Origin of the sequence: Vibrio ezurae NBRC 102218 (assembly GCF_000467185.1) — a bacterium.
In the GTDB taxonomy this organism is placed as follows: Bacteria; Pseudomonadota; Gammaproteobacteria; order Enterobacterales; family Vibrionaceae; genus Vibrio; species Vibrio ezurae.
The window spans coordinates 1-57,671 of sequence record NZ_BATM01000044.1; the positions used below are offsets into that span (position 1 = coordinate 1).

The window sequence follows — 57,671 nt, forward strand, 5'->3', positions numbered from 1 at the left end:
AAAGTCGATGTAATATCAATACCTATAAATGATTTATTTATAGGTATTATTCCCTACCCTGATCATAATCGTGACTTTGCTTGGATATAAGCGGTAAAAATGGAATGTAACGTTTAATCACGATAAATAGAATGGTGAATAACGACAGCTTTCATTATAACTTGCTGTATTTAAAGTGTTTTATGTTAGGTTTGCCACCGCCACATAGCAGGAGGCACTAATGACATCTCAACACTAAACTCACGTCAATCAAGAGTTTGGTAGCAATCTTGCCAGCTCTTCAATCAATATTTCTTTCATCCATAAATGCGCGGCGCTGCTTGAACACCTTTGATGATGGACAAGGTAGGCAGGCACTGAGAGTGCGTGTTGCTGGTCTAGCTCTTGTGATGGCAAGGAAACAAAATGCTCACCAAAGCCCTGTAGTGCTTGGATGCTGTTAGTACCAAACAATATCGAATCTGATGCCATGAGCACGTCTATTAATATCTGGGTTTGAGAGCTTCTTAAAATAGGGTGGTTGTCATGCATTATTTGTTTGTAGACTTGCAAAATGGGTGCATTGAAAGAGTGCTGCTGATCTTCATCAACCACCATACCAATCATAGGAAAGTTAAGAGTGTCTTTTAACGCGACGTCTTTAGCACTGCTTAAAGGGTGAGAGGATCGCACGAACAATTGAGGTCGTAGTAGCCCAAGATGTTTTGACGCATATTTTTCATTTGGTGGTTGGGTAAAGTGCAGCGCAAAATCGATATGGCCTTGGTCAATGGCAGGATAGGGATTTGCTTTGGCAGAATGCTCTGTAATCGTCACTCTAGGAGCTATTTTTTGCAGTCGCAATATGAGCTTTGGAAATAGTGCACTGGATAAAAATGCAGGCATAGAGATTGCGAAGCGATTGTCTGACGTAGAGGGATCAAACGCTTCTTGGCCGAACACTTGTTGCAGTTGCGGGAGTAACACCAGTAACTGTTTTTCTATTTGCAGTGCTTTTTCTGTAGGCACTAAGCCTGTTGATACGCGGGTAAACAAAGGGTCATTAAAGGTGTCTCGTAAGCGTGCTAGCGCTCTGCTGACCGCGGATTGAGAGACAAACAATACTTGAGATGCCCGCGAGACGTTCCTTTCTCTTAATAGCACATCCATTGTCACTAAAAGATTCAGGTCCACTCTGGCTAATGTTGGGTTCATCAATGCCGCCCTATTATTCGTTTCACTCATAATTAATTATAAATATAAGTCGTTAGACGCAAATAGAGCAAGTGCCTATTCTGAATAGCAACAGAAGATACTCAGTTTAACGACAGGCGGATACATGAAAAAAACACTACTTACGACCATCATTGCTCTTGGCTTAGTCAGTACAGCAAGTGCTGCAACTTATAAGGCTGATGTGCCAGCTTCAATCATCACTCCGAATCAAGTCGAGTCTAAATATCTTGGCGAGCTTGCATATACCGATGGTGCCCCTTCTCTGGAAACGCACCGCAAAGCGAGTGATTTTGTGGACACGGCAGATGCAGTACGTGTGTTTCTTTCGGGTATCCCAGTTGCATCTATTCAGGGGTTATTGGCAGGTCATCAGAGCATAGGAATGGAGGCAAACCGAACTATTGGTATTTCTGAACAGTTATTGGACGCAAAAAGTATCTGGTTAACCGCCAATACGACAACCCCTTATGTATCGGGTGAAATTGACCTAAAAGAAGGGCCTGTGGTTCTTGAAGTGGGCACTCCTGTGCTGGGGTTAGTGGATAATGCGGCCTTTAAATTTGTTTCTCGCGTTGGTGCGACTCATCCGCAAGATCAAGGGAAAGGTGGGAAATATTTCTTCTATCATTCTTCGTATCAGGGGGAGCTACCGAAGGGGTATATTCACGTTAAATCAGATGGTTATCGTCACTGGTTATTATTGCGAGTCATCACTGCGCCGCAAACAATGGACAGCGATATCGCTAAGCTGAAAGAGACCATGAAGCTGTACCCTTATGGCAAGCAAGATCGTACCAACTTTAAAAACTTTTCGGGTGTTAAATACAATACGGTGCACGCCATGGATGAGTCTTTTTATGCCGAAATTAATGCGTTGATTCAGTATGAACCATCGTCAGTGTTTGATGCTGAATGGCTATCTATGGCAAAACGTTTAGGCATTGAAAAAGGCAAACCTTTTGCGCCTGATGCACGTATGCAGGGCATTTTCAAAGAAGCGGCAAAGATTGCGACTGCGGAAGCTCGTAGTTATTACTTCCATCCAGATGAGTCGGTAACTCGATACTCAGACAGAAAATGGTTTACGCCATTGGTGAATGGGCATGAATTTATCGACAACGACAATGGCGTAGTTAACGCCGATGATCGCGCGCTGTTCCACTTTATGGCAACAGGGATCACCCCAGATATGGTGACAAAAACTGAAGGTCAAGGCTCGGATTATCTTCTGGCGACGAGAGACCAAGACGATAAGCTGCTTGATGGGTCAAAGCATTATACGGTCACGCTACCTGCGGGTGTGCCAGTGACTAAGTTCTGGTCATTTATGGTGTACGATAATCAAACCCGCTCTATGTTAGAGACCGACCAAAAAGGGGCTGGGGTCGATGGATTAAGCAAAGGTGTGAAGAAAAACGCGGACGGCTCAACTACGATTCATTTTGCGCCCAAAGCTCCACAAGGCGCTGAAGGCAATTGGGTGCAAACGGTGGATGGCAAAGGTTATAACGTGATTTTCCGTGTTTATGGTCCGACACAAGACTGGTTTGATGGCTCGTGGAAGCCAAGTGATTTTAAAGCGGTGAGATAACGCAATACATCCCAAAATAGCGGGATAGTGTTAGCCATCATGGATGAGAATTAAGGCCTGACTTTTAATGTATAAGAGTCAGGCCTTTTTATTATCGCCTCTTTTTAGCTGGCGCTAAGTAGTGGTTTTACTGAGGAGGTTTCCTTACCCAGCTCCATAACCCGCTCAAAAAGCCCGGTTAGATGGCTTTGGTGACTGACCATAATAATGGTGCTGTGTGGCAGCTCAGTACGCAACTGCTCAATCAGGGCATAGGCACTTGGTTCATCTAAACTACTTGTTGCCTCATCAAGAATCAGTAGCTGAGGTTTTTGCACCAATGCGCGTGCTAGCGCCACCTTTTGCTGCTCTCCGCCTGAAAGCTTCATTTGCCATTCAGCTTCATCGTCTAACTGCTGCGCAAGTGAGCTAAGCCCAACCTGCTCTAGTGCCGTTTGATAGAGTGCGCTGTCTGAGCTCGGTGCTTGCGGGTAGCTTAAACATTCACGCAAACTGCTTTTCGGTAGATAAGGCTTTTGTGGCAGTAGCAAAATATTGTGATCATCGGTGCGGAATTGACCTTGGTAAAATGGCCAAATGCCGGCTAATGTGCGCAGCAGTGTGGATTTACCTAAACCACTGGCGCCTTTGATCATCAGTGACTCTCCCGATTTCACTTGCAATGAAATATTCGAAAGTAGAGTTTGACCATTCGGTTTTTGTATCTGCAGTTGTTCGCAAGACACACCATAAGGCGCAGTGGTTGGCTTATCGGTCACCCCTTGGCTCGATGTTGTTGCTGATGCTTGCGCAAGGGCCTCACATTTATCCATGGCCTCAATAAATTGAGTAAGACGAACCACGGTCGCACTCCAGTGGGTTAGATCGTCGTAACGGAAGATAAACCAGCTTAGAGAGCTGTAGACTCGCATAAATGCCATACGTACTTGGAACAGACCACCTACGGTAATCACTCCTGCCATTAAGGCTGGAATGGCGGCAAAATAAGGCACCATAGCCGCAATTTGGTGATAAGTATTGACCACCATACCCAGCTTTTTCTCTCTTCCCATTAACGCTTTCCAGTTGAAGGAAATATCGTCAAAGCTTGAGTCTAATTGCGCTTTTTCACGCTTTTGGCCATGCATTAAGGCAATTTGCTCTGCACTGTCTCGGCTACGCAACAATCGAGCACGAAAGTTTGCTTCACGCTTTTGCTGTTGGTAGTAGAGCTTATGCAGCTTATGACCAAAGAAGTGAGTCACTCCCGCGCCGACAATAGAGTAAATCAGCGCAAGCCACAGTAAGTAGCCTGATATTTTTATGTCATCAAACAAAGGCAGCAGGAAATCGCTAGAAAGCCCCCATAAGATAACGCTAAACGCTGACAGCGTCGCGACACTTTGAATCAATCCTAAAATCAGAGTTAAAGTATCGGTCGTGAGTAACTTTATGTCTTCTGCAATACGTTGATCAGGGTTATCCGGCTCTTCGGTAAGCGTGAGTCGATAGAAGTTTTGGTTGCTGAGCCAACGGCCGACAAGACGTTCGGTTAGCCAAGTACGCCAGCGTATCTCTACCCATTGTTGTAGCCATTTTGCATACACTTTCATTACGACGATAATGGCGACAAAGCCAATAAATTTGAGCAGTAGGTCGTAGATAAGCGGGCCGTCTAATGCGGCGAGTGCATCAAAAAACTCTTTGTTCCAAACATTCAATTCTACCATTACTTGCACAAGCAGTAAGGAGAGAGCCACGGTGGCAGCAAATAACAACCACGAGATGAGGCTGGCTTTACTGGACCAATAAGGCTTTGCTATCGCATAAAATTGTTTAAGGATTAACATAGATCCCCTAATAAGACGAAAGTACATACTGCCATTGGGCAGTATGTACTGTTGTTAAGGTTGAAAATGATTAATTTTCTGCTTTCTCGGCAGGCATTAAGCTGGCATCAATCCAATTATTGGTGGTTAATATTTGCTTGGCCAAAGTGTCAATTTGAGCGGGAGTCACACTGTCTACCCAAGCTAAATAGTCATCGATGACGGTGAAACTGTCCCCATATTGCGCAACATCATTGAGATAATTTAGACGCTGACGATCAGAGATATTGTCCGGGGCTAAGGCATTTTTGGTTTGAACAATGATTTCTGAAAGCTCTTTTTGGGTTACGCCTTGTGCTACGACTTTGTCCAGTATCGCCATTGCTTTGGTTTTAAGCTCTTCGCCACGTAGCGGGTCGTGCCCATAACTGAGCATGCCAAAGGCTTGGTTGCGATCTCGGTCCATTCGGATGGCAAAGCGTGCCGAATAGACGCCGCCAGATTCTTCACGCAGTGTTTCACGTAAACGGTTCGATATGATGCGACTTAACAGGTACGCCTGGTCGTTGCGCTCTACGCTATACGCCAAGTCCTGATTGAAAATCAAACTGGTGATGGCCATTGGCTCTTCGCCGGCGGCAATTTTGACTTCATGTTTGCCACTGCCTAGTGGTGGGAGCTCAATTTTAGAGTACTCCGCCTCTGTTGATGGCAGAGAGCCAATATAGCGCTGCGCAAGCTCAATGACCTGTTTTGCTTCTGCATTACCGACAACGATCAAGTGATGTTGGTTAGCGTTTGAGAACAAATTATTCCAAGTATTGAGCAGGTCTTTGGCTTCTATCTTGTCCAGTTGTTGCTTGGTAATACGCAAGCGCTCAGGGTTATTTACGTAGCGGATTTTATCGATTGCTGCATTAAACTGACCATTTGAGCTTGATTTCTGATTCTCAATACCACGCTCCATCAATAGTTTAGTCGCGTGCCAAATCTCATCATCAATTTGTGGTTGAGTGATTTGTAAATAGAGGTTTTGCAACCAATTTTCTAATGACTTCGTGTTTGAAGTTCCAGAAAAACCATGCACGCTTTGGTTGATATAGCTACTCATACGATTTGAATAAGGCGCATTCAACATCACCAATTGGTCGCTGCTAAAATCGCCATAGCCAAACTTACTCATTTGACGTAATAGCAGGGCAATTGAACGTTGGTCAGCCGGTAGGTGTTGACTGCCACCCCAACCACGATAATCCAAGCGTAACTCGTGACTGGTTTCATCACTGTATTCAAACCAAACTTGCGTGCCGTTTTCCAGAGTCCACACCTTCACGCCTTCTTGCTCTTTAAAAGAGACAACCTTTGCTTTTTCAGGCACGTCAGAGAGCAGTTGTTTGCTCACGGTAACGGGCTTGATGGCCGCTGGTGGGTTTGCCTTGGCATGTTCCCATGCTTGCGTTAATTGCGCATCGCTTGGCAATTCGGTTTGGTTTTCCAGTTTGACCTGTGCGATCACGAGTGGGTTTAGTGTGTGCACCATGTGTTTTAGGTGCGCATTAATTTCTTCTAGCGTAATGCTATTTGATAGCTTTTCGACCACATGAGCGTACTTATCTGAGTCGACAAGCGGTGATTGTGAGCGCAGGCGGTTAAAGATAGACATCATTTCACGGCGGTTAGTTGTGCTGCGTAGTGAGTCTGCCATTTGCTGGTAACGATTGATCATACTCTGACGTACGGTGGTCAGATCGTCTTGGTCAAAACCATGCTCAGAAAAACGACTGAGTTGCTCAAAGGCTTCTTCAGTACTAGCAAGGTAGTTTTTGCCCGTTAAAATCACCATCAAACGATTGTTACGATAGCCTGCTGCCATAGGACGAGTTGACATCATTATTTTACTGATGTTGTCGCTCTCTACATTGTATTGCTCGCGTAGACGCTTATTAAGTACTTGCATGGTGATATCGTTGACCAGCTTGGTACGTAACTCGGACTCAGTGTGCGGAGTAACTTCATAATCTCTAAAGTTGAAAGAGAGGACTTCTGTCGTAATTTCTTTATCCGCAATGACTTTGAGGTGTAAGGTGTTGTCTAGCGGTACATTTAAGTTATGACGTTTTGGTAACTCTTGTGCAGGTAAAGCGCCAAAGTAGCGATTAAGCATTTTCTCTACTTCGTCTTGGTCGGTTGAGCCGACCACAATTAAGGTCATATTATTAGGGTGGTACCAATCGTGCCAAAATGCCTCGATACGACTGGCATCCACGTGACGCACCAACTCCATGTCACCAATGGGTTCTCTATCTCCAAAGCGACTACCTTCGAGTAGAATCTGGCGGTTTGCTTTGCCTAAGCGCGCCATCATACTCAGAGTATTTCTCCACTCTTCTTCAACAACAGGACGTTCACGTTCCAATTCATCTTGGTCAAACACCAGTGCACTGGCTTGTTGAGAGAGCATATTAAACCCTTCGCTCAACATCTTTTCTGAGTTATTGGGTAGGTGAAGGAAATAAGAGGTGGTGTAGTATTCGGTCATTGCGTTTACATCACGCCCAAATACCATACCTAAGGTTTGTTGGTGTTCAATTAAGGTATTTGCCGGAAATTGCTCCGTACCATTAAACGCCATATGTTCTACTAAATGCGCAATGCCTTTTTGGTCTTCTTCTTCATCTAAAGAGCCGGCATGAATAACAAGTTGTAGGGAGACGCGATCTTTAGGACGGTCATTTTCGACTAAAATATAACGCATGCCGTTGTCGAGTTCGCCTTGAACCATATCTTGGCGTATGGGTAACTGAGGATCGTCAATGTCTATTTTACTGTGCTGGCAGCCTGTTATGGCAATACACGCCGCAATTAAAAAGGGGATAGTTTTCATACGATAGTGGCGCGCAATGCGCGCCAGCTCCTGATTAGTGATAAGAGTGCTCAAAAGAGATGAATATGAATGGCATTGGGGTTAATTACGTAGATTGACGTTTAGCCATATTTGTCGACCTTGGTTGAAAAAATCATCTGGGTTAACAACGCCGTCAACGTAATAACCAGACGTTGAGATAACCTCTTGAGTATTAAGAAGGTTGGTGACACTCAAGCCTAAAATGACATGATTACCAAGCTGGGTTGGGGTCCAGTTAACAGCCATATCCCAAGTGACGTAGTCATCCAGATCTACAGATTTTAATGAGTTGATGTTTTCTTCTTGTCCGTCGATATCAACCTTTACCGAATTAAGGTATACAAGATCTGTTTTGCCTTGCGTATAGTTAATGCGGTTGTTCCAAACTAACCCGGCATCCGCCCAAAACATATTAAGATCTAAGCTACTTTTAAGGGGCTCTTGGTAACCACTGACATTCATCTCACTGTAGCGAACAAGCTCACCATCAATCATTACCCACGTATCTTGGAACCCAACATCTAGGCTGTCACCTTCACCGTACCTACCTTTAATATCTCCGTGTCCACGGCGGTAGTTGTATGCGACTTTCCAGTTTGCGCTGAAGTAACCTCCCGCAAGTTCGTATGGTTTACGAGTGGCAACATCAAGGCTGACAATGTGGTTTTCACTTTCAAGATTGTTGTGAATAGTCGCTGTATTTTGTGTTGCGTCTTCAGAGTAAGTCAGGCCATCTCTTTGCATACGATAGATGTATGTCGTATTGAATGAGAAGTTGTTGATATTGATGTCCCAAGACGCGCTAAGTTCGTCTGCATAAGGCACATCAGCTGAGCTTAGAGATAAGTTATCGTATGTTTGATGTGATGCACATGTGAGATTGCTTGCATCGACATTACTCCAATCACCGTCGTTTGGAGTACAGTTACTCGAGCGAGAGTAATATTGATATTGTTCCGCTTCTAGTGCTAAGCCGAGTAGATTTGAGCTGTAGTAGCGGTTAGCACCTAAGGTAATGCGATTGGTGTTTACAAGATCAAAATCCCAGCTGGTTGTAATACGAGGAGAGAAAACGGTTTTGTTAAATCCGCTCAAATGGTCGACACGACCGCCTAAGTATAATCCCCAACGCTCCCATTGCATTTTGCTATCGGCAAAGAGGCCATATTGCTGAACGTTCACATCATAGTTTCCGGCATGGTAGCGAGTTAAGCTTGAAATACTTGGACTACCTATACCTAAATCAAGATATTGGTATGCCGCAAACTCGTTGGCGCGATCAACGGTACCTTGCTGGTGGCTAGCCTCTACCCCAAAGCTTGGCTGAAACTCAATCGAGCCAAAATAAGTCGGATCAACATAGTAGGCTGATTTAAACTGGTATGAGTCTTGATTTTTCTGAAGGCTACCGTAACTGCCCTGATTATATCTGTCGAATCCTGTAGCAGTGCGTATGATGTTCGTCGAAAAATAGTCGGTGTTAGATTCACGTTCATCATTTAAGCGATCGTATGCCAGGGTATTCTCCCAGTGCCCATTATCGAACATGTAATCCAGTTTAAATGTCGCGCCGATCCCAGCGTGAGACGTGGTTGAATCACTGCCATCTACGACAGCATTATTGTTATTGTGATCGTTTAAAAAGCTGTTTTTATGATGAGCGGTGTAGCGTACGTCACTTGTTGTTTGCCATCGGCCTGATTCCCAGATGTGGGTAATGAAGAGATTGTCCATGGTCTCATCGGTATCTTTGTCATTCGCCAATGGAATGTCCGATGCTTGATGGCTGACGTTAAGCGCGAGCTTTTGATTCTCACTAATTGGTCCTGCAATGTGCAAGGCATGCATGCGCTTTTGGTAGTTAGGCTGATAATAGCCTGAGCCATCAATAGGAGTGCCATAACTATCTTGAAAGTTGCTGCCTACCTTTTGCTTGGCGTTCCAAGAACTGTCATTCATGCGATAGTTGTAATCAATCACAAATTCATCGGTAGGTTTACGCAGACTGGCGTTGACCACACCGCCTGTAAAGCCCCCGTATTCAGCGCCAACGTTATAGTCCAGCACTTCTATGCTATCAATCAGGTTGGTATCAATGAAATAACCAGAGGTATGTCCTGAGCTTAAACTGCCAGGCAAATCGCTTCCGCCACCAAAAGTGGTGCTGTTATTGATGCCTACGCCGTCAATCGTGTATTTCGTTTGATGAGGTCTTGCGCCCGAAAGAGAGATTTCTTCAGGTGTAAGGTCACCACCTTGCATCGAACTTTGTGCGTCATTAATACCCACTCTCGGTTCATGTTTGAGAGCTTCAGAGATCGTAGGATTATCTTTTGGTGATTGCTCTAGTTCTAACCGATCAACGGTCAGCGCCGTTCCAGTGACCACGACAACCTCTTGGTCATTATTATCTTCTGTTGCGGCTGTGTCAGTTTGAGTTTGGGCAGCGGCATATCCGCCATACAAAGCGGCAATTATCCCTATAGTTAATGGGGTTATTTTGTTAGAGCAATCCATAAATCCTACAATATTCATCTTGATAGTGGGGAAATAATGATTGGCGAGATGAGCGGGCATCTTTATATATTTGAACGGTTATGCGAATCATTATCATTAAGATGTGTATCATCCATATTTAAAAATGAAAGACAAGCTTTCATTTATGAAACTAATGATAGGTTCAAATTTTTATTGATATTTATGATGCTTCACGATTTGAGTGGTTAAATTATAGTCTATATAAGTATGAGATCTTATGGTTATTGTCAGTAGCAAGAAGCCCAATAGTACTGTAAGTGATTGATGGTATGGGGATAATTAGATGATGATGTAAGGTAACACTATAGGCTATTGAGAGAGCCTATAGTGTTTAATTTATTCCTTATAGATCGTAAGGAATTTACAAGGATAGCGCATATTTAAAGAAAGGTTTACGGCCCTAAAAGGCGTTAAAGTGATTTATGAATTTGCGCATTGAGTGGAGTAGTGATCATTATTTGTCGATTGAGGCGCTAATACAAAAAGATCGCCTTGCCACATTCGAAAATCAAAACACCATTTGGCAAATTCTTCACGCTTGGGTTTTGCTATTTGCATTTCAACGCAGTGAGCTTGGCAAAATAATTCCCAACTATTTGGCTCCAGAAAGTGTTTAGGATCGGTTTCAGCCAAATACTTTTCAATAAACTGCTTTCGCTTCTTAGCTTCCGCTTGTTGATAATTCGTTAAAAGTGAAAATCGTTTTGACGTTTGAGTCATTGGGTAATTTCGCAAATTAGTGGGTTCTTGACTAGATTAATGTGTTTTGCCTAAAAAGGGCAAATACTACTGGAAAGTAGTGCGTCAGATCGTGATGGAGTAGACACTGAAATGAAGGCAGTTTTCCGCAATTAGGTGCATTTTATTAACATTTTGTAGCATTTAGAGCGGAGAGGTTTTGGTTTACTGGTGCTTAATAAAAGTACAAATATTAACTACGAAGATGCCGATTAAATTTTTTGTTCGTGGGAATTATAATCAATATTAAGCATAAGAATTTATAGTGTGTACGTGCATCGTGTTGTTGAGAGAATGTTTCTATTTGTAATTATCTTAATGGTAAGTATGACAAGCACAGCCGCAACAGGTGGTTAATCTTTACAGTGTAAATTGAGCGAGTATGTAAAATTTAAGAACTTTGATAACTATCTTTTAATTATTCAATATTTCGTTATGTAAATCAGATGTTTACTATACTGAAAATCGCAACGGTTGTAGTTGAACCAAATAGCGTCATTGGAGGAAGTAGATGAGATCAGCGAAAAAGCAGTATGCAGTGATAGGTCTGGGAAGATTTGGCTTGTCGGTTTGTCAGGAGTTAAGCCGAGCAGGTGCACAGGTACTGGCTATTGATGTTGATGAAGAGCGCGTAAAAACGGCCATAGAGTATTCAACAGAAGTGATTGTGGCGAACTGTGCGCAAGAGGAAACGGTCGCAGAACTCAAACTTGAAGAATACGATATGGTGATGATTGCCATCGGCAGTGATATTAACGCCAGTATTTTGACAACCTTAGTCTTAAAAGAAGCGCATTGTAAAACTGTTTGGGTCAAAGCCAATGACCGATTCCACGCGAGAATTTTGCATAAAGTCGGTGCGGATAGAGTCATTATGCCCGAAAGAGAAATGGGCATTCGTATCGCTAACCAGATGATTGATAAACGCGTGAAGGATTTCCATCCTTTAGGCAGTGGTATTGCATTAACTGAAGTGATTGTCAGCGCTAAAATGCTCGGTAAATCATTGGCTGATATGTCATTGTGCCGAGAAGAGGGCGTCAGTGTTATTGCTTTGAAGCGCGGGCCTGAAGTGATTGCCTCACCAAGCTATAAAAAGAGCTTAGAAATTGGGGATGTGATTATTATTGTTGGGCCTGAAGTCATACTTGCACAAAAACTACGAACATTATGATACCAAGAATTCACCAGAGTCGAGTATACAGCTTAGGGCCTGAAAGAAAGGGCGGTAAAGGTGGGGAGCCAAGAATCATTGTTCTTAGCTTTTTGTTGATTCTATTTCCGTCAGCGGTACTACTGACACTGCCAATTTTCTCCGTTTCTGGGTTGTCGATGACGGATGCGCTTTTTACCGCAACTTCAGCCATTAGCGTTACGGGGCTAGGCGTAGTAGATACTGGTCAGCACTTTACGCTGAGCGGTCAAATCTTATTGATGATCCTTATGCAGATAGGTGGATTAGGTCAGATGACCTTATCCGCCGTTCTTCTCTATATGTTTGGTGTACGTTTGTCATTGCAGCAGCAAGCGTTAGCAAAGGAAGCATTAGGGCAAGATCGCCGCATTAATTTGCATCGACTAGTCAAAAAAATCATCATTTTTGCCCTAGTGGCAGAGTTTGTCGGGTTTTTAATTCTGAGCTATCGATGGGTCCCTGACATGGGGTGGAGCACGGGTATGTTTTACGCACTGTTCCATTCGATTTCTGCATTTAACAATGCAGGGTTTTCTCTATTCTCAGACAGCTTGGTGGGTTTTGTTGGCGATCCGATAGTGATTAGCTGTCTTGCCGCTTTGTTTATCCTAGGCGGTCTTGGTTTTACTGTTGTGGGCGATCTCTCGGCAAATCTCCATAAAGGCGTACGACACCTACAACTGCATACCAAGATAATGCTACTTGGCACTCCGATCTTACTGATTGTAGGTACGCTCGCCTTCTGGTTGCTTGAGCGACACAACGCCGCCACTTTAGGCAGCTTATCCGCTTCAGACCAATGGTTAGCTGCATTCTTCCAGTCTGCCACAGCGCGTACCGCAGGCTTTAACAGTATTGACCTATCGTCTCTCACCTCTCCTGCCATGTTGTTTATGATGTTACTCATGCTTATTGGCGCCGGTTCAACCTCAACCGGTGGTGGTATTAAAGTATCGACTTTTGTTGTTGCCACCTTGGCAACGTGGAGCTTTTTGAGCCAGAAAAAACATGTGGTGCTGTTTCATCGCACTATTGGCAGTCAAACAGTGACTCGTTCATTAGCCATTATCGTGGTCAGTGGCATCTTGCTGTTCTTCGCGATGTTTGGACTCATGATTACCGAGCAAGCGCCATTTAAAGTGATTATCTTTGAAACCATTTCCGCGTTTGCGACGGTCGGCGTCAGTGCCGGGCTTACCGCTGAACTTTCAGAGCCAGGAAAACTCATTATGATCGTGGTGATGATTATTGGTCGTATTGGGCCTTTGACCTTAGCCTATATGTTGGCGAGACCAGAAAAAACCTTAGTGAGATACCCTGAAGAGCCAGTATTTACAGGTTAACATCATCTACAAAGCTTTTAAGCATACTTATTATGAATGGCTAAGAGAATATCTCGTGTGTCGTTACAGGTAAGTATGCTTTTCTATTTTATATCGGATCGATTTCGCATTGAACCGAAAGTCCATTTCCCATATTTTATACAAGACATTTCATATATCTAAATATTCACGGAAGTCTTCGTGTTTTATTTAAATCTCCCTACCTTTGTTAATGATTTATTATTAATGCTGTTGTGTTATATAGGCTGATATTTTTATGGCGTAACAGTATATTATTAACCTTATTTATATGAATAAACTGATGTAACATAGTGTTTTCAAAATGAGTCAAATATTTGTAAATCAAGTAAAAAATATTGCAGGCATTAAAGTTATTTTTAGTATTGGAGCTACTGTACAACTAAAGTTTACGCTTGCAGTGCCGGTGCCTCTAGCAAAATCTTAATCACTTATGCGAACGAAGCGAATTTATTTTATAAAAATGCACATGGAGTAAAGGAAGTGAAAGCCAATATATTGAAGAGTAAAGTTAACACCAAAACATTAACCTTGGTTTTACTGTCAGTTCTAACGTTAGGTGTCTATAATGCTATGTGGTTATTTAAAAACAATAGTGTGATTGAGGATATATTAGAAGATAAGATCTTCGATTACAAAATTATAATTGTTTTGGCCGCAATGATAGGTTGGTCTTCCTTTCTTTCATCTGAAACTGATTTTTCTACATTGGCCAGTTTGCTAAGTCTGTTATCTGGAATAGTTTATATTGTTTGGGCATTCAAAGCTAAGAAATCAATTCAAAAAATGATGTTAAATGATCATAAAATAGATTACTCAATGAATTCTTTTTACACGTTCTTATTTAATATCTATTATATAAACTTCTGTATCAATGAACTTGAAGAAGAAATTGAAAAATCAAAAGTTCTTTCAGGGGCACAGTAGCATATTCAATATTAATGCTATTGAGTCAGTATTTTATTGAACTTGTTAATAGCCTGACGCCAGTTTGTAGTGGATACCGTTCACTCCAAACTGGCGTCTTTGGTTGTTAGGCACACCTTTTGGTGGGAACCCTCATCATACCACTAACTCTTTTATATACTGCTAATGGTGAACAAGCCCACATTAATATATGATTCGATCTCCTCTTCTTTTTACGGTGTCTATCCCCCTATGCCTGCGTCTTCTTTCTCATCAATCCCGGTAGGGGTTCGATTCATGCTGCTGTCTGCGGTGGGTTTTGCGTTGATGTCTGCCTGCGTGAAGTACATCAGTAATTACGGTATTCCTGTATTTGAAATCGTTGCCGCGAGAGCTTTGGTTTCTTTCGTTATTAGTTATGCTGATGTTAAACGGAAAGGGATTTCGCCATGGGGTAATAATAAGCGATTGCTTTTGTTGCGTGGGGTTGTGGGTACGTCTGCTTTGATGTGTGTCTATTACGCGTTGACCACCTTGCCTCTTGCTGAAGCGACTATTTTGCAATATGTGCATCCAGTGTCGACGGCGTTGCTAGGGCTTTTGTTTTTAAAAGAACGCATTCAAAAATCCACTATGATATGCATTGGGCTTTGCTTGCTGGGGGTGTTTGTGATGGTTCAGCCAAGCTTAGTTGGACGTGTGAGTGATGTGCCGCTATTTAGTATCGGTATTGCTTTGTGTGGCGCTTTTGGCAGTTCAATTGCTTATATTATCGTAAGAAAGCTTAGCCAAACGGAAGATAGCTCCGTCATCATCATGTATTTCCCATTGGTGGCGCTGCCTGTTTCTACGTTATTAATTTGGAATGAATTTGCCTGGCCTAGCGTGTTTATCACGATTATGTTGGTTCTAGTGGGGATTTTTACTCAAATTGGCCAGTACGGTTTGACTAAAGCGATGCAGACTCAAGATGCGGGTAAAGCGTCGGCATACTCTTATATTCAGATTGTGTTCTCGGCCTTGCTTGGCGTATGGATATTCAATGAGCTCCCTTCTATTTGGACTTACTTGGGAGGCGGCTTAATTGTGACTGGTGCGCTTATTAATGTGTTTGGTAAGTCTTTATTGAAAAATACTCGGCGCATTGTTTAATTGTTTAACGGGTTACATTTTCAAAGTAACTTGTTCGGTAATACGACTGAACAGTAAAAAGGCATGCTTTGCATGCCTTTTGTGTTGCTGGACTAGCATGTGATTAATTGATCAAGCCAAAGGCTCTTGGCAAAGCTAAGCTGATTGATGGAATAAAGGTAATCAGCAGTAGGGTGGCAATGAGCACCGCACAGAACGGCAATATAGCTCGAATCACCCCTTCAATTCTCGCACCGCTGACACTGCATCCGACAAACAGCGCGGTTCCCACTGGCGGCGTGGCAATACCAATACATAAATTGAATATCATCATCATTGCGAAGTGGATGGGGTGCATACCCAGTTGCGTGGCAATAGGCATGAATATTGGTGTGAAAATTAACACCGCTGGGGTTAAGTCCATGAACATGCCGACAATCAGCAAGATGATGTTCATCAAGATGAAGATGATGATGGGGTTATCTGAAATAGACAGCATCCACTCGCTGATCATACTTGGCAATCCTGTAAACGCCATCGCCCAAGACATAATGGTGGAAGCGCCAATCAAAAATAGCATGATGCCAGTGATCTCAGCGGTTTCGACACAAATGGTTTTGAGCTCTTTTGTACCTAATGTTCGGTAACACAGTGATAAACCGAACGAATACAGCACCGCTATACAGGCTCCTTCTGTCGCGGTAAAAATGCCGCCGATAATGCCCCCAATCACGACGACGACCAAGCCTAAACTAGGGATTGCGCGCCAAGTGATGATGAGCTTTTCTCGCATAGAGAGCTCAACCGCCGCGCTTCGATAGCCTCGTCTTTTAGCAATAATATAGGCCACGACCATACAGCTTAATCCCATTAAGATTCCCGGCACGTAACCGGCAATAAATAGGGCGGCTATGGATGTGCCTCCACTGACCACAGAAAATACAATCAATGAGTTACTGGGCGGAATCAGCAAGCCAGCAGGGCACGATGCGACGTTTACTGCGGTGGAATACGACTTATCATAACCTTCTTTCTCTAGCTCGGGTTCTAAGGTTTTGCCAACGGCTGCCGCGGCAGCTACAGCCGAACCTGAGACTGAGCCAAACAACATATTAGCTAAAACATTCACGTGTGAAAGTGCACCGGGCAGACGTCCAACAAGTATCTTGGCAAACTGCACCAATCGCGCGGCAATGCCCCCGCGATTCATGATGTTGCCTGCTAAGATAAAGAAGGGGATGGCGAGTAAGCTAAAGCTATCGATACCAGTGACTATTTTTTGACCGGCTGTCATAAAAGCAACATTGGTGGGGAGAATAGAACACATGATCACCAACGAGGACATCGCGATAGCAATCGCAATGGGCACGCTAAATGCGATAAGAAATAAAAATAAGCACAATAGCCAGAAGCCAATTGAAATATCCATATTATTCACCTTCCTGTGCGGGTTGTGCTGGAGCAAACATCTCAAGGGTGCTCAATACGATATAAGTCAGCATGATAATTCCGGATAGAGGCAAAATGAGATAAACGTAGGCCATCGGAATTTGCAACGCGGGTGAAAATTGCGTCATAGTTCGGCTCATCAATAGCATTCCACCTTTTACCATCGCAAGGCTAATGAAAGCCACTGAGATGAGGTTGATTGCGACATGAAAATATTTACGGTGTTTGGCTTTAACAGAACCAATAAAAAGGGTGATCGCAAGATGCCCATTTTTGCCAAATAAGTAACTGGCACCAGCCAGCCCGAACCAAATCATGGTGTAGCGAGCGAGCTCGTCGGTAAATGAGCTTGGATCATTGAGTACATAGCGGCTAAAGACTTGCCAGGTTACGGTGATGACTAGTGTGACAATTGCAACCCCGCAAAATGTCAAAATAGCCTTGTCTAGAAAAGTTTTGAACTGACGTAAAACTGAGAACATCCTTCCTCCACGTCAACAGCTAAAGATTAAGCCCTCCATGAAAGGAGGGCATTGATATGGGTGTGATTACAACGCTTCGATTGCGTCGATGTAGTATTTCAGCGCAGGGTCTTTTTTCGCGCTGTTGATCATAGGAAGTACCTTCTCGCGGAACTTGCTCGTATCAACTTCAATGAAAGTGACGCCAGATTCTTTCGCGACTTTCATATTCTTCTCGTCAGTAGCCGCCCAGATTTTAATTTCCTCTTCCATGGATTCTAGAGCTGCTTCTTTAACGATTTTTTGCTGTTCAGGTTTTAAACTTGCCCACGTAGACTCAGAAATCATGATCAGATCTGGAGTCATCATGTGTTGGTCCATCGCATAGAACTTGGCAACTTCAGAGTGCTTCATTTCAACTAGGCTAGAAATATTGTTTTCAGCGGCATCAATAACGCCTTGTTGAAGTGCAGTGTATACCTCTGTGAAAGGTACTGGTGTTGCTCTTGCACCCAGCAAGCGCACCATTTCCATCATAGTGGGTGATTCTGGTACACGAATTTTAAGACCCGCAAGATCGTCTGGAGAATGAATTGGCTTTGAGCTGTAGAAGCTTCGAGAGCCTGAGTCGTAGAGTGTGATGCCAATGAAGCCTTTGCCTTTGCTGGACATCAGAAGCTTTTCAGCGGCATCACTGCGCATAAAGCTGTGCATGTGATCTGAGCTGCGAAATAGATAAGGAATGGAAATAGCTTTGTAGGTAGGTTCAAATGACTCGGCGAGTGAGCCATTGATTTTAGCCATATCTAGTGCTCCGGTGACCACTTGCTCAGCCTGATCACGTTCTGAACCTAACATGCCATTAGGAAAAATCTTAACGGTGATATCGCCATTTGATTTCTCTTTGACCTTGTCCGCAAAAATAACCATCCCTGCATGGGCTGCACTGTTTAAGTTCATTGCATGGCCAAGAGTGATTGTTTTTGCTTGTGCACCTACGGTGAACAGCACCGATGATGCGATAAGTGTTATGAGAGACTTTTTCATTCCTTATATCCTTTTTTGGGAATTTTATTCAAATATTGGGATTAACCAATAATATGCATTTGCTTGCATCTCGTAGGTAATCTTATATTACAAATAAGCTTCATTTGTGGATCTGACTCTCGCAACGGTTAGATTCTGCTTTTTTGTTTGATTTTTACCGCAACTGATCACAGTTTCATCGTTTGTGTAATGAAATATGACAAGTACTTTGTCGGTTTAAGCAAATCGCGATATTGGCTTTTGTCGTGCTAGAAATAAAAATGCAATGTTGATGCGCAGAGAGCAGGGGCTAGAGTTGAATCTGCCCCTTAATTAGGGAGTTACTGCTGTGGGGTAGTAAAGATAGATGCGCCGCTTGGACAGGTTTTGGTTTGCACTTCCAGCAGGGAAAGCACAGAGCAATAGAAGTTATCTTGTGAAAATGGTCGGTCTTTATTTTTCATAACCTCTTGGGCTTTAAAGGGTGATGAATCACTTAACCACGCGATTGCCGCAACGTGCTTTTGGACTTCTGGCGCAAACGCATAGGGCATACCGTGTAAGTAAATATCATCTTCGCCGAGTGATTCTCCATGATCGCTCATATAGAGTAATGCCGTGCGATAGTGCTTTGAATAGGTGTCTAACCACTCAATGCTTTGGTCTATAAAATGGTCGGTATAGAGTATGGTGTTGTCATACGCATTAATGATCTCTTCACTTGAACATTTGTCGAGCTGATTACTCTTACATACAGGAGTGTAGTGCTCAAACTTGGCCGGATAGCGTTTATAGTACTCTGGACCATGACTGCCCATGGAATGCAATACGATCACGATATCTTGATCAGGGTGTTGGCTAACGTAGTCATCAAGCCCGATAAGCATACCGGTGTCGCGGCATTCAGGGTCGCAGACAGTGTTCGTGTCCGGTGATTTAAATGACTGATACTCCACTCGTTTTGCTACGCCTTTTGAGGTGGAATTATTGTCGCGCCACAGCACTGCGACTTTGTTCATGGAGAGAGTGTCCAGAGCGTTAAGCTTGTCATAGATGGAATCACTACTGAATTGTTTACGTGAATCAGAAGAGAACATACACGGTACAGAGACTGCTGTGGATGTGCCACAACTGGTCATGTTTGAAAAACTGATGACGCCCTTACGTTGAGTCAGTTTAGGGTTTGTTTGTCGTGAATAACCGTTTAAGGAAAAATGGTCTGCTCGTCCTGTTTCACCCACAATGAGTACGATCAGTTGATGCGCGTCTTTTGTGGTATGAACAATTTTGGCATCGGGTGACACATTTTCCATTTCTGCAGCAGGTTTGAGCAAATCACTGTGGTTACCTTTGAAGTATTTCCCTACAGAGTAAATAGGAAACAGTGGTGCACTGTAGTAACGCACGCTTTTGTATTCTCGGAAAAATGAGGCGTAGTTGGCTGAGTAGGCCAACAAAGCGAGCATGATGACCACTATAGCGAGCATGACAGAGATTATTTTGGCTCTTATTTCAATAAATAAGGACTGGTAATGTAAAGAGGCTCTATAAATGAGGACGGCGGGCAAAACTGCAAAGGCTGCCACAACCAATACCAGCTGGGTTGAGAGTAAACCAAAGGCTTCAGCGGTGTCTGTTTGTAGCATATTTTGCAGCATGGTTGTGTCGACCACCACACCGTAGGTCCATGCAAAGTAAGCCGCGCTTGCACCGATGAAAAAGCCTGCAATGAGTATCGCCTTGGTAAAATACCGTCCGGCCAACAGTGAGAAAAACAGCGCATGTACGGCAATTAACAGTATGAGTGCGCTGAGCGCAAATCCGATATTTCCCTCCGATAAGGGAAACGCATCGATAAAGTGTTTAAAAAAGCTTAAATTGAATAAGACTGAAAATAATAGGGAACAGCCCCAGATCAGACGATATTGAGGCGTTATCATCGGTTTGAGTCGTTTCATTACCCCTCCTAAACGGATACTACTTTTCTATTGAAGTATTATGTAATAAGTATAGAAAATGACAAGATTGTACCTAGGGTATGAAAGGGGGAATTAAGATTGAATAAAATGGAAGGAACTTATTTTGTTTTCTAGGAAAACCATAAACAACAATGATTTAGCTATAAATTAATGACACCAAGCAGATCGATATACTGTTTGGTGTCATGCGATTAAGGCATTAAATCACAGTGATTATTGGCCTTCTAGTGGCACCACTAATATGTCGATAGGGGAGTTATGGATGAGATGTTTGGAGTAAGAGATAATAGTGCTCCAAAAATCATGATGGTGACCACAGATTAATAGATCGCATCCGTACTCGGCAATGGTATTTGGCAGTTTATCGCTGAGATCCCCTGTCCCGATTAGGAAGTGTTTTAATGGAAAATCGACATTACCAGTAAGCTGTTGCAATTGTTCGACAGAGGTTCGTTTAATCGGAGGTTCTTGACCATCGGTACAGATATCCACAAGTTCGGTGTATATCTCTCCATGCGACCCATCGATATGGACAAAGGAAACCTCAGCCTCAAATGTTTTTGCTAGAGCAGAAGCTTTCTCGATCAGTACTTTACTGTCGTCAGATAACTCTAGTGCGACAAGAATATGTTTGTAGTTCATAACGTCACCCCTTCGATTAATAACTCTTAAAAACCACTCATCATGCTAATCAAATGATCAGATATTATCGAGTCGCAGTAAGGCTCTAAAGCCGCTACAACGACTCATTAATGACTCGATTGGTATAATAATAGTTATATTTGCCGAGAAAGTGTGCAAGCCAGTTCTCAAATCAGAGACTTAGAACAAAATGAAACATTTATTACTGACAGCTTGCTACGTTACTTACGTAGGGTTTTTGTGTACTCGTTGAAACCAGCCACTATGGCATCAATCACCACTTGTTGTGCATTGGTTTTGCGTGCGCGGTAGCGATACACCAAAGAGATGTCGCGACTAGGGAACTCATAGTCTGTCATCCATTCAATTAACTCACCTTGTTTGATGGCGTTTTCAGCAATATATTCTGACACAAAGGCGAAACCAAAATTGTTTCTTGCCATATTGACCACTGACTCGGCGCTGGTTAGCGAAATTTTAGGGTACAGTTTGACCGTTTCTAACTGGCTGCTTGCCGTATTGTAGCCTGTGATTAATTGATGTTGTAAATGGCCGATGTAATCCAATTCTTTTAGTTGCGCCAGCTTGGTGGGCGGTGTTTGCATAAAGTGAGGGGATGCGACAATTTTTACATTGATCGACATGAGCTTTTTCGCGATGAGATTACTGTCTGGTAGATCTCCCACCAAAATACCAATATCAGCCTCAGAGTCTAATGTAGAAGTGTCTGAAGCTGGGATGAACTTTAATTTTAATTTAGGGTATTTTCTTAAAAGCTCTTCCACTTTGTCTTTAATAAAGTACTGATATACAAAATCAGTACAGTCGATGGAAACTCGACCTGAAATGTCATTTTTGTCGTTATTAATATTATCGATTTCTTCAGCAAGATTGAGAAAGTGCGGCGCGAGACGCTGATAATATTGGGTGCCTGTGCTGGTGGGCGTAAGGGTGGTTTTTGAGCGAATGAATAGGCGGGTATTCACATCTTCTTCTAAGGTAGAAATGCGTCTACTTACGGTTGATAGAGGGATTTCTAGCTCCTCACTTGCGGCTTTCATACTGCCTAATTTAACGACTTGGCAAAAGATATAAAAATTATCGAAGTGTTTAGCCATTTGATTCCTTACACCCTCTTCGAACAGACTGTTTTAACATACAACACAGGTGCTAAAGTTTCGAATGATAATTGAGATATAGGAACAACTAACTGTTTTTTCGGTTGATTTTAATACAATGACTGTTTAGTTATACATGTATATGAGATGAAGCGGTTGAGAGGTGTAGACGTACTGGTTATGGAAACATAACGAGGGGTTAACTGATTAAGTGTACCTTATGCAATAAAAAAGGCTCTAGATACAATATCTAGAGCCTTTCACATTTAGCTTAGCGTATCGAAAGAATTACAGTTCGATAGTCGCTGTTTCGCCATCAACAGTTAGCTCAAGAGTGTTGCCAACTAATTTGTGAGACACTTCAACTTGCTCGCCGTTGTTCTTATTAGGAACAAGTAGAGTTAGGATGTTGTGCTCTTTAGATGGTTTGAATTCCACTTCAACGTGACGGTGGATTTCAAGATCTTTGAATTCGTATGGGTCAACTTCGCCGAAGCCTTCAACATTTTTCACAGAAGTGATGTTGTCTTCAGATTCGTTGATGAAGCGTACGTCTAGATGCGCTTTTTCACCACGGATAGTGAATGATTTCTCAGCCACTTCGTTAGTGTAAGTTGTGTGCATTAGCCAAGTCATGTCTTTCTCTTCAGAAAGAGTCGCTTTGTCTTGAACTACGAATACTTTACCTTGAACGAACCAGACTTTACGCTTGTAAGATTCGATTTCAGGAACGAAGAATTTGTATGATGCTGTTGCATCACCTTCAACCATCTTGATATCAGATTCTGTATCGTAGTCTGTGATGTTACCGCCCGCTTCAATACAGTAGCGATCTTGGTGACCTTCAAACTTAGTATTTTTGTTCTCACCGTACTGACCTTTACCGCCAAATAGAGGAAGGTTTTTAGAGAACGTGTGACGACGCCATTTAGTGTGCATGTCTACACCGAAACCACCGTAGTAGCCAGTGATAGACGCAAGAGTTTCACCAAATGCGTGTAGAGTAAATGCGTTTTGATCACCATGAGAGTGGCTGATTGAGCCAAATGGAGAACATTTGAACACCATGTGAACGTGCTCTTCGCGCTCAGTCATCTTGTTGTGGAATGCAGCCCAACCAGTGATTGGGAATACTTTCAACAATGGATCGTTTGAAGGCGCTTTCTCTTCTGGTGCATCCCAAAGGATGTTGAAACGAAGATCGTCGTAGCCGAAGTCCCACCAACCGAAGTTGTAGAATTTAGTGTGCGCTTCAGTATCACGAGCTTTAAGTTGGTTGTAGTACCAAACGTATTCTGGTTTTTGGTTAACACCTGCGTAGTGCTTGATGTTGTAAGCCAGTTTTAGACCTGGGAAATCACCAATTGAAGACTGGTCACAGAAGCTAGCGCGCTTAGAGTGAACAGGCATGCAGTATAGTGGGAAGTCACCTGTGTTTTCGTAGAATGTTTTGTTGAACATGTCTACGCCACAGTATGCTTTCAATAGGTCGAATGCTTCGCCTAGGAATGCAGTTTGTGTGTTCCAGTAGTCAGGGCCTTCAGCCCAACCGCCGTCTTCACCGCCCCATGGTGGGTAGTGTACTGCGTAGTATTCTAGTGCGTAAGCAATGTATTCGCCTGCTTTAGGGTGATCGTGGTAAAGCGCGATACACGTTGGGATAATAGCAGAAGAAATAGAACGAACACCGTGGCTGTTCAGTGGGTTGTTCAGTAGATCAACCGTCACTTTAAGGTGATGCATGATTTCGTCTAGACGAGTGATCAATGCGTTCTTAACGATTTCACGTTCTTCATCAGTGAAGTGTGCGTTTAGCCAGTCGTAACCCCAAGCCATAGCTGCAATAACACGGAAAGCCGCTTCGTCATTGTAACCACGAGATGTCACGCCATCTGGATCGTATGTAGCAAGTTTAAGAGTCCAAGCTTTTGCTTTTGCAATTAGCGCGTCGTCGTCGTTAACGATACCTGCAATAGATAGGTTACGAGTCGCGTTCATTGCCATTTGGCAATCTACGTACATTTGACGCCAGTAAGGACGCCAAAGAGAAGCTTTACCTACTGTTTCTGGTGGGTATGCCTGAGGCTCATCGTACGGTTCAGTATCATAGAACTTTTCAGTAGAGTTCTTGATGAAGTCATCATACATACAGAAAGAAGGATCGGCTTTTACTTTAGCCTTAAACTCTGCAAGGTCAGCGCCTTGAACTAGAAGACGTGGACGTGCTTCTGAAAGAGTATCCAAAAATGATAGGTCAAAGTCTCTTTTTTGAACTTCGATCGGTAGAAGGTCTACCAAGTTACCTGCTGACGTATCATTCTCTAGCTTCATCTTTCTGATAGCATCAAGCGCTTTGTCGTTGCTCATACGAACTCCCGTGAATAAATCGTAGTGTGGGGGAACAAATAAAAATCTGATAAACCTTATTGTAATACAATTGATTTATAATCTCGACGACCATTTTAACAAATAGTCAGTTTTGTGACCGCCTCCGCAGGTCGAGATTTTCTTTTGCAACTAACGTCAGGAAAGTATTGCGTTTATCGGAGTATTTATATCCGTGCCTCCAGTAAAGTATCCGGAGCTATTTACGTTTCTGAAGTACTAGTATTTATGTTGATGATATTCATAGCTTATTGATTTTTATAGAGTAGATAAGCTGGATTTGAATAAACGGTAAGGATGGTTGGCAACACACACGTCAGCAGCGAAAAGGTTTATAAGTAATACTTTTCATATTCAAATATTAATAAAAAGAATGCAGCGCCGTACATTTAGTTACATTTTCTCGTGTGCGTATTTTGCGTGGTATTTAACCGTTTTTTAGAGGAGATGATTGTGCGCGAGCAAAATATGTTGTCAAAGTAGGTCATATTCAAGGGGGGAGGGGAATAATATTTTATAACGCAGAAGTGAATCACAGATGTCTTTGAGGATTCTTGGTGAAACCCATTGTTGTTTGCTAAGTTTAAATCATACAGTGATAACAAAGGTAGCGACAATGAAAGTAAATATTCAAACACATCATGTATCCATTACCGAAGATTCACGCGTCGAGATAGAAAGTAAGTTTAGTAAGATAGAAGCTCATTTCCCACAACTTATCAGCTGCGACATTATCATTACCAAAGAACACGGCCATCATGAAGTCGAAATCTTTACCAACTACGAAGGCGTGAGAGTGTCGGCTAAATCCACCAATGATGTCATGTACCCAGCCATTACTGCGGCACTGAAAAAACTGGATGTTGGTCTGAGAAACCGTAAAGGTCAGTTGAAATCAGATTTACATGAAAAGCCAACCAGTACCAAACCTGAAATTGCCTCTGACATTATTCAAGAGATGAAACTGGTTTAACGCCCTCACTCTTCTTGTCATCTTATCGTATAGGGTCAAGTATTGAGTCTTACACTAAAGGTAATAAGCGGCGCATTGCTTATTACCTTGTAAAATACCAAGCTTGACCTATTTTATTCTTTCTTTTCTAACCCGTAAGGAAGAGACTCAAAGATCTGCGGAATGCTGTGGATGTTTGGTCCAACTGTGGGTTGATGCCAGTCCAATAGTAAAATAGCCAACAGATTGCGATGCTCTCCAAGATTGTAGTTAATGTTTCCTTTCGCGGAAGGGACCAAGCCTGCGTTTTTATCGATGGAGTGTTGGATTGCCTGACGGGTTTTGTCTACAGCAGGATCATCATCCAGCCCCGCCAGCAACAAACTGATCCCCACCTCTGAGATTACGTCTTGTTTGGTGTTGGCAATAATCGTGTCGATATTGTTTTTGAAGTAGTGGAATACCCAAGGGTGATCGCTCTCGTTTACCGAGTGTTGGTAGTAACCAGAGTCTGCAATAACAAGATGGGTCATCCCATATATTTTGTTTTCATACTGCTCTTTTGTTAACAAATGGTCTTGGTCATCAGGATAGGTTTGTTGCAAGGTTTGAGTATATAACTCAACGTAATCGCCCAGTTCTAACTGTTTCAACCAATACGCTTGATTGGCTAATTGCGCCGCCCAGGCTTGGATCATCTCTTGGTTGGAGAACAGTGCGGCAAAAGGGTAGTCCAGTAAACGTTGACGAAATAGCACATCATCTTTGTGTTTTAACCCATAGCTGTCAATGCGAGCCATATAACGCAGCAGATCCAATCCCAAATAAAAGTATTCCGGTTTATCTACAGTGGCTTGCAGTCGTCTTTGGCTACGTTCACTGTGACTTTGTCGATACTGATTTAATCTTTGTTCTGCGTACGGCGCCAATGATTTTTGCTCGGCGAGATCGTCCGCCAGCTGATTGAGCTTAATGGCGATATCTGCAATATTTTGTTGGATAAGGGTAAGATATTTCGGATCTTGTGTCTGTCTAAATAAACGTAAGCCAAAGTGTTCTTGTTTGTAGGCCGATAACGTAAAGAGATCGTGCTCGTAGGTGTGTTTGATGGTCTCAGCAGAGTTGTGGTAGGTTTCCGATGAAGAAAGGGAGTGAGATTGCCAGTAGCAACCTATACCCAATAATACACTCAGTTTACCGATGAACAGCCATCGTTTCTTTGTCATCTAAGTAAACCTTTTCAGCCCAAACTAGAAGTGATATGTCATTTTATTTTAGTTGGTATTCAAATACGTACCATAAATTTAATTGTCATATAAGCAAAAGAGTCTTTGTAAGCAAGAGTGTGTTTGGGCAAATCGGCGGCGGTTTAAAAAAAGAAGAGCGGACGATTAATTAAAGTCCAATATGTTGAATACCGCGGCTTTACACTGCTCAATATTATCCACATCTTGTGGGATCACCAGTACCGTATCGTCCCCAGCAATAGAAGCCAAAATCGAAGCGTTGGTATCAAAGTCGATAAGTCGTGCGATAAGTTGTGCACTGCCGGGTTTGGTTTTTACCACGACCATAGCCTTATTATGTTGAATGGAGTCAATTTGAGACGCAATCGAGGAATTAAAACGGATTGGGCTGCTTTCTGGTGCTAAACAATACACCTTTTTACCGACAGAGTTAGCCACTTTAATGACGCCTAGTTGGCAAAGTAAACGAGACACGGTCGATTGGCTAATACCTTCAAAACCATGCTCTATTAAGCTTCTTCTTAATTCACTCTGATTATAAAAGCTATTCTCTCTTAGGACTTGTTTACATACGCTTTCTAAGGTTTTGTCTTTATTGTGAATGCGATTTAATGTGGGGGTGTCCATAGAGCTCCTACCGTGAAAGGCTATTTAATGAGTAAACTTTGTGCGACCGGATAATAGCATTGAAACAAAAAACGGTATTTGAACAAGATCACTGAATAGAAAAAATTCTTATTTGTAATCAAGCTGTTGCATATGTTGTGTGGCATTTATTTCACTTCGAGAAATAAGTCATAGTGTCATAATCTTTCGCTATTAACCCACGTAACGTCTTACCATTAATCAAGATATTCCCCCCGAAAAACAGCAATATTCACTCATTCCATATATGCACAATTACCTTTCAATAATAAATACAACCCTTATCTCCTTTACGTTTTCTTCTATTTACGATGCAACCTGTTGTATATCTTTGACTTATTTATGAACGCATCGAGTGTCAGATGTTTTGTTTCATAACAAAGTGACACAATTATCATAAATGGAATGATTGATGTCGATATTTGGTATTTTGATCACGGAAATTTAAGCGTAACTTAACGGTATCGAAGTTATAGCCAATAAGTTTTATATGGCGAGACTTCGTGGGGATGTATAGAGAGCAGCCAAGAATCAAGTTATTACAACGAGTCATTTTCGACTGTTCTTTATATTAAGTTTAACTGCCAAATACGAGGTTTATTATGAGGCTGGATGGAATCAGCGGTGACATTCTTGTTGCTGCAAAAAGAGTTGTTCTTTGCCAAGTAGTATTAGCCGTCGGTGTAGTTTTATTTGAAGTTATTTTCGGTAATAAAGTAGATATGGAATCTGCAGCATTGGGTGTCGTTATTGCGATGTTACCACCGCTGATTGGTTTTATGTATGCAAGCCTTAAGGTTCAAAAAAATCCTAATTATAGTTTACGCGATCTTATGCAAATGAGTCGTGTAGTGAAAATCATATATACCTTTGTAATGTTTATCCTTGCATTCCGATTCTTCGGTCTGGATAACCCAGTTATTTTAGAAGCGTATGTAGTGACTATGATTGGTTATTTCTTTGCGCCGTTTATTATCGGCTCACACACATCGGAGTACGCGTAGTATGGAACATATTACTACTGCTCATGACTATATAGAGCACCACTTAACTTTCTTTACTGCAGGTGATGGTTTCTGGGCATTGAACATAGATTCTATGTTGGTGTCTTGGATCACAGGTTTACTATTCATTGGCGCTTTTCGATATGTTGTGACTAAAGGAACCAGCGGCGTTCCTGGACGTTTTCAATGTTTAATCGAAGTGATTTTCGAATTTGTAAACAATCTAGTAAAAGAGATTTTCCAAGCAGAAGATAAATTGATTGGTCCTTTGGCATTAACCACCTTTGTATGGGTGTTGTTAATGAACGCAATCGACTTACTACCTATCGATTTAATTTCACAGCTTACTCAAGCAATGGGCTTTACACACTTTAGAGACTTACCGACCGCGGATGTAAACATCCCAATGTCGATGGCACTCGGTGTATTTATCCTGTTATTAACTTACACATTTAAACACAAGGGACTGAAAGGGTTTATTAAAGAGTTAACAACTCAGCCATTTGATAATCCGCTTTTATACCCAGTTAACCTTGTACTTGAACTAGTAACGTTAATTTCAAAACCAATATCACTAGGTTTACGATTATTCGGAAACATGTACGCAGGTGAAATGATCTTCATCCTGATTGCATTAATGCCATGGTGGATGCAATGGGCACTGAGTGTTCCATGGGCACTGTTCCACATCTTAATCGTTTTCTTACAAGCATTTATTTTTATGGTTCTTACCATCGTCTACCTAGGCATGGCAACAGAAGAACACTAATTATTAACCAGAATTAATTAACAAATTTATATATCGGAGATACAAATGGATATCGTAAGCGCAGTTTTATACGTAGCAGGTGCATTGCTAATTGGTCTTGGTGCAGCGGGTGCAGCATCTGGTATCGGTAACCTAGCAGGTAAATACCTTGAAGGTGTAGCACGTCAACCTGACCTAACACCAATGCTTCGTACTCAGTTCTTCATCATGATGGGTCTTGTGGATGCGGTACCTATGATCGGTGTTGGTATCGGTCTATACATCATCTTCGCAGTAGCTTAACTCAAATTTTACAAGCTTAAAAAAGAACGATTTATAAGTATTCAAAATTTAGTTTAGTGGTGAAGGTATGAACTTAAATGCAAGCATGCTCGGACAAGCAATTTCATTCGTGATCTTTGTTTGGCTATGTATGAAATATGTATGGCCACCTCTCACAGCGATGTTAGACGAGCGCCAAAAAGAAATTGCTGAAGGCCTACGCCATTCAGAAAATGCAGCTAAAGAGCTAGAAATAGCCAAAGCAAACGGTGCTCAAATCATCGAAGATGCGAAACGCAATGTGACTGAAATGGTAGAGCAAGGCAACAAACGCCGTAGCGAAATCATCAGCTTAGCTCAGCAAGAAGCTGAACAAGAAAAAGCACGCATCTTAGAACAAGGTAGAGCCGAACTAGAAGGCGAGCGTCAAAAATTACGTCAAGAACTTCAGGCGAAAATGGCAGACGCAGTAATTGAAAGTGCACAGAAGTTGATTAGTAAGAACCTGGATTCTGAAGCGAACCGAGCTCTAGTTGATCAATTGATAAGTGAAATCTAAGCGGAGGCAATATGTCAGAGTACACAAGTATTGCTCATCCCTACGCCAAAGCATCGTTTGACTTTGCTTTGAGCGAAAATAAGTTACAAGAATGGCAACAAATGCTGTCAATTCTTGTAGCGGTGGCAGAAGAAGAAACTATCGCAAGTGAGATTTCTTCAGCGCAAGGTGCAGGTGCACAACAAGCCGAAACACTGGCTGACATCATGATTGAGGTTTGCCAAGGACTTGTTGATGAACACGTTATCAACCTGATTAAAGTTCTGGCAGAAAATGGCCGTCTTTCAGTTGTCAAAGAGTTGTACGACCTGTTTACCGAGCTAAAGGATGAACATGAACGTGTTATCCCTGTGACTGTCACAAGCTCAGAATCACTTACACAAGAGCAAGTCGCGTCATTGACTGCCGCACTTGAGAAAAAATTAGAGCGTCGAGTTGAACTAGAGCAAGTGCTCGATAACACGATGGTAGGCGGGATTGTCGTCCAAGCAGGCGAAACAATCATCGATGGTTCAGTGAACACATCAATCAGCCGACTAGCTAGTCAACTTCACGCGAGATAGGTAACAGATATGCAATTAAATTCAAATGAAATTAGCGATCTGATCAGAGAGCGTATCGCAAAATTTAATGTGAGCACTGAAGCTCGCAATGAAGGTACTATCGTCTCTGTTCGTGATGGCATCATCACAATCAACGGTCTTGCAGACGTAATGCAAGGTGAGATGATTGAATTGCCAGGTGGTAAGTTCGCACTTGCACTTAACCTTGAGCAATACTCTGTAGGCGCCGTAGTTATGGGCCCTTACACAGACCTTTCTGAAGGTATGAAAGTAAAAGGTACTGGTCGTATCTTAGAAGTACCAGTAGGTAACGGACTGCTTGGTCGTGTGGTTAACACCCTTGGTGAGCCAATCGATGGTAAAGGCGCAATCAGCTTTGACCAACTAAACCCAGTAGAAGTTATTGCACCGGGTGTAATCGAGCGTCAATCTGTAGACCAACCAATTCAAACTGGCTATAAAGCCGTTGATACAATGGTGCCAATCGGCCGTGGTCAGCGTGAGCTAATCATCGGTGACCGTCAAACTGGTAAAACAGCAATGGCGATCGATGCAATCATTAACCAGAAAGATTCTGGCATCAAATGTGTGTATGTAGCGATTGGTCAGAAAGCATCAACTATTGCTAACGTAGTACGTAAACTTGAAGAGCACGGCGCTCTTGAGAACACTATCGTAGTAGTAGCATCAGCGTCTGAATCAGCTGCACTTCAATACCTTGCTCCTTACGCAGGTTGTACCATGGGCGAATACTTCCGTGACCGTGGTGAAGATGCACTTATCATTTATGATGATCTATCAAAACAAGCAGTAGCTTACCGTCAAATTTCGCTACTACTTAAACGTCCACCGGGCCGTGAAGCATTCCCTGGTGACGTATTCTACCTTCACTCACGCCTTCTAGAACGTGCGGCTCGTGTAAACGAAGCTTACGTTGAGAAATTCACTAACGGTGAAGTGAAAGGTAAAACAGGTTCTCTAACTGCTCTACCAATCATCGAAACCCAAGCGGGTGACGTATCAGCGTTCGTACCAACTAACGTAATCTCAATCACAGATGGTCAGATTTTCCTTCAGACTCAACTGTTTAACTCAGGTTTACGTCCAGCGGTTGATCCAGGTATCTCTGTATCACGTGTTGGTGGTGCTGCTCAAAGCAAGATCATCAAGAAACTGTCTGGTGGTATCCGTACTGCATTGGCTCAATACCGTGAATTGGCAGCGTTTGCACAGTTCTCTTCTGACCTAGATGAGACAACTCGTAAGCAGCTTGACCATGGTGAGCGCGTAACTGAACTGATGAAACAGAAACAGTACGCACCAATGTCTGTTGCAGCTCAAGCTGTGGTTATCTTCTCTGCTGAGAAAGGTTACTTGGCTGACGTTGAACTCTCTAAAATCGGCTACTTCGAACAAGAGTTGTTGGCTTACGCAAACAGCCAAAACCCAGAGTTGATGGCAACTATCAACGCTACGGGTGACTACAACGACGAAATCGAAGCGGGTTTACACGAGATACTGAAAGGCTTTATTTCAGTCCAGTCATTATAAAAGCTCTGGTTTGTTGACTAGAAATCGAAACAAATAGGAGCAGATAATGGCAAATACTAAAGAGATTCGCACCAAGATAGGCAGTGTTGGTAACACTCAGAAAATCACCAGTGCAATGGAGATGGTTGCGGCAAGTAAGATGCGTAAAGTTCAAGACCATATGGAGCAAACTCGCCCATATGCTGAGAACATGCGTCAGGTTATCTCTCATGTCGCGTCGGGTTCGTTGGAATACCAACACCCGTACCTTCAACAGCGTGAACCAAAACGTGTTGCGTACATCATCATTTCATCTGACCGCGGCTTATGTGGCGGCTTGAACAACAACCTGTTCAAGAAAGTGTTAGATGACATGCAGAAATGGCGCGCGAAGGGAGTAGAAGTCGATACCACATTGATTGGTTCAAAGGCGATTAACTTCTTCCAACGAGCTGGTAACGTCGTAGCGCAAACTGCTGGCCTAGGTGATACTCCTAAACTGGAAGATATCTTAGGTACTGTGAACGCGATGCTGGGACACTATGATGAAGGTAAGATCGACAGTTTGTATTTGGTTTACAACAAGTTCGTCAACACCATGGTGCAAGACCCAACGACAGTACAATTGCTGCCACACCCGTCAGATGTAGAAGCAGATGCAAGTGCTAAACAAGCACGCCGCTGGGACTACATCTACGAGCAAGCACCAAAAGACATTCTCTCTGAATTGTTACACCGCTACGTAGAGTCGCAAGTGTACCAAGGCATCGTAGAGAGCATCGCGTGTGAGCAAGCAGCCCGAATGGTAGCCATGAAAGCGGCCACCGACAACGCTGGTCAACTGATTGACAACCTACAGTTGATTTACAACAAAGCGCGTCAGGCTGCCATAACCCAAGAACTGAGCGAAATCGTTTCAGGCGCCCAAGCGGTATAGGGTTCGGAAAAGAATTTGAGGATTTAGACATGAGTGTTGGTAAAATAGTAAAAGTGATCGGTGCGGTGGTGGATGTCGAATTCAGCCACAACAACGGTCCTCGCGTTTATGACGCATTGACAGTATTAGGCGACGATGTAGGTTCGCTAGTATTAGAAGTTCAACAACAAATGGGCGGCGGTATCGTTCGCTGTATCGCAATGGGTACCTCTGACGGTCTACGTCGTGGCCTTGAAGTTGAGAACACTGGCTCTCCAATCACAGTACCTGTAGGTGAAGAAACGCTTGGTCGTATCATGAACGTACTAGGTCACCCTATCGATGAATGTGGTGAGATTGGTCAGAAAGAAAACTACGAGATTCACCGTGCTGCACCTTCTTATGAAGATCAAGCAAACAGCACTGAGCTACTAGAGACTGGCGTTAAGGTTATCGACCTTATCTGTCCATTCGCTAAAGGTGGTAAAATCGGTCTGTTCGGTGGTGCGGGTGTAGGTAAAACCGTAAACATGATGGAGCTTATCAACAACATCGCGAAAGCTCACTCAGGTTTATCAGTATTTACTGGTGTTGGTGAACGTACTCGTGAAGGTAATGACTTCTACTACGAAATGAAAGAAGCCGGCGTTCTAGACAAAGTTGCCATGGTTTACGGCCAAATGAACGAGCCACCAGGAAACCGTCTACGTGTAGCGCTTACTGGTCTTACAATGGCTGAGCGTTTCCGTGATGAAGGTCGTGACGTACTGCTATTCATCGATAACATCTACCGTTACACACTTGCGGGTACAGAAGTATCAGCACTGCTAGGTCGTATGCCTTCAGCGGTAGGTTACCAGCCAACACTGGCTGAAGAGATGGGTGTTCTGCAAGAGCGTATCACTTCAACTCGCCAAGGTTCTATCACTTCAATCCAAGCGGTATACGTACCTGCGGATGACTTGACTGACCCATCGCCAGCAACCACGTTTGCTCACTTGGATGCAACCGTTGTATTGTCTCGTAACATCGCAGCGCTAGGTCTTTACCCAGCAATCGATCCACTAGACTCAACTTCTCGTCAGCTAGATCCTCTAGTTGTTGGTGAAGAGCACTACAACATTGCGCAAAAAGTTCAAACTACGCTACAACGTTATAAAGAACTTAAAGATATCATCGCTATCCTAGGTATGGATGAGCTATCTCAAGAAGATAAGCAAACTGTATCTCGTGCTCGTAAGATTGAACGTTTCCTAACTCAGCCTTACCACGTAGCGGAAGTATTTACTGGTCAGAAAGGTGTATTCGTACCTCTAAGCGAAACACTGTCAGGCTTTAAAGGCTTGCTAGACGGTCAATACGACGATATCCCAGAACAAGCATTCTTGTACTGTGGTTCTATCGACGAAGTGCTTGAAAAAGCGAAATCTATCTAAGAGGCAGAGTGCATTATGGCTATCGGAGTTACAGAGAATACATTTCAACTTAACATCGTAAGTGCGGAAGGTACGCTGTTTTCAGGGCCTGCACATGCCCTTGCGGTTTCAGGCGCTGACGGTGAGCTGGGTATTCGCCCAGGTCACTCGCCACTTCTTAGCAAAATCAAGCCAGGGGTAACCGTGTTTGTTACTGGCGAGAAACAAGAAGAGCAAGTGCTTTATGTTTCTGGCGGCTTAGTGGAAGTGCAACCTGATGTAGTGACTGTTCTAGCGGATACTGCCCTACACGGTAAAGATATTGACCGTGCTCGCGCAGAAGAAGCAAAACGTGCTGCATTAGAAAACATCAACAAAGGCGATATGGACGCTAACTTTGCTCAAGCTCAGCTTGAACTAGCGAAAGCCATTGCCCAGTTACGTGCAGTAGAGCTAACCGGCTCACGCTCTCGTCACTAAATGATGTAAAAGGAGCCTTCGGGCTCCTATATACCAACTTGAATGTTCATTTAGGTTGGTATCAGTTATATGCTGACTTGTCCCTAGAATAAGCGACAGGTTAGGCTCCCTAAGTAAGCAGTGAAGCGTAAGACTTACCACAGGGAATACCGGTTCTTTTAGCAGAGAAACTTCAGAACAGTAGTAGTTCTGATCCCCTAAGGCCTCAGGTGACTCACCCTCTCTCTGAGGCTCTTTCCTTTCTGAAATACACGATAAACACAAATATTTACACCGACCTTATTATGACCAAATCTATTTTTGTATCCGGTCATAAGACATGAGTTGCGTATGTTGTATTAGATGCTAATGGCTTGTTTATAGAGTGATTTCTGCACTTGTAGCGCAAAATATTGAGCCAGAGCTTATGTGGTTAAAGTGATGAAGGGGAGAAGGGATAAGTTAAAAAAACATCGATATAGACTAAATTAAAGCCTTTACAGCCTGATAAATTAGTGTAGTATCCAATTTCACTCTGTGATTCAGAGTTATTAATGAAATATAAAGTAAAAGCAAAACCCTCAGAATTCCTTCGTTTGTGTAGTCATCCTCAGTGTTTCCTTAGCTTCATCGTAGCATTAAATAATTCAAAATTTCAGCGTCTCGCAATTTCGCGAATAAATATGATTTTAAAAATAAGGGACACATTATGTCTAACAAAACTACTGGTATCGTAAAATGGTTTAACGAAGAGAAAGGTTTTGGTTTCCTAACTCAAGACAATGGCGGCCAGGACGTATTCGTTCACTTCCGTGCTATCGCTTCTGAAGGTTTCAAAACTCTAGCTGAAGGCCAAAAAGTGTCTTTCACAGTTGAGCAAGGTCAAAAAGGCCTTCAAGCTGCTGACGTTGTAGCTATCTAAGTTTTAGTCGGCGTAGACGGTCTGTGATCGTCTACGCTAACTTTTCGTTGCACACCTATTAGTCATTTATATCGTAACATCGCAAGTAAAAACCCGTCACACATCTGCAAGCTGTAAATGTTCGTCTCGTTAGTTATTTTCTTCGCTACATCAATATAAATAAAATCTTATCCACCCCGTCAATTTCAGTCAGCATTATTGCGTCTGAAAAAAGAGGACCCTAAATTATTTAAGGAGAGTTATGTCTCGTTCTATTGGACGCAAGCGTTTTTGGTTTCAAAAACTGCGTATTCAAACCAGCACTAAATTTAAAAAAGCCAGCTAATTATCACTCTTAGCCTATTGTAACAATGTGAACTCAAGTCGTTTTCGTGATCCAGAACGCTTTGAGTTAATATTTTAGTTTCCCCTTTCTTTATCTCTCTTATTGAAATCCTATCTAGCCATTGATGTGCATGTAAGTGCCTATAAAGTGGTGAGTTATACGTAAATTCCTTGAATTCATTGGCGTCAGGTATTAATTTAGCTGCCAACAGTAAATGCCAAGAAGAATTACAATGACTACAGAAAATAATCAAAGTCAGTCATGGGCTCAGCCTATGCCACAGCAACAATTCGAATTTATGTCTAAAGTACTCTCTGCACCTTCGCCAATTGGCTTTGAAGCTGCAATGAGTTACGGCATTATCAAACCAGAGTTTGAATCTTTCATGCCACAAGGCTGGGGTATCCATCAATTTAAAGGCAACGCGAGCATTGTGTTCGATTCTCATCCGGGCCGTGATGATCTAACCAGCGTTATGATCGTGGGTCATGCGGATAAAATCCGTATGCAAGTTCGTAAAATTGATGCCGATGGTAAAGTATGGATCAATACCGACTCTTTCTTGCCGACCACATTGATTGGTCACGAAGTACAAGTATTCTGTCAAGATCCTGACAATATTGGATCTTACAAAACGATCAAAGGCGCAACCGTTGAAGCGCTTGGTGCGATTCACTTTTCTACTCCAGCGCAACGTAGCGGTACTCAGGGCATTAAACCTGAATCTATCTACCTAGAACTACAAATGCACGGTGAAGACCGTAAAGCGCAAGTTGAGGCACTAGGTTTGCGCGTGGGTGACCCAATCTTGCTAGACCGCCCTATTAAACGTGGCGTGGCGGCAGACACGTTCTACGGCGCTTACCTTGATAACGGTCTAGGTTGTTTCTCTGTGACTGAAATTGCACGTACTCTCGCGGCAGAAGGTCTAGATAACGTTCGCGTGCTTTACACTATCGCGACTCATGAAGAGATTGGTCGTTTTGGTTCAACACAAGTAGTGGGTGAGCTAAAACCTGACATCTTGATTGCAACTGACGTTAATCATGACTACGAAGCGGCGCCAGGCATTGGCAGTCGTAACATGAACCCATTGAAAATGGGCGCAGGCTTTACCATTGGACGCGGCTCAGTATCATCTGAATACTTAGTACAAACTATGGATACCCTATGTCGTGAAAAAGGCATTCCATGCCAGCTAGACTTCTCTGGCCGTGATATGGGTACAGACGGTATGGCGGCAGCGCTTGCTGGCGTAGACAGCGCGGCAATTACGATTGGTTATCCTATCCGTAATATGCACACTTCATCAGAATCTGCGCATACAGGTGATTTGCTCGCCTCTATCGAAGCGATCACTGAGCTACTTCGTCACTTCAATAGCATGAATGACAGCAAGGGCATTAGCCGTGATGATCTGAAAAACAGCCATATCCGATTAGATAATGCATAGTATATAAATCTAAGCTTATAGGTGGTAAAAAGCCGTCCTAAATCTTATGTTAGTTAGGACGGCTTTAAACAAGTGGCCACTGTATGTTTTAAAACCAAGGTGGCTACCTAAGTTTGGCATTGAAGACTATCTCAAGTTACTCTGTGATTTTTTAAGTGGTCAAAATTTTATTGGGTTTTAATAGACCTCACTATTTTGTGAGCGAAGAGTTCTAGACCTTTTTTACTCATGATGCTTATTCTTATCCATGACAAGATTAATTATAAGTAGGCGTACAGTTTTCTGAAAGCTCACAATAAATCGTAGAGTCGATAATTTTATTACTTCAAAACGCTTAAATCAGTTGCAGCAAGGTAATCTTCTCGAAAAACTTCGGATATTAACATTTTTTCAGGTATTTTCAGTCGTAATACTGTCCCTGAGCGAATAATAATTTTACTTATTGGGCTGTTAATAAATGTTATATCGCCTTTTTTTAAGGTAATTCCTGATCCTAGTATTGGGGCATTGTTTACTTTTATACCTTTGACTGTTTCGTATCCGAATATAGTCAGATTCTTACCTAGATGTGAGATAGTTTCTTTAAATTTGATTTCTACTAATATTTGTCTAGATTTAACAATGCTTCTTAGTTGTTCAACTTTGTCTTTTACTGAAGAAGAAAAGACCCATTCATTTAATATTGGTTCCCACTTTCCACCTAATCGTAGACATTCTTTGTAGGTGACTGTGTTCTTCCTCCCTGCCTTTAAAGTACAGATCTCTATTGAGTGTTGCTGTGATAGTGGGAGGGTAAGCTTGAAGACAGCGTCATGTGCAAAATGCACATACCTATCAGTGATCTCTTCAACATGTAATCGGTGCTTCCCTAAAGATAGCCCTTTGCTGTAATCATCAATAATAATACGGCAATGGCTTTTACCGTCTACGCTACAGCGGAAGTACTTTTCTCCTCTCTCCAATATTTCAAAATTACGCATTAATTTGAATCCTGATTTTCAGTTTGTGTTTGTTTTACAAATGCTGCATCGTCAGTTATTTCATCTACTTGAATGTGTTTGTTACCGATAATTGATTTAATACGCGCTCCCATAGGGTTTTCAAATGCTTGCCCTTGAGAAATTATCTTATTCACAGCTTGATCATGGTGTGTTTCAGTAGAAGCCTGAACATGTCGGCTGATTTCCTGTTGCCTTTCTTCAAGTGTTATATCCATATCATGGAAAATAACATCTCTAAACCACTGAATGTATTTACGATTGAATTCCCGCTCAAAGTTTTTCTCAGGTAAACTTCTAACTTCCCTCATTTTGTGTTTTTTTACAAACAACTCGACACGATCTAGCTTATTTATAGGTACGGGAGCATGAAAAAGATGCTGTCGTGCCTGATACATTACTTCTTTCGTTGGTGAGTTTGCTAATTGCTTCAGCCTGATTAATGATGGAGGCCACTCACGATCTTCGTCTAAACGTTCAAGTAGGTTAGCCTGAAGGCGAGCAAATGAGTCAGGGGTTAAATCGGCAGCGAAGTGCATAAAGTGACTATCAGGTTCTTCGCCAAAGTAATGCTTCATTTTTGAATCAAATGCTTGCATCAGCATAGCCCAAACGCGCAGTATCTGTTCACTTTTACCCAGCCTGTGGTACTCATCAAGTACTTTCTGAGAATTAGGATTTGTTAAACCACGACGATTAGACACATTATGCCTAGTTTCTAAAGCCCTATTTTGGCCTGCATTCTGTCGCCTATAACTAGGAGCATTGGATTCCCTTACTTTTCCTAATGAGGATTGCTTTGACTGCTTTCCTGCTCTGGCTAAATGCTCTTCAAATGACGAGCCTATAACGTCACTAATTTTTTTTATTTTGTCTCGTTCATTATTCATCATGAATCACTTAGTAATATTTAAAGTAAATAAAAGGTTAAGGTTATAGTGAGCCTATTAACCATCAAATTCGTCACTAGGATAATAATCCTTGAATTTTTCCTCAAATTCACTCATAGCTGATTGTTTAGCTGGTCGGGAAAACGAATTATTACCAGTATTGGCAAGTCGAGATTGTTTATAGAAATTAATTTTCTGGTGTAGTCGGTTAATTAATTGGCTAAGAGTAAAAATTTCTTCTCCGGATTTATGTACGTCTTGAACCAAAGATTGCCAGATCTCAGTATTTCCGCCCACTCCCATTTTGAACAAGAGCCCTTCAGCCCAGTCATGTATCTCTGCCTCATGAACCTGCCATATGTGGTAAGTCTTTTCTTTCGCCGATTTGTCTAGAGGAGTAATTTGCGATCTTTGTCCTCGATTTAATCTACTTTTTTGCGGTCGTTTGTGAAAGTTTTCTCTTTGCGTTTGTGCTTGAGCATATAAATCAGGCAATACTGGAGCCGATTGTTGAGAAATCATCAAATTATTATCTAGGTGTAAGCTCCCAGAAAGGTTGTCACTATGATTATAAGTACGGTGATTATTCAAATTAACTAGTTTACTTTGATTGCTAGAAAGGTGATGGAGTATGGTATTAATAGCCCCATTACTCATACCTGTTAGAGATTGAAGTTCTGCATATGTGGTTTGGAAGTTGCCGTTTCTATCAGCAAGTTCGGCTAATGCCAGCAACACAAGTTTACTTTCACCAACAACTAACTTTAGACTCCAAACCATACTGGTTATCTTGCTTGACATGCTGTAATCCTCTAACGCTTTCTTTGTTGAATTATCGTTGAGTCGGCAAAGATTAGCAATGGGTTGTGCTCTATTGGTTTTTGCTTTTTCCTATGCAATGAACAGATTGCTTAAAAGATTGATGATGTACTTTTATCTGCTACGCTGTCATCATCGTTGTGTGAAGAAAACATGGAAATAGATATTTGACCGTTATTTCTAACAATTTGATCGTAGAGGATGATCAACCCTTTTTGACCTTGTATACTCTGGCTTGAAAGATCTTAAATGAGACAAGGGAATAACAATGCCTAAGGCAAGTGAAATCAAAAAAAGTGCTGCGATTGAGCACAACGGTAAAGTGTACTTCGTTAAAGAAATCAACAAACTAACGCCAAGTGGTCGTGCTGGAGCCAGCCTATACCGTATGCGTATGTATGATGTCGCAACAGGTGCAAAGGCCGATGAGAGCTTTAAAGCCGATGAAATCATTAACCTTGCAGATTTCAGTCGTCACCCTTCAACGTTCTCTTACGTGGATGGTGATGAATACGTATTTATGGACAGTGAAGACTACACGCCATACAACTTCAATAAAGAGAGCATTGAAGAAGAACTTCAGTTCGTGAATGAAGAAACGCAAGGTCTATTTGTACTGCTTGTTGATGGCAGTCCTGTAGCGCTTGAACTTCCTTCTGTTGTGGAATTGGAAATCGTAGAAACTGACCCTTCAATTAAGGGTGCATCAGCGGCGGCGCGTACTAAGCCTGCAACGCTATCGACTGGTCTTATTATCCAGGTTCCTGAATACATTGCTGGCGGCGAGAAGGTTCGTGTGAACACTTCAGACAAAGCATTTATGGGTCGTGCTGACAAATAAAGCGCGCTCAAACGCAGCAAACATTTTAACAATATGAAAACGCAGTGCATTGAATGCACTGCATTTTTTTTATCTGGAAGGGAGGAGATCCCCGTAGAGTAGCGTAAAAATCGTTTTATCCACTGGTGCAAATTTGATCGCACAACGCTATATTTATTGATGTATGTGAATAATGTTGCAGTGGTGTTGGTTTAGTGTGAAACTGACTTGTATGGCCTACATTGTGGTTTTTCAATCACGAGCAAAGGATTGCTGTACCCATCGCAATAATTGATCAGACATAGCATTGATACTCGCTAGGATGAACTGTTATTGAAGACGATGAGTATAAGGTAGGCGCTATTTTATGGAGTCGTATATGTACAAATCATGTCAAATTGCTATTTGCACAGCAATAGCGCTTGGTCCTGTTCCCGCAAGTTTTGCACAAGGTGTAGCAAGCACTTACATCGTCAATGGCACCCCTATATCCGTGCAAATGTACCCCTCGTTTGCCAGTTTATATTTTGATCAGTTAGATACTTCCGGGCTGCATCAAAACTATTGTGGCGGCACTATTCTTGATCAATACCATGTATTAACCGCAGCTCACTGCGTAGAGGGAGATTCATATTATTATACCTACACCTCTGTCGCGCCTCAGTTGCAAAATGAACAACAAATTATTGCGCGTGTAGGTACATTACCTAAAGTTGAGCTGATCCGAGCCAGTGAGTTTTATTACCCAAGCACCTTTATAGATAGCGCTAACTTAAGTTGGCCAGACGATATTGCGATTATAAAATTAGAACAACCAATGCCAGTTTCATCCTCTGACTATACGCAATTGGCTTCGTTAGCGGATGCCAATGTGTATAACGTGGTCGGAACCGAGATGCTATCCATTGGGCATGGTTATACTCGTTCAGATACGGGGAACGACAATATATTGCAGGGAATCACACAAAGGATATTATCGAGCTCAGCGTGTGAATCCGCCAATATCAGTAGTAAGCAGTTGTGTTTGCAAGGTGATGTAGATATTGATTCCCAGTTACGTAACTCTACTTGTGGGGGGGACTCTGGCGGGCCTTTGTTTTGGTACAACGGTACTCAGTATATTCAGGTCGGTATTACCAGCTATGGTCCTTCCCAATGTGGCGATCCGAGTGCGGACTACTCCTCGGCTTACACTGAAGTCGCAGAATATCGAGATTGGATTGATAGCGTATTAGCGGGGCGAGAAGTTCCGAAGACGATAGTGACTGAATTTGATCGCGAAAACTACACCCCAGAAGAAGAAGCGGATATCTTGGCTGAAGAGTCCGGTGGATCATTGTCTTGGATGTGGTTATTTACGCTATTGATTGGGCATAAGCTTCGCTCTCATAGAGCGTAACTCATCATAATGAAGAGGTGAGATAAGCACGCTAATTTGCGTGCTTAAGAGTTTTTAGCATCAAGGGTGCAGTTGGAAAATGTGACAGAGGTGCTCTGTCCACTTTGTTTTGCCATGCTGGCTGAACGCGCTTCTAGCGTCATGTCGTATAAGCCATTCATTGAGAAGCCGACAATAACACCTAAGATCACAAATTGTATTGGCTTTATATTCATACATCCCTCAAACATCAATCGCCTAATATTCGTTCTTTTACGAATATAGCCACAATCTGAGATTTATACCAACTGTAACCGTCAACGGCTATGACAATACCCATAAAGGGTAATGACTGCGATTGCTCGACGCTATTTAAAACAAACGTCTGCCCAACGTGCCAGCCCAGCCGTGACGGAACCAAAGTAATTGCCACTGACGATAGGGATGTTCGGTAGTACAGATTTCACCGCATTTTGCAGTGTGGTTGAGCGCGCCGAGCCACCGGTCATAAAGACTACATCTGGAGTGATTTGAGATTGTTTTACCGCTTCTAATACCAGCTTTGTAATCTTATCTTTAGGAACTGCGATCGCCGCTTCCATTTCTTGCTGCAATACGGGCACTTCAATGATTTCAGAGAGCAGTTTGATGTTTGCGTGATAGTGCTCTGCTTCCGACAGAGCAATTTTTGTTTTTTCGGCCTCAGAGACAATGCTGTAACCCAGCGCCCCTTGGTGAACTTCAATCATGCGTGCCAGTTTGGCAGGATCCACTGCTTCTCGTTGCAATTGCTTGAGTACAGGCAAGTTCTCTTTAGCGTAAAATTCACGCTGAGCTTGTACGTTGTTGATTAAAATAGAATGCCAAAACTGACTAATAGGAAGCTCTAGCCCGGAACGTTTTCGACCTCCTTTCCCCAACGCCGTCATAAATTGCTTATAGGCTATATGGATATCAAGATCGTTTCCTCCGACAAGCTGGCCGGTATGCCCAAGCAGAGTTTGTGTGCGATCGCTCTTGCCAAGCCAAGAAGGGCCCATTTGGATCATAGAGCAGTCGGTTGTACCACCGCCGATATCGACGATTAACACATTTTTATTTTCAGTCAAGGTGCTTTCGTAATCCAGTCCAGCCGCAACAGGTTCAAATTGAAACTCGATGTTTTTAAAACCCGCTCGGGTAGCGGCACGCAGTAAAATATCTTGCGCTTGCTGGTTGGATTTTTCTCCGCCGCGCCCAAGAAAGTTGACTGGGCGACCGATAACAGTATCGGTGATTGAATAGCCTAAAGAGGTTTCAGCTTGCGACTTGATGTTCTCCATCATGGCGCACACGAGGTCTTCAAAGAACGCCAGTTGCACTTCTTTTAAGCCGCGCGCACCAAGAAATGATTTCGGCGATTTAATGTAATACACATCTTTTGGTTCCTGCAAATAGAGATCCAGTGCCGCTTGACCAAAGAGAATCTCTTCTTCCATCACGTCAATGCCTTCTTCCTGATTGCTACGAATAGCACGCTTTAAGATAGCCTCACCGTGCTCAGTAATAGGAAGAATATTTTTACGACGAAACAGATACTCTGAGATTGCCTCAGAAGTGGGAGCACAAAGGGTTGATGAAATGTACTTCTGATCGTTGTCCAGTGGGATGTGAATGGCCTGGTTATCGATAATGTGTGCGACTGAGCAGTTTGCGGTACCGTAGTCAAAGCCGATTGCCATAGTGTTCTCCAAAGGTCTATCTCGCAGAAAGGGGCGCAATTAAACACCGTTTATCGGTCTTGGGTCAAGAGAGGCAAGCAATTTATACCCACCTAATAGTGGTTATCTCTGAACGTAAAAACCATCAAGCTTCATTAAGTGTCCATTTTCTAGATCACAGAGCTTTATAAAGAGGTTATTTGATAAATTATGAGTGTAAATAGACAGATAGCTCATAACTCTATTGCATCCGATGGTCGGTATCCCTAATATAACGCCCATCAATAGTAGATAATACCGCTTCTCATTTGCGTTTGTGTCACCGTTTGGACTTTGTTTCTCCTTTTTTGACATATTTTTATGAACGCTGGGGTGAGATCAAAGCGTTTGCACAGCAGGTATTATATACACATGAATAGCGTGTCGAGCGTCTGTCTAGCAGGATATGCTCCTATTCAATATCAGCTAAATCAAAGATTTAATGAGAACCCTATGAACCACAACACCATGCGAACTCTATTAGTAGCAGGCTTATCTTTAGTCAGTTCGCTCGCGTTTGCCTCCCAACAGAGCACATTGCAACAGTCTCAAAACATCGAGACTCAAATCACCAAGAGTGCAGCGAACAGTCAAAAGAAAGTCGTTAAAAGCAGTGCACAGGCCATTCGTTTAGAAGCTGATATTGCTGCTATTAAGCGAGAAGTACACAACCTAGAGGTGTACCAAAAACATCTTAATGGCTTGATTAGCAGCCAAACCGAAGAGTTGGCTAGCTATGACTCCCAAATTTCAAAAATTGATGATACTCGCCAAAGCATTGTTCCTTTGATGTACGAAATGCTAGAAGGTCTGGAAGCGATCAACGCGAATGATCGTCCGATTCGAACTGAGGCGCGTGCTAAGCGACTGACCAGCCTTAAACATATGATGACGCAAGCGGATGTCAGTGATGCGGAAAAATACCGCCGCATCTTGGAAGCCTACCAGATAGAAATGGATTACGGCACTAAGATGGGAGCGTATTCAGGGCCGATTCAATTTGACGGTAAATCAATGATTGTTGAGCAACTTTATCTAGGGCGCATCGCTTTAGTGGCTCGTTCCAATGATCGCCAACGCTATTGGGCGTGGGATGCAAGTCAAAAAGTGTGGTTAGAGCAAAACAGTCGCCTAGGACACGACATTGATAAAGCCTTTGATGTTGCAGCAAAACAAGCGTCACCTTCATTGCTGAAATTACCCGTATCGTTAACTCAAGGGCAGGAGATCTCACAATGAAACGCTACCTAGCCACTATAACATTAAGTGTGATGATGCTGTTTAGCATTGCACCCAGTTACGCCAACCAAAGTCTGTTAAATCAAACCGCGCACGCTAAAGCCGCCGAACAAAAAGCCAACAAACAGCGTGAAGGAGAATTTGCGGCAACAGAAGCGCAATTAAAGCGAGAATTAAACGCTTTGCAGGCGAAACGCAAGCGCCTCGACAAAGACATTCAGACCCTCAGCGATACCTTCCAAGTGAATGAACAAATTCTGGCGGATAAAGAGAAACAACTGACGTTAGCCACCGGCAGTTTAGGCGAGATTTTTGGGGTCGTACGTCAGGCAGCCAAAGATGTGCAGCTTGAGCAACAACGCTCGGTTGCTTCCATTGGTGCAGCCGCGGATGTTGCTGTTGTCTCGGCCATCATTGAGGCAAAATCGATTCCGACAAAAGACGAGTTATATGGTCTTTGGCAGGCGTACGTACACCAAATCAATGCCGGCGCTCAAGCCTCGTTGGTGTCGGTTCCTTATGTGGATCACTCTGGCGAAATCTCGCAAAAACAAGTTCTGCGTTTGGGTGCGTTTGCTTTAGCGGATGAAGAGGGTTACTTAGCATGGGATGCAAGTAAGCATATTGCAACACGTTATAGTGTTCAGCCTGATTCGGCTCTGCTTTCTAGTATGAAGGTCAGTCAGGGGGTATCTGTGGTTGCTGTGGATGCGACTCGCGGGGCATTGTTAGAGCAATTGGCGAACAATCCTACCCTAATACAACGCATTGAGCAGGGTGGCATCGTTGGTAAGATCATTTTAGGTTTACTGCTGATAGGTCTGCTCATTGGGGTGTACCGCGCGCTTATTTTGCTTTCCATTAAATCCAAAATATCGAAACAGCTAAAACAGGTCGACAGTCCAACAGCCGACAACCCTTTGGGTCGCGTCATGTTGGTACATAAAGAGGATAAAAGCCCCACGATTGAAGCGTTAGAGCTTCGTTTGCTTGAAGCGGTGATGGACGAGCAAGAGAGTTTAGAAAAGGGCATTTCAACGGTGAAGTTGCTTGCCGCTATTGCGCCAATGTTGGGGCTGTTAGGAACAGTAACAGGCATGATAGATACGTTCCAAACCATCACTCAATTTGGTAATGCCGACCCTCGTATTATGGCGGGTGGTATTTCAATGGCTCTTATCACCACTGTGCTTGGGCTTATTGCAGCGATGCCATTACTACTAGTGCACAACATGCTGTCTAGCTTATCGGAAGGCATTCGTAACATCATAGAGAAGCAGGGAGTTGGCTTGGTTGCAGAAAGAGCGGAACAAGCGCAAAACCTGAAACTCACTACTGAGCAAAATGCTAGCCAAGAGGTTATCGCGTAATGAGCGAGATGTTGGCATTTTTGAGCCAGTTAACGGATCTCCCCATTTTCGGCTCGATTGAGCAGTTGATGTTTCGTGGTGGTCCGGTTTTATGGTGGCTTGCCTTTGTGATGCTGATCTTTTGGATATTAGTGCTCGATAGGGTGATGTATTTTGTGTGGGTATTCCCTAAATACCAACAGCAATGGGTGCAGAAGTGGCAACAACGCAGTGATCGTCATTCATGGTTTGCTCTGTGTCAGCGTGAGGCGTGGTTATCAGAGTCAGAGCTGAATTTAAATCGTTCATTATCATTGATGAAAGTATTGATCTCTTTATTCCCTATGCTGGGGTTACTGGGAACCGTGACCGGTATGATTTCCGTCTTTGATGTGATGGCCGCGCAAGGTAATAGTGAGCCTCGTTTAATGGCTGCTGGCATTTCTATGGCGACGATTCCCACAATGGCTGGCATGGTCGCGGCTCTAGTGAGCATGTTTATTTATTCTAGATTGTGCGGGCTTGCTGAACGTAAGCAATTGCATTTAGAGCGTTTATTGCGAACTCATAACGGTTAGTAAAATGCGTATACAGTTTTTAAAGGTTTTATTGAAATGAGATTAGGACGACGTCGCCAGCGCAATGATGAAGCGCAAGTGGATATGACTTCGATGCTCGACATCGTATTTATCATGTTGATCTTTTTTATTGTGACCAGCTCATTTGTGCGTGAGTCCGGGGTAGAAGTGAATCGCCCTCAAGCGGCGAATGCCACCAGTCAGCAAGATGCGGGTATTTTTATCGCGATTACCGACAATAACTTGGTTTATATTGATAAACGTCTCATCGATGTTGAGCGTGTACAGGCCACATTGGAAAACTTACTGATTGATAAACCGGATGCTTCTGTGGTGATCCAAGCGGATAAATTTGCCTTTAACGGCACAGTGGTACAAGTCATGGATGGCGTCAAAGGCGCGGGCATTGAGAAAATCGCTCTGGCAACGGTCGCGAAATAGAGATTGTTGATGAAACGATTATTTATCGCTTTACCTGTTGCGCTGCTACTGACCTGCTTTGTGTTTGGTTTTATGACGTGGCTAGTGAACTTAGGTAAAAGCCCACTGCCTGAACAACAATCAATCGTGCGTTTTGATATTGTCCAGGTTGAGCAAGAGAGTCATGCGCAAAGACGTCAGCGTCAGCTACCTGACCCTCCTAAAAAACCTACGCAACCACCGGAAATGAAAAGCAATAATTCAAGCCAGCTTTCAGATACGCCTTTTACCATGCAAAAGTTTGAGATGCCGTTGGTGACCGTTGATACCGCGGTATCAGGTTTAGCTATTGCGAATCCGGGCTCGGTTAATATTGGGCATAATCAGCAAGTGATGCCTCTACAACGAATTGAACCGCGTTATCCTGCTCGTGCGTTAAGCCGTAAAATAGAAGGCTATGTGGTGATGAGCTTTACCATTAACGATAGAGGTCGCCCAACCGATATTGAAGTGGTGGACAGTAAGCCGAAGCGTATTTTTGACCGAGAAGCCACACGAGCATTACAACGCTGGAAGTATCAACCTTTGATCGTTAATGGCAAAGCCATCGCGCAAAAAGGGCAAACGTTGAAGTTGGAGTTCAGACTGCAAAAATGAAGTACTTACTACCTACTTTAGCCCTGTTTATCAGCTTGATTGCGAGTACGGCACACGCTCAAGAGCTCAGTCGTAATGTTGCCACTCGTCTGTATAAAGCGTATGAGCTACAAAGCAATGATCACAACGTCAAGGCGATAAAGGTGCTAGAAAGTATCTCAACCAGCCGAGTGTATGACACTTCTGTGGTACAACGAATGCTGGGCATTTTGTACTGGCAAGAAAAGCAGCCGCACAAAGCTGAAGCTGCGCTATCGAAAGCGATTACGTCCAATGGTTTGCCCGTTGAACAACACTTAGAAACCTTGCGTATGTTAGCGGATGTCCAGCTCTCGAATGGCCATACCCGCCAAGCAATAAAAACCTATCACGAGATCATTGCGCAAAATAACACCCATAAAATCATTGCCCCAAATGCCATTCAGCAAGTGTGGTTACGTATTGCGCAAGGCAACTATCACCTTGAGCAATGGCAGCCTGTCATCACGGCTGTGAATCACTATTTCGCCATAGGTGGTGCTCAGCAAGTGTCAGTATTGAGTTTACGATTAGGTGCTGAGTTGTCATTAACCCAATGGCGCAGTGCATTAAAAACGACGCTAGCACTAAGAGGGTTAGAGCCTAAAAGTGATCGCTGGTGGGTTCAAACCATCAATCTGTATTTACGAGTTGAAGATTACCCACAAGCATTAGCTGCGACTAAGCAGTATCAAAGGGCTGGATTTCAGTTAACCGAAGCACAATATCGCATGTTGGCGCAGCTGTACTCCAAACAAAAAGTGCCGTTAAAGGCCGCAGAAGTGTTCCATGATTTAAACAAATCTAAGGCGACGCCAGCCAAAGATTTTGCCATTGAAGCGCAGTATTGGCAGCAAGCGCGAGAATGGACAGAGTCGCTTGAGGCATGGGCTAAAGCCAGCAGTCAGGACCCTCAATATCGCTGGCCGTATATTCAACTGCTGATGCGAAACAAGCAATACCAAACGGCGCTCGCACAACTGAAAAAGCAAAAAACCAGCTTGAGAACAGAGCTCACCAGTGTTGAGGCTTATTATCGCTTAGGGGATATTGCAAAGGCGCTCAATCATGCGCAAAAGGCCAATCAAATAGACTCGACGCCTTCGACGATCAATTGGATTAAATACTTAACGGAACTAAAAGCCAGTCAATCTTAAGCCTTAATCGCCACAGTTAAAGAGCCTATGTTAAGCTCGCTCTATGAAAGAAATCGCTCGATTTAATCTGGAGTGAGCCTGCATGGCTTGTACTGACAATTTGGGTTTACTGCGATTAAACATCCAGAAAGGCTCAAGCTAATATGACTGTCCAACGGTTATCGCCAGCTTTCGACCTAGTCTCATCATAAAGTTGCATTCTAGAATAAAATATCGCACCATTCTGCCACGATTACTTTGCCCACCAGAGAAAATACACATGAACAATGATGCGGACATTATTACTACCCTAGAAGAGCTTGAAGCGTTTTTAGTCGCGGTCGAAAATGGCGGTTTTAGCCTAACCAATGTGGCTGGACTGGCCTTAGCTACGAGCAACAAAGACGGTCGCCGCTTTGTAGCGGTATTGGATGATAATCATCAGCTTTTACTGTCTCGCTGGGTAACAGAAGATGTATTCCAAAACGGGCAAGATTTGGTAAGACGCGGTCCAACGCGCCATTAATCTAATCGGGGTCAGGTCTAGAAATTTGCAGGTTAGATAAAGTCTAGCCTGCAAATTTCTAGACCTGACCCCATTTTCTTACTTGGTAAGGCGAGGAATATCCTCTTTTAGAATAGTGAATACAGCTAGGTGTTTACGTTGATTTCCAGCAACATAACGTATTTGTAGGCTATTGTTTTTAGTAGAGCCATCTAGCGTAGCTAAAACTGTTTCGGGTACATCAATACTGATTAGATCTTGTTCATTTGGACGTTGATTTAATGTATGAGATAACCATGCGGTAAGATCATTGTCTCCTGATACTTCGATTTGGTAGTTAAGTGCATCGTCCCATAAATCAGTATTCGTCAAATTAAACGAAATATTAATGCCATCGTTTTCACCTTCCGCAATGGTGATATCTTTGAATTGAGCATGATTGATCACGCTTTCTTGCTCAGAATCATAACCTGGTGTCGATAGTGTAAATGTTGCTTTATACCATAAGTGGTCTGAGACAAAATCACGTTCTTCGTATGTCGGTTCTCCATGTTCGTTGACATGCATGCCAGAGTGTTTTTCATCCCATTGATAAGTATCATCTTCACCATGAGGCCCAGGGAAGTAAGTTTTAATTCTTGGTCCAATTAGTGAGGCATCTACTAACTCAATATCTTCAGCGTTCGCATTGTAGTAAATGAAATCAATACGATCACGGTCGTCTAATCCTCGACCACACTCATTGACGTATGATGCACCTTGTGTCCAACTATCATCTATATGGAATGGCCAAGTTGCTCCCATATTGGTTGCAGGATCAGGATAGAGATGACGATAGCTGTCAGTATATCCTGCGTCCAGAATGCGTCTATGAGTCATAAAGTCATGAACCGTTCCTTTTCGATCATACATATTGGCTGTATCTTCAGTCCAATCTAGTCCAGAGGCTTCGTTTAAGTCGCCACCGAAAATGATAACTGCATTATTTTCAAGGTAAGGGGATAGCTGTTCAAGCATGTAACTAGCTTGACGTGGGCGGTATGATTGAAGATTTAATGCATCAAGATCTTCTTGGCTAGTGATCGGGAGACAGCCGGCATGAGCTTGCCATGTTATACCGTTCCCACCTCTTGCATCGTAAGTGATATAGCGTGTGTAATCTAAGTGATTTGAAAAGACAATAACGTCACGTCCATTGACATCAAGGACAGCACCAATATTTCCACCATATTCATTATGGGCATCAATGGTATTTTTTATAGGATGCTTAGACAAGATCCCAACACTTCCAACACTATTATTTCCATGGTAATAGTGCATACCAAGTCGCTCTGCCATTCTTGCTGTTATTCCAGTCGCTTCTTGGAAAAAAATAATGTCTGCATTGGCATGTTGAAGTTCTTTTACGGCAACCTCAAACGAACTAGTATCATTGAAATCTCGATATAAATTTTGCCACATATTGGCAGATACTATGTTTAAAGTAGTAGTGTAACTTTCTGGAGGAGTGATCTCAGGAGCCGATGTATTGTTATTATCGTTGCTATCGTTACACCCAACTAGTAGAGCGGATAGTAGAAGGGGGACGTACAGTTTATTGTTCATGATGATGCCTTTAAAGGGAATGAATTCAGGCACTGATATTAATCATACAATATGACGGCAATAACGATTCTTCGGTTAGATTAATTTAGCTTGAGGTATAGATTTTATTAAATGAAACGTCATTGATTGGTCACATATTGGCTCACTACTATAATCCTGAGTTAAATCATGCGATTTTCAAAAATTAATTAAATGGCCTTAATTAGTTAAAAAATTTGCCTCACTTATCGTATCTTGATAAGTTCCACTTTATAGGCGTACCACTGACCTCTACGGTAAAACAATGGCAAGAACCGCACACGCGCTTCATATTTTGGTGAAGCACAAAGACAAAGCTGAAGACATTATGGCTCAGCTTAAAAAAGGCAAAAAATTTGCTGAACTCGCAAGAAAGTACTCCACTTGCCCTTCAGGTAAAAAAGGGGGCGATTTAGGCGAATTTAAGAAAGGCCAAATGGTTCCACAGTTTGATAAAGTGGTCTTTAGCGCTGAAACCATCACTCCTCATTTGGTGAAAACTAAATTCGGTTGGCATATCGTGAAAATTTTATATCGCACGTAATACCATGTTATCGATATAACTATTTATAAACGTCAACGAATCGACCAAATGTAAGCTCGAGGAAATAACTATGTACGTTGTTACACCCAAAAGTACCGCTTTACTTGAAAAAATGAACGGGCTAGATGTGGTATTAGATGTCAATATTGAAGTGACGAATATTGATGAGATGCTAAAAGAGGGTGAACATGCCCACTTTCTGGTCAGTTTTGAGGCTGATGATGAAAATGAGCCAGAGCAATACCCACTAGGCGACTTAATTGCTCAAGCGATGCAAACTTTAGATGAGTTAAATGAAGGTGCGATGGCTTGTTCATTCACACTTGATCGCGTATGGATGAATGGTGATGAAATTCATCTATCAGTACGAACTCTTGATAAGCAAGAATCTTCATTATCTTAAACAAAAATGGGCGGATATTAATTAGCCCATTTTTATTTATATTTAATTATTCAACTCTGGTTCGATTTCTTATTTTGCATAGTGAAACTGTAGATCTTTCACAGTGTTCGGCAAATGTTGAGTGCACGAATATCTTTGGCAAACGGTAGGGATGATAGAAAGCTACAGCTATCCAATGATACCGAAATTTAAAGAACAGGAGGCTTATCACAAAGATGAACAGCGATGAAATAAAGAGCAGATCAACAAGCACAATAGCACATACGTAAACTGTGAGATACAGCGCAGAAGATTGTAACAATCAAAGTCTGTATTCTTCTTAATAAACAAAGAGATATCATTGAAAATGAGCTTTTGGCTTGATAGCAATCGGTTAAGAAAATTCAAGGTTCATTTGACCGATCTTTAAAAGGTTTCACATCCGATATTAAGTTTCTAATATCGGATTTTTATGTCTTTCATTCCTACTTTCGAAAATATGCTGTCGTTTCCCCAATAACATCAATAAATTAGAAAAGTTAAGGCTATTCTAGATATTCTGACTAAGCCTTTGATACCTTCTAGGTAATTTATTGGTCAAGTTGATCTCGCTTCTAGTCAGCACCTTCACCACTCGTTGTGCCTGCTTATGGTTATATTCTGTCATATAAACCTCTGTGTGCTCCGTCAATTCCTCTCCCTAAAAGTCTAACGTATTCACTTTGTTTTAGGGATTAAAAGTACTTTTCCTACATTAATGGCCGTTTAGTTATCAATAGGTGCGTTGGATCACACTGGTGTGATGCTGAGACAAAGCTATTGGTTTTCATTATTTGAACTTAACTCACAAAAATTAACTCAGATATATCCTCAATAAAATGAAAATTAAAAACTTGTGATGACCTCGTTATATTTTCATTTTTTTGAAGGTTAATATCACCCCGTAAATTTTTAATGCAAATTAACTTTTTAGGATGGAATTTATGAGAATTTTTTTATGTTGTTCAGCCGGTATGTCCACAAGCATGTTGGTTAAAAAAATGAAAGAGTCAGCAGAAGAGCGGGGAATTGATTGCACTATTGATGCCTTCTCAATATCAGAATTTGAAACGCACTTAGCACAAAATGATGTTTGTCTTGTTGCTCCACAAGTGAAGTTTAAGTTTAACGATTTCAAAGCTCGTGCCGACTCCGAAGGTAAAGGATGCGGGCTTATTGAAATGGCTAATTACGGGATGATGAACGGTGAGTTAGTGCTTAACCAAGCTATCTCGCTTTACAACACTAATAACCAATAGGATTAATTATGTCACTATTTAATAACGTGATGAATTTTGTTGAAAATACCGTATCGCCCATTGCCGGTAAAGTATCAACACAAAGGCACATCAATGCAATTAAGGACGGGTTTGTCGCTACAATGCCATTCTTAATTGTTGGCTCTTTGCTTCTAGTTCTAGCATTTCCTCCAGGAAAAGGTAATTTTTTCCTAGACGGATGGCACTCACTGGTTGAGTTCATTGGTATGGGTAATATTCTTGCGCCATTCCAACTTAGCATGGGGATATTTGCACTGTATGCCTCTTTTAGTATCGGCTTTAGCTTAGCCGAATCTTATGGTCTACGAGCATTGAACTCTGGCCTGTTATCGATGTTCACTTTTCTTTTAGCTGTCGCACCGGTTGAATTTATCGATATTGGCGGGATTATGCCCATCGCGAATATGGGTGGAACTGGGGCTTTTACTGCTATTATGGCCGGTTTATTTGTACCCGAACTTCAACGTTTGTTGCGTGATAAAAATATTCGATTAAAACTTCCAGATGCCGTACCACCAAAGATTGCGGCATCTTTTGATTTACTTATTCCTATTATTATCGTCGCGATATTAGTTGTTGGGATTAATGTATCGCTAGGGAAGTTTGATTTAAATATTCCTTCTGCTGTTATGGCTATTTTTAGCCCACTTGTATCTGCGTCCGATTCATTTTTTGCCTGTCTTATCGCTGTAATTATCATTCAATTACTTTGGTTTGGCGGAATTCATGGATCTTCAGTTGTTGTCAGCGGCATCCTTTATCCCATCTTAATTATTAACCTTGGTCTCAATCAAGAAGCTCTAGCTGCGGGTACAGAATTACCCAAAATATTCGTTAATCCACTTTTAGATTTCTTCATCTTTGTTGGAGGAGCTGGTGGTACTTGGGGCTTCGTTGTTCTAATGATGCGCTCACGTTCAACACACTTAAAAACGATAGGCCGAATGTCAATTATCCCTGGCACATTCAATATAAATGAGCCCGTGATATTTGGTGCACCTATTGTAATGAATCCTACTTATTTCATTCCTTGGATGCTTTCTCCAATCGTCAATACCTGCATTGTGTGGCTTGCGTTTAAAACTGAATTTGTATCAAAAATCATTTCATTACCACCTTGGACAATGCCTGCACCTATTGGCGCTGTTATTGCTACCAATTCTGGTACGGCTGCAATAGTGGTTGCTTTATGCGTTGTTGTCAGTGTCGTCATTTATTACCCGTTCTTCAAGATTCATGAAAAGCAGCTCTTGGCTGAAGAGAACATCATCGAAGATGCAGAACCTAAATCCCCTCAATTCGCTAAGGCATAAATATGACTTTTAGTATTAATTCTCAAAATGACATTACCGAAGAATTTTTGATGTCACTACTTTGCTCTGCCGGAGAAGCTCGTTCGTCGGTAATGGCAGCGATGGCTTCAGCTCAAAAAGGTGATTTTGAACAGGCTTCATTGTTCATTGATACCGCTGATAAAGCTCTAACAGAAGTTCATAAAACTCAAACGACGTTAATAGGGTATGACGAAGGTGTTGGCAAAGTCAGCATGACTTTAATTCTAACGCATATTCAAGACCACATTATGACAGCGATGCTCTGCAAAGATTTGGCGTTAGAAATCATAGCTATTCACCGAAAGTTAGGAGATTTGAAATGAACAAGCGCATTTTCGATTTAACCCGTACTGATATCGATACGATGAACCGAAAAGATATTCTCGATTGTATTGCTCGCTCAGAAGGTAGGGCAATGATGGTTGAAAATGTTGTATCTATGCAACCCCCTGTTGATCTGGTTTCCGGAGCTGAATTAGCAGCAGCATTTGGAGCTGACATGATCACTTTAAATTGCCTCGACATCTTAAAACCGGAAGCCGTAATTACCGGTGCCCTAAATCATGGTGTAGCCCCAACATGTAACATTCAGGAGCTTAAAGAACTATCAGGTCGACTGATGGGATGCAACCTTGAACCTGTTCCTGAAGGATTCAGTGATATTGAAATAGGTCGCTCTGTGACAAGAGAAACGATAGAGGCTCTTGTTGCTAGTGGTCTTCATTACGTGATGTTAACAGGAAACCCTGGAATGCAAGTTTCTCAAGAGACCATCTTGAATGCCATATCACTTGTTCGAGAAATCTCAGAGGACATTGTCATTATTGCTGGAAAAATGCATGGCGGTGGTATTGGTAACGATTACAACTTAGACATTATCCCTCAGTTTGCAGCCGCTGGTGCTGACATCATGATGTTTCCTGCTCCTTATACCACCCCAGGAGTAACACCTGAAATAGCCTACCAAATGATGAGTGAAGTGCATCGAGCTGGAATGCTCGGACTATTAGCTATTGGCACATCACAAGAAGGGGCATCAGAGAGCTTTATAGAGCAAGTCGCTTTAGCTTCCAAAGGGGCTGGAGCAGACATAGTTCATATCGGTGACGGTGGATATGGTGGTTTAGCACCACTGGAGAATATCTTCCGTATGGGCATGACTATTCGCGGTAAACGCCATCAATACAAACGAATGGCGAATCGCCGCTAAGCAAAACGTCGCTAAGTAAAAAAATAAAAAATTAGGGCTTTGCCCATAACGTGAAATAACAGGAAAATATTATGTTAAAGAAAACACTATTAAGCACTCTTGTTGGTGCAGCTATCATTACCGCTTCAGGATCAGCACTTGCTTCTTCAGAGCTTACAGATAAATTTGAAATCTATGGACAAGTCGCTGTATCTGTATGGCAATTTGGTGAAGATAAAATTAATACCGGTGAACAGCCTATTCAGGTAGAAAATGAATCTCGTATTGGTGTACGCGGAGACGTGGATTTAACTCGAGGACCAAATCTTTTTTGGCAACTTGAAGGTGGTAATGTCGGGGATGCGGGTCAGAACTCAGGTCTTGGTGTGCGAGATACTTTTGTTGGTATTAACTTTGAAGATGGTGGGAAAATTCGTTTAGGCCGATTACTTACCCCTTTGTACCAAATGATTGATTGGCCTTATTCGGGTCAACGTGCAGGTGCTGTATTTGATTGGGGAGGCGATATTGTTGGCAATACCAATTATGATCGTCAATCCAATATGATTCGCTATGACTCTGCGGAAAGAAGTGGATTTAAATTTAGTTTAGCGGGGGGACGTGGTACAGAAAGTGATGCTGGATCTAACTTTATTGGTGCGGGTGCACATTTAACCAAAGGTAACATTACCATTAATGCCGGCGCAGAATATGGTGTAGATCGTCAAGTTAGTGCCAATGCAGATTTATATGATAAGTGGTTGTCTCAACAACCAGGAAATAATCCCACATTTAACGATGTTGAAGGTCAAACTAAATCTGACACTCAAGCGTACTTACTTGGATTTGAAGCTGATGTAACAGATGACTTTCAATTATATGGCGCAATCAAATACCAAAAAGCAGTTTATGAAGATGCAACCTTTACCGTCGATGGCGTAGATGTTGAAATTAAAGATCTTGAGCTTGATCAAGGCAGTTACTCAGTAGGAGTTGTCTATAGTGGATTTGAGCATTGGGTTCTGAAAGCGAATTATGCAGCTAACTTAGATGTAAAATCGAGTGGTACAACCATTCATGGAACTGCGGACTCAATCATCTCAGCTCAGGCGTTGTACTTCCTCAGCGATAGTGCTTTAACTTATGTTCGACCTTATGTTATTGATCAAAACGACTCTGGGTATGAATTTGGTTGGGGGGCTGGTGTAGAGTATTACTTCTAGTTCCTAGTACATGTCTGTTAAGACACAACAGAGCATGTAACTT

The 57,671-nt window shown here is 42.5% G+C and carries 52 protein-coding genes and 1 pseudogene; 33 read left to right on the plus strand and 20 right to left on the minus strand.

Annotated features, from left to right (window positions below):
• Positions 1 to 249: 249 nt before the first annotated feature.
• Positions 250 to 1,194: a LysR family transcriptional regulator gene (locus VEZ01S_RS12965; RefSeq protein WP_021714500.1), complete on the minus strand. Its 945-nt coding sequence runs from the start codon at positions 1,192 to 1,194 to the stop codon at positions 250 to 252.
• Positions 1,195 to 1,318: 124 nt separating this feature from the next.
• On the opposite strand from VEZ01S_RS12965, the gene VEZ01S_RS12970 reads away from it, so the two are divergent.
• Positions 1,319 to 2,806, plus strand: coding sequence for a DUF1254 domain-containing protein (locus VEZ01S_RS12970; protein ID WP_021714501.1), 1,488 nt, complete (start codon positions 1,319 to 1,321; stop codon positions 2,804 to 2,806).
• A gap of 104 nt (positions 2,807 to 2,910) precedes the next feature.
• Here VEZ01S_RS12970 and VEZ01S_RS12975 read toward each other — a convergent pair whose 3' ends face one another.
• The 4 genes from VEZ01S_RS12975 to VEZ01S_RS12990 form a co-directional block, all read right to left on the minus strand.
• The gene (locus tag VEZ01S_RS12975) at positions 2,911 to 4,635 is read right to left on the minus strand and encodes an ABC transporter ATP-binding protein/permease (RefSeq protein WP_021714502.1); all 1,725 of its coding nucleotides are present in this window, start codon (positions 4,633 to 4,635) and stop codon (positions 2,911 to 2,913) included.
• A gap of 70 nt (positions 4,636 to 4,705) precedes the next feature.
• Positions 4,706 to 7,498 carry a M16 family metallopeptidase gene (locus tag VEZ01S_RS12980; RefSeq protein WP_021714503.1) on the minus strand — a complete coding sequence of 931 codons (2,793 nt, stop codon included), beginning with the start codon at positions 7,496 to 7,498 and terminating at the stop codon, positions 4,706 to 4,708.
• 81 nt (positions 7,499 to 7,579) lie between these two features.
• Entirely contained in the window at positions 7,580 to 10,036 is a 2,457-nt protein-coding gene (locus tag VEZ01S_RS12985; RefSeq protein WP_021714504.1) for a TonB-dependent receptor plug domain-containing protein, read from the minus strand.
• Between the two features lie 441 nt (positions 10,037 to 10,477).
• On the minus strand, positions 10,478 to 10,777 hold the full coding sequence (locus VEZ01S_RS12990) for a hypothetical protein (RefSeq protein WP_040890921.1): 300 nt from the start codon (positions 10,775 to 10,777) through the stop codon (positions 10,478 to 10,480).
• Positions 10,778 to 11,306: 529 nt separating this feature from the next.
• Between VEZ01S_RS12990 and VEZ01S_RS12995 the strand changes: the two genes are divergently transcribed.
• From VEZ01S_RS12995 to VEZ01S_RS13010, 4 genes are all read left to right on the plus strand, one after another.
• The gene (locus tag VEZ01S_RS12995; protein WP_021714506.1) at positions 11,307 to 11,969 is read left to right on the plus strand and encodes a potassium channel family protein; all 663 of its coding nucleotides are present in this window, start codon (positions 11,307 to 11,309) and stop codon (positions 11,967 to 11,969) included.
• Positions 11,966 to 13,333, plus strand: coding sequence for a TrkH family potassium uptake protein (locus tag VEZ01S_RS13000; RefSeq protein ID WP_021714507.1), 1,368 nt, complete (start codon positions 11,966 to 11,968; stop codon positions 13,331 to 13,333). The genes VEZ01S_RS12995 and VEZ01S_RS13000 overlap by 4 nt, the downstream gene beginning before the upstream one ends.
• A 501-nt stretch (positions 13,334 to 13,834) precedes the next feature.
• The gene (locus VEZ01S_RS13005) at positions 13,835 to 14,278 is read left to right on the plus strand and encodes a DUF4234 domain-containing protein (RefSeq protein ID WP_021714508.1); all 444 of its coding nucleotides are present in this window, start codon (positions 13,835 to 13,837) and stop codon (positions 14,276 to 14,278) included.
• A gap of 231 nt (positions 14,279 to 14,509) precedes the next feature.
• The gene (locus tag VEZ01S_RS13010; protein ID WP_174371953.1) at positions 14,510 to 15,409 is read left to right on the plus strand and encodes a DMT family transporter; all 900 of its coding nucleotides are present in this window, start codon (positions 14,510 to 14,512) and stop codon (positions 15,407 to 15,409) included.
• Positions 15,410 to 15,512: 103 nt separating this feature from the next.
• Here the strand turns inward: VEZ01S_RS13010 and VEZ01S_RS13015 are convergent, their stop codons facing one another.
• The 7 genes from VEZ01S_RS13015 to VEZ01S_RS13045 form a co-directional block, all read right to left on the minus strand.
• Entirely contained in the window at positions 15,513 to 16,817 is a 1,305-nt protein-coding gene (locus VEZ01S_RS13015) for a TRAP transporter large permease (RefSeq protein WP_021714510.1), read from the minus strand.
• A gap of 1 nt (position 16,818) precedes the next feature.
• The gene (locus VEZ01S_RS13020) at positions 16,819 to 17,319 is read right to left on the minus strand and encodes a TRAP transporter small permease (RefSeq protein ID WP_021714511.1); all 501 of its coding nucleotides are present in this window, start codon (positions 17,317 to 17,319) and stop codon (positions 16,819 to 16,821) included.
• Positions 17,320 to 17,385: 66 nt separating this feature from the next.
• Positions 17,386 to 18,345 (minus strand): TRAP transporter substrate-binding protein, encoded by a 960-nt coding sequence (locus VEZ01S_RS13025; protein WP_021714512.1) that lies wholly within the window; start codon positions 18,343 to 18,345, stop codon positions 17,386 to 17,388.
• A 320-nt stretch (positions 18,346 to 18,665) separates the two neighbouring features.
• On the minus strand, positions 18,666 to 20,282 hold the full coding sequence (locus tag VEZ01S_RS13030; protein WP_021714513.1) for a phosphoethanolamine transferase: 1,617 nt from the start codon (positions 20,280 to 20,282) through the stop codon (positions 18,666 to 18,668).
• Between the two features lie 234 nt (positions 20,283 to 20,516).
• The gene (locus VEZ01S_RS13035) at positions 20,517 to 20,945 is read right to left on the minus strand and encodes a universal stress protein (protein WP_021714514.1); all 429 of its coding nucleotides are present in this window, start codon (positions 20,943 to 20,945) and stop codon (positions 20,517 to 20,519) included.
• A 221-nt stretch (positions 20,946 to 21,166) separates the two neighbouring features.
• Positions 21,167 to 22,063 (minus strand): LysR family transcriptional regulator, encoded by an 897-nt coding sequence (locus VEZ01S_RS13040; protein WP_021714515.1) that lies wholly within the window; start codon positions 22,061 to 22,063, stop codon positions 21,167 to 21,169.
• A 288-nt stretch (positions 22,064 to 22,351) separates the two neighbouring features.
• Positions 22,352 to 24,430 (minus strand): DUF4962 domain-containing protein, encoded by a 2,079-nt coding sequence (locus VEZ01S_RS13045; RefSeq protein ID WP_021714516.1) that lies wholly within the window; start codon positions 24,428 to 24,430, stop codon positions 22,352 to 22,354.
• A 634-nt stretch (positions 24,431 to 25,064) separates the two neighbouring features.
• Between VEZ01S_RS13045 and hpf the strand changes: the two genes are divergently transcribed.
• Positions 25,065 to 25,421: a ribosome hibernation-promoting factor, HPF/YfiA family gene (gene hpf / locus VEZ01S_RS13050; protein WP_021714517.1), complete on the plus strand. Its 357-nt coding sequence runs from the start codon at positions 25,065 to 25,067 to the stop codon at positions 25,419 to 25,421.
• 113 nt (positions 25,422 to 25,534) lie between these two features.
• Here hpf and VEZ01S_RS13055 read toward each other — a convergent pair whose 3' ends face one another.
• A complete protein-coding gene (locus tag VEZ01S_RS13055) occupies positions 25,535 to 26,626 on the minus strand; it encodes a DUF3541 domain-containing protein (protein ID WP_021714518.1) in 1,092 nt (363 codons plus the stop codon).
• Positions 26,627 to 26,791: 165 nt separating this feature from the next.
• Entirely contained in the window at positions 26,792 to 27,274 is a 483-nt protein-coding gene (locus tag VEZ01S_RS13060) for an arginine repressor (RefSeq protein ID WP_021714519.1), read from the minus strand.
• Positions 27,275 to 27,894: 620 nt separating this feature from the next.
• Here VEZ01S_RS13060 and VEZ01S_RS13065 point away from each other — a divergent pair.
• From VEZ01S_RS13065 to VEZ01S_RS13115, 11 genes are all read left to right on the plus strand, one after another.
• Positions 27,895 to 28,296: an ATP synthase subunit I gene (locus VEZ01S_RS13065; RefSeq protein WP_021714520.1), complete on the plus strand. Its 402-nt coding sequence runs from the start codon at positions 27,895 to 27,897 to the stop codon at positions 28,294 to 28,296.
• Position 28,297: 1 nt separating this feature from the next.
• The gene (atpB, locus tag VEZ01S_RS13070) at positions 28,298 to 29,065 is read left to right on the plus strand and encodes a F0F1 ATP synthase subunit A (RefSeq protein WP_021714521.1); all 768 of its coding nucleotides are present in this window, start codon (positions 28,298 to 28,300) and stop codon (positions 29,063 to 29,065) included.
• 45 nt (positions 29,066 to 29,110) lie between these two features.
• On the plus strand, positions 29,111 to 29,347 hold the full coding sequence (gene atpE / locus VEZ01S_RS13075; RefSeq protein ID WP_004730405.1) for a F0F1 ATP synthase subunit C: 237 nt from the start codon (positions 29,111 to 29,113) through the stop codon (positions 29,345 to 29,347).
• A 67-nt stretch (positions 29,348 to 29,414) separates the two neighbouring features.
• Positions 29,415 to 29,885, plus strand: coding sequence for a F0F1 ATP synthase subunit B (locus tag VEZ01S_RS13080; RefSeq protein ID WP_021714522.1), 471 nt, complete (start codon positions 29,415 to 29,417; stop codon positions 29,883 to 29,885).
• An 11-nt stretch (positions 29,886 to 29,896) separates the two neighbouring features.
• Positions 29,897 to 30,448: a F0F1 ATP synthase subunit delta gene (locus VEZ01S_RS13085; RefSeq protein WP_021714523.1), complete on the plus strand. Its 552-nt coding sequence runs from the start codon at positions 29,897 to 29,899 to the stop codon at positions 30,446 to 30,448.
• Positions 30,449 to 30,457: 9 nt separating this feature from the next.
• Positions 30,458 to 31,999, plus strand: a complete 1,542-nt coding sequence (atpA, locus tag VEZ01S_RS13090) for a F0F1 ATP synthase subunit alpha (RefSeq protein ID WP_021714524.1) — start codon at positions 30,458 to 30,460, stop codon at positions 31,997 to 31,999.
• 46 nt (positions 32,000 to 32,045) lie between these two features.
• Entirely contained in the window at positions 32,046 to 32,915 is an 870-nt protein-coding gene (gene atpG, locus VEZ01S_RS13095) for a F0F1 ATP synthase subunit gamma (RefSeq protein WP_021714525.1), read from the plus strand.
• 29 nt (positions 32,916 to 32,944) lie between these two features.
• The gene (atpD, locus tag VEZ01S_RS13100; protein WP_021714526.1) at positions 32,945 to 34,330 is read left to right on the plus strand and encodes a F0F1 ATP synthase subunit beta; all 1,386 of its coding nucleotides are present in this window, start codon (positions 32,945 to 32,947) and stop codon (positions 34,328 to 34,330) included.
• A 15-nt stretch (positions 34,331 to 34,345) separates the two neighbouring features.
• Positions 34,346 to 34,789 (plus strand): F0F1 ATP synthase subunit epsilon, encoded by a 444-nt coding sequence (locus VEZ01S_RS13105; protein WP_021714527.1) that lies wholly within the window; start codon positions 34,346 to 34,348, stop codon positions 34,787 to 34,789.
• A 688-nt stretch (positions 34,790 to 35,477) separates the two neighbouring features.
• Complete coding sequence (gene cspE / locus VEZ01S_RS13110; protein ID WP_021714528.1) at positions 35,478 to 35,690, plus strand: transcription antiterminator/RNA stability regulator CspE; 213 nt, start codon at positions 35,478 to 35,480, stop codon at positions 35,688 to 35,690.
• Between the two features lie 557 nt (positions 35,691 to 36,247).
• The gene (locus VEZ01S_RS13115; RefSeq protein WP_021714529.1) at positions 36,248 to 37,468 is read left to right on the plus strand and encodes a M20/M25/M40 family metallo-hydrolase; all 1,221 of its coding nucleotides are present in this window, start codon (positions 36,248 to 36,250) and stop codon (positions 37,466 to 37,468) included.
• A gap of 320 nt (positions 37,469 to 37,788) precedes the next feature.
• Here the strand turns inward: VEZ01S_RS13115 and VEZ01S_RS13120 are convergent, their stop codons facing one another.
• The 3 genes from VEZ01S_RS13120 to VEZ01S_RS13130 are packed head-to-tail and all read right to left on the minus strand — an operon-like array spanning position 37,789 to position 40,157.
• Positions 37,789 to 38,448 (minus strand): hypothetical protein, encoded by a 660-nt coding sequence (locus VEZ01S_RS13120; RefSeq protein ID WP_021714530.1) that lies wholly within the window; start codon positions 38,446 to 38,448, stop codon positions 37,789 to 37,791.
• Positions 38,448 to 39,359, minus strand: coding sequence for a hypothetical protein (locus VEZ01S_RS13125; protein WP_156896023.1), 912 nt, complete (start codon positions 39,357 to 39,359; stop codon positions 38,448 to 38,450). Before VEZ01S_RS13125 ends, VEZ01S_RS13120 begins: the two co-directional genes overlap by 1 nt.
• A gap of 54 nt (positions 39,360 to 39,413) precedes the next feature.
• Complete coding sequence (locus VEZ01S_RS13130; RefSeq protein ID WP_021714532.1) at positions 39,414 to 40,157, minus strand: hypothetical protein; 744 nt, start codon at positions 40,155 to 40,157, stop codon at positions 39,414 to 39,416.
• 286 nt (positions 40,158 to 40,443) lie between these two features.
• Between VEZ01S_RS13130 and efpL the strand changes: the two genes are divergently transcribed.
• Both efpL and VEZ01S_RS13140 read left to right on the plus strand, forming a co-directional pair.
• Positions 40,444 to 41,016 (plus strand): elongation factor P-like protein EfpL, encoded by a 573-nt coding sequence (gene efpL, locus VEZ01S_RS13135; protein ID WP_021714533.1) that lies wholly within the window; start codon positions 40,444 to 40,446, stop codon positions 41,014 to 41,016.
• Positions 41,017 to 41,374: 358 nt separating this feature from the next.
• On the plus strand, positions 41,375 to 42,394 hold the full coding sequence (locus VEZ01S_RS13140) for a S1 family peptidase (RefSeq protein ID WP_021714534.1): 1,020 nt from the start codon (positions 41,375 to 41,377) through the stop codon (positions 42,392 to 42,394).
• Between the two features lie 44 nt (positions 42,395 to 42,438).
• Here VEZ01S_RS13140 and VEZ01S_RS16855 read toward each other — a convergent pair whose 3' ends face one another.
• On the minus strand, positions 42,439 to 42,609 hold the full coding sequence (locus VEZ01S_RS16855) for a hypothetical protein (RefSeq protein WP_162889459.1): 171 nt from the start codon (positions 42,607 to 42,609) through the stop codon (positions 42,439 to 42,441).
• Positions 42,610 to 42,741: 132 nt separating this feature from the next.
• Positions 42,742 to 44,094, minus strand: coding sequence for a molecular chaperone (yegD, locus tag VEZ01S_RS13145; protein WP_021714536.1), 1,353 nt, complete (start codon positions 44,092 to 44,094; stop codon positions 42,742 to 42,744).
• A 471-nt stretch (positions 44,095 to 44,565) separates the two neighbouring features.
• On the opposite strand from yegD, the gene VEZ01S_RS13150 reads away from it, so the two are divergent.
• From VEZ01S_RS13150 to VEZ01S_RS13180, 7 genes are all read left to right on the plus strand, one after another.
• Complete coding sequence (locus tag VEZ01S_RS13150) at positions 44,566 to 45,351, plus strand: DUF3450 domain-containing protein (protein WP_021714537.1); 786 nt, start codon at positions 44,566 to 44,568, stop codon at positions 45,349 to 45,351.
• Positions 45,348 to 46,721 (plus strand): MotA/TolQ/ExbB proton channel family protein, encoded by a 1,374-nt coding sequence (locus VEZ01S_RS13155; protein WP_021714538.1) that lies wholly within the window; start codon positions 45,348 to 45,350, stop codon positions 46,719 to 46,721. The genes VEZ01S_RS13150 and VEZ01S_RS13155 overlap by 4 nt, the downstream gene beginning before the upstream one ends.
• On the plus strand, positions 46,721 to 47,278 hold the full coding sequence (locus VEZ01S_RS13160) for a MotA/TolQ/ExbB proton channel family protein (RefSeq protein WP_021714539.1): 558 nt from the start codon (positions 46,721 to 46,723) through the stop codon (positions 47,276 to 47,278). Before VEZ01S_RS13155 ends, VEZ01S_RS13160 begins: the two co-directional genes overlap by 1 nt.
• 36 nt (positions 47,279 to 47,314) lie before the next feature.
• Positions 47,315 to 47,719 carry an ExbD/TolR family protein gene (locus tag VEZ01S_RS13165; RefSeq protein ID WP_021714540.1) on the plus strand — a complete coding sequence of 135 codons (405 nt, stop codon included), beginning with the start codon at positions 47,315 to 47,317 and terminating at the stop codon, positions 47,717 to 47,719.
• A 9-nt stretch (positions 47,720 to 47,728) separates the two neighbouring features.
• Positions 47,729 to 48,355, plus strand: a complete 627-nt coding sequence (locus VEZ01S_RS13170; RefSeq protein WP_021714541.1) for an energy transducer TonB — start codon at positions 47,729 to 47,731, stop codon at positions 48,353 to 48,355.
• Positions 48,352 to 49,530: a tetratricopeptide repeat protein gene (locus VEZ01S_RS13175; RefSeq protein WP_021714542.1), complete on the plus strand. Its 1,179-nt coding sequence runs from the start codon at positions 48,352 to 48,354 to the stop codon at positions 49,528 to 49,530. The genes VEZ01S_RS13170 and VEZ01S_RS13175 overlap by 4 nt, the downstream gene beginning before the upstream one ends.
• 259 nt (positions 49,531 to 49,789) lie before the next feature.
• Entirely contained in the window at positions 49,790 to 50,035 is a 246-nt protein-coding gene (locus VEZ01S_RS13180; RefSeq protein ID WP_021714543.1) for a hypothetical protein, read from the plus strand.
• Between the two features lie 78 nt (positions 50,036 to 50,113).
• Here VEZ01S_RS13180 and VEZ01S_RS13185 read toward each other — a convergent pair whose 3' ends face one another.
• Positions 50,114 to 51,619, minus strand: coding sequence for an endonuclease/exonuclease/phosphatase family protein (locus tag VEZ01S_RS13185; protein WP_021714544.1), 1,506 nt, complete (start codon positions 51,617 to 51,619; stop codon positions 50,114 to 50,116).
• 262 nt (positions 51,620 to 51,881) lie between these two features.
• Here VEZ01S_RS13185 and VEZ01S_RS13190 point away from each other — a divergent pair.
• The 7 genes and pseudogenes from VEZ01S_RS13190 to VEZ01S_RS13220 form a co-directional block, all read left to right on the plus strand.
• Positions 51,882 to 52,181 (plus strand): annotated as a pseudogene (locus VEZ01S_RS13190) (peptidylprolyl isomerase); the annotation flags it as partial.
• A gap of 70 nt (positions 52,182 to 52,251) precedes the next feature.
• On the plus strand, positions 52,252 to 52,584 hold the full coding sequence (locus tag VEZ01S_RS13195; protein ID WP_021714546.1) for a hypothetical protein: 333 nt from the start codon (positions 52,252 to 52,254) through the stop codon (positions 52,582 to 52,584).
• A gap of 962 nt (positions 52,585 to 53,546) precedes the next feature.
• Positions 53,547 to 53,861: a PTS sugar transporter subunit IIB gene (locus VEZ01S_RS13200; RefSeq protein WP_021714547.1), complete on the plus strand. Its 315-nt coding sequence runs from the start codon at positions 53,547 to 53,549 to the stop codon at positions 53,859 to 53,861.
• Between the two features lie 8 nt (positions 53,862 to 53,869).
• The gene (locus VEZ01S_RS13205) at positions 53,870 to 55,195 is read left to right on the plus strand and encodes a PTS sugar transporter subunit IIC (RefSeq protein ID WP_021714548.1); all 1,326 of its coding nucleotides are present in this window, start codon (positions 53,870 to 53,872) and stop codon (positions 55,193 to 55,195) included.
• Between the two features lie 2 nt (positions 55,196 to 55,197).
• Positions 55,198 to 55,539 (plus strand): PTS lactose/cellobiose transporter subunit IIA, encoded by a 342-nt coding sequence (locus tag VEZ01S_RS13210; protein ID WP_021714549.1) that lies wholly within the window; start codon positions 55,198 to 55,200, stop codon positions 55,537 to 55,539.
• On the plus strand, positions 55,536 to 56,426 hold the full coding sequence (locus VEZ01S_RS13215) for a DUF7916 family protein (RefSeq protein WP_021714550.1): 891 nt from the start codon (positions 55,536 to 55,538) through the stop codon (positions 56,424 to 56,426). The genes VEZ01S_RS13210 and VEZ01S_RS13215 overlap by 4 nt, the downstream gene beginning before the upstream one ends.
• A gap of 71 nt (positions 56,427 to 56,497) precedes the next feature.
• Complete coding sequence (locus tag VEZ01S_RS13220) at positions 56,498 to 57,628, plus strand: porin (RefSeq protein ID WP_021714551.1); 1,131 nt, start codon at positions 56,498 to 56,500, stop codon at positions 57,626 to 57,628.
• Positions 57,629 to 57,671 lie beyond the last annotated feature (43 nt).

Coding starts and splice junctions, on each gene's coding strand:
- VEZ01S_RS12965 (WP_021714500.1), bottom strand. CDS start 1,194: ATGAACCCAACATTAGCCAGAGTGGACCTGAATCTTTTAGTGACAATG.
- VEZ01S_RS12970 (WP_021714501.1), top strand. CDS start 1,319: ATGAAAAAAACACTACTTACGACCATCATTGCTCTTGGCTTAGTCAGT.
- VEZ01S_RS12975 (WP_021714502.1), bottom strand. CDS start 4,635: ATGTTAATCCTTAAACAATTTTATGCGATAGCAAAGCCTTATTGGTCC.
- VEZ01S_RS12980 (WP_021714503.1), bottom strand. CDS start 7,498: ATGAAAACTATCCCCTTTTTAATTGCGGCGTGTATTGCCATAACAGGC.
- VEZ01S_RS12985 (WP_021714504.1), bottom strand. CDS start 10,036: ATGGATTGCTCTAACAAAATAACCCCATTAACTATAGGGATAATTGCC.
- VEZ01S_RS12990 (WP_040890921.1), bottom strand. CDS start 10,777: ATGACTCAAACGTCAAAACGATTTTCACTTTTAACGAATTATCAACAA.
- VEZ01S_RS12995 (WP_021714506.1), top strand. CDS start 11,307: ATGAGATCAGCGAAAAAGCAGTATGCAGTGATAGGTCTGGGAAGATTT.
- VEZ01S_RS13000 (WP_021714507.1), top strand. CDS start 11,966: ATGATACCAAGAATTCACCAGAGTCGAGTATACAGCTTAGGGCCTGAA.
- VEZ01S_RS13010 (WP_174371953.1), top strand. CDS start 14,510: ATGCCTGCGTCTTCTTTCTCATCAATCCCGGTAGGGGTTCGATTCATG.
- VEZ01S_RS13015 (WP_021714510.1), bottom strand. CDS start 16,817: ATGGATATTTCAATTGGCTTCTGGCTATTGTGCTTATTTTTATTTCTT.
- VEZ01S_RS13020 (WP_021714511.1), bottom strand. CDS start 17,319: ATGTTCTCAGTTTTACGTCAGTTCAAAACTTTTCTAGACAAGGCTATT.
- VEZ01S_RS13025 (WP_021714512.1), bottom strand. CDS start 18,345: ATGAAAAAGTCTCTCATAACACTTATCGCATCATCGGTGCTGTTCACC.
- VEZ01S_RS13030 (WP_021714513.1), bottom strand. CDS start 20,282: ATGAAACGACTCAAACCGATGATAACGCCTCAATATCGTCTGATCTGG.
- VEZ01S_RS13035 (WP_021714514.1), bottom strand. CDS start 20,945: ATGAACTACAAACATATTCTTGTCGCACTAGAGTTATCTGACGACAGT.
- VEZ01S_RS13040 (WP_021714515.1), bottom strand. CDS start 22,063: ATGGCTAAACACTTCGATAATTTTTATATCTTTTGCCAAGTCGTTAAA.
- VEZ01S_RS13045 (WP_021714516.1), bottom strand. CDS start 24,430: ATGAGCAACGACAAAGCGCTTGATGCTATCAGAAAGATGAAGCTAGAG.
- hpf (WP_021714517.1), top strand. CDS start 25,065: ATGAAAGTAAATATTCAAACACATCATGTATCCATTACCGAAGATTCA.
- VEZ01S_RS13055 (WP_021714518.1), bottom strand. CDS start 26,626: ATGACAAAGAAACGATGGCTGTTCATCGGTAAACTGAGTGTATTATTG.
- VEZ01S_RS13060 (WP_021714519.1), bottom strand. CDS start 27,274: ATGGACACCCCCACATTAAATCGCATTCACAATAAAGACAAAACCTTA.
- VEZ01S_RS13065 (WP_021714520.1), top strand. CDS start 27,895: ATGAGGCTGGATGGAATCAGCGGTGACATTCTTGTTGCTGCAAAAAGA.
- atpB (WP_021714521.1), top strand. CDS start 28,298: ATGGAACATATTACTACTGCTCATGACTATATAGAGCACCACTTAACT.
- atpE (WP_004730405.1), top strand. CDS start 29,111: ATGGATATCGTAAGCGCAGTTTTATACGTAGCAGGTGCATTGCTAATT.
- VEZ01S_RS13080 (WP_021714522.1), top strand. CDS start 29,415: ATGAACTTAAATGCAAGCATGCTCGGACAAGCAATTTCATTCGTGATC.
- VEZ01S_RS13085 (WP_021714523.1), top strand. CDS start 29,897: ATGTCAGAGTACACAAGTATTGCTCATCCCTACGCCAAAGCATCGTTT.
- atpA (WP_021714524.1), top strand. CDS start 30,458: ATGCAATTAAATTCAAATGAAATTAGCGATCTGATCAGAGAGCGTATC.
- atpG (WP_021714525.1), top strand. CDS start 32,046: ATGGCAAATACTAAAGAGATTCGCACCAAGATAGGCAGTGTTGGTAAC.
- atpD (WP_021714526.1), top strand. CDS start 32,945: ATGAGTGTTGGTAAAATAGTAAAAGTGATCGGTGCGGTGGTGGATGTC.
- VEZ01S_RS13105 (WP_021714527.1), top strand. CDS start 34,346: ATGGCTATCGGAGTTACAGAGAATACATTTCAACTTAACATCGTAAGT.
- cspE (WP_021714528.1), top strand. CDS start 35,478: ATGTCTAACAAAACTACTGGTATCGTAAAATGGTTTAACGAAGAGAAA.
- VEZ01S_RS13115 (WP_021714529.1), top strand. CDS start 36,248: ATGACTACAGAAAATAATCAAAGTCAGTCATGGGCTCAGCCTATGCCA.
- VEZ01S_RS13120 (WP_021714530.1), bottom strand. CDS start 38,448: ATGCGTAATTTTGAAATATTGGAGAGAGGAGAAAAGTACTTCCGCTGT.
- VEZ01S_RS13125 (WP_156896023.1), bottom strand. CDS start 39,359: ATGATGAATAATGAACGAGACAAAATAAAAAAAATTAGTGACGTTATA.
- VEZ01S_RS13130 (WP_021714532.1), bottom strand. CDS start 40,157: ATGTCAAGCAAGATAACCAGTATGGTTTGGAGTCTAAAGTTAGTTGTT.
- efpL (WP_021714533.1), top strand. CDS start 40,444: ATGCCTAAGGCAAGTGAAATCAAAAAAAGTGCTGCGATTGAGCACAAC.
- VEZ01S_RS13140 (WP_021714534.1), top strand. CDS start 41,375: ATGTACAAATCATGTCAAATTGCTATTTGCACAGCAATAGCGCTTGGT.
- VEZ01S_RS16855 (WP_162889459.1), bottom strand. CDS start 42,609: ATGAATATAAAGCCAATACAATTTGTGATCTTAGGTGTTATTGTCGGC.
- yegD (WP_021714536.1), bottom strand. CDS start 44,094: ATGGCAATCGGCTTTGACTACGGTACCGCAAACTGCTCAGTCGCACAC.
- VEZ01S_RS13150 (WP_021714537.1), top strand. CDS start 44,566: ATGAACCACAACACCATGCGAACTCTATTAGTAGCAGGCTTATCTTTA.
- VEZ01S_RS13155 (WP_021714538.1), top strand. CDS start 45,348: ATGAAACGCTACCTAGCCACTATAACATTAAGTGTGATGATGCTGTTT.
- VEZ01S_RS13160 (WP_021714539.1), top strand. CDS start 46,721: ATGAGCGAGATGTTGGCATTTTTGAGCCAGTTAACGGATCTCCCCATT.
- VEZ01S_RS13165 (WP_021714540.1), top strand. CDS start 47,315: ATGAGATTAGGACGACGTCGCCAGCGCAATGATGAAGCGCAAGTGGAT.
- VEZ01S_RS13170 (WP_021714541.1), top strand. CDS start 47,729: ATGAAACGATTATTTATCGCTTTACCTGTTGCGCTGCTACTGACCTGC.
- VEZ01S_RS13175 (WP_021714542.1), top strand. CDS start 48,352: ATGAAGTACTTACTACCTACTTTAGCCCTGTTTATCAGCTTGATTGCG.
- VEZ01S_RS13180 (WP_021714543.1), top strand. CDS start 49,790: ATGAACAATGATGCGGACATTATTACTACCCTAGAAGAGCTTGAAGCG.
- VEZ01S_RS13185 (WP_021714544.1), bottom strand. CDS start 51,619: ATGAACAATAAACTGTACGTCCCCCTTCTACTATCCGCTCTACTAGTT.
- VEZ01S_RS13195 (WP_021714546.1), top strand. CDS start 52,252: ATGTACGTTGTTACACCCAAAAGTACCGCTTTACTTGAAAAAATGAAC.
- VEZ01S_RS13200 (WP_021714547.1), top strand. CDS start 53,547: ATGAGAATTTTTTTATGTTGTTCAGCCGGTATGTCCACAAGCATGTTG.
- VEZ01S_RS13205 (WP_021714548.1), top strand. CDS start 53,870: ATGTCACTATTTAATAACGTGATGAATTTTGTTGAAAATACCGTATCG.
- VEZ01S_RS13210 (WP_021714549.1), top strand. CDS start 55,198: ATGACTTTTAGTATTAATTCTCAAAATGACATTACCGAAGAATTTTTG.
- VEZ01S_RS13215 (WP_021714550.1), top strand. CDS start 55,536: ATGAACAAGCGCATTTTCGATTTAACCCGTACTGATATCGATACGATG.
- VEZ01S_RS13220 (WP_021714551.1), top strand. CDS start 56,498: ATGTTAAAGAAAACACTATTAAGCACTCTTGTTGGTGCAGCTATCATT.